A 57,671-nucleotide genomic window follows, 5' to 3' on the forward strand; every position below is an offset into this window, starting at 1 on the left:
TCCTCATGGGTCACCCCAAGTAGGATCACCAAACCGGGGGAGTCGAGCTGGCCGGTAATCTGCCCTTCAACCTCAACATGGGCGGTGGCAGCGACCTGGACGACAGCGCGCATATGGCGGACCTTTCAAAAGACGGTGGGGCTTCCAGAATATCGGTAGGCTTAGGGGGTGAGCGATTTGTTCGATTCCCTGTCCGATGAGCCACGCGATGCGCGTGAGCCCCAAGTCAACCGGCCCCGTCCGCCACTGGCGGTGCGCATGCGCCCGAAGACCTTGGATGAGCTCGTCGGCCAACAACACCTGCTAGGCCCGGGGTCACCCTTGCGACAGCTGGCCGAAAACCCTGAAACCGGGTTGGCTGGACCTGCCAGTGTGATCCTCTATGGCCCTCCGGGAATTGGCAAAACCACCATCGCGCACGTGATCGCCCGCGCCACCGACCGTAAATTCGTGGAACTTTCGGCCATCACCGCCGGTGTCAAAGATGTCCGGCGAGTCATCGAACAGGCCAAGGATGACCGCGATCTGCGCGGGATTACCACCGTGCTCTTCCTCGACGAGATCCACCGCTTCAACAAGGCCCAGCAGGACGCACTGCTGCCCGGCGTGGAAAACCGTGTCGTCGTCCTGGTAGCTGCGACGACGGAGAATCCCTCCTTCTCGGTGATCTCGCCGCTGCTTTCGCGCTCTTTGCTGCTGACCTTGCGTCCGCTGACCGACGGCGACCTGTCCACCTTGCTCGAGCGCGCTGTGGCCGACGAGCGGGGTTTCGACGGCCAGGTGCTCCTCAAGGAGGAGCAGCGCGACGCCATTGTCCGCCTGGCCCAGGGCGATGCCCGACGCTCGCTGACCGTGCTGGAAGCAGCCGGCGCGGTGGCTTGGAACGCCGCGGGCGCCGGCATCGATCCGCCGGTGCTGATTACGGACGACCATGTGCAGCTGGCCATGGACCAGGCGGTCCAGCGCTACGACAAGGATGGCGACCAGCACTACGACATCATCTCCGCGTTCATCAAGTCCATTCGTGGCTCTGATGTGGACGCGGCCCTGCATTACCTGGCGCGCATGCTCTCTGCGGGGGAGGACCCCCGCTTCATTGCCCGCCGCCTGATGATCTCGGCCTCGGAGGATATCGGCATGGCCGATCCCACCGCACTTCCCGTTGCCGTAGCAGCCGCTCAATCGGTGCAGCTCACCGGCATGCCGGAAGCACGGATCATGCTCGGGCAGGCAACGGTTCATCTGGCTACGGCCCCGAAGTCCAACGCTTCATACAATGCGATCAACGCCGCCCTGGCCGACGTATCCGAAGGCAAGGGTTCGCTGGTTCCCGACCACCTGCGTGACGCGCACTATCCCGGCGCCAAGCAGCTGGGCCATGGCGTGGGCTACATCTACGCCCATGATGCTCCGCACTCCATCGCAACCCAGCAGTACCTGCCCGATGATCTGGTGGGCACCGACTACTACACGCCGACCAATAACGGTGCGGAAAAAACCATAGGGTCCCGCCTGTCCCGTTTGCGTGAAATCATCCGGGGCAAGGATCCGCAGCGCTCCAAGGGCAAGCGCTGATTGTGCGCTAAGCCTCAGCGAAAGCTGCTGCCGTTTCGTGTAAACTTGATCTTTGGCTGGCAAGCCTTGTCCCGCATTCGAGTCATCGAGCGTGGAGGCAGGGTTGAAGTGAAGCAGGGACGCGACGCCCACACACTCTCCCACCTGGAGGCCAGTAGATACCGTCGCTAATCGAAAGGGACACATTATGGCTAACGCCCGTGCCCGCCGCACCGTACGCCTTTCGCGTGCGCTCGGCCTTGCATTGACTCCAAAAGCTGAAAAGTACATGGAGCGCCGTCCATACGGTCCAGGCCAGCACGGCCGCGCCCGTAAGAAGCAGGACAGCGACTACGCAGTACGTCTGCGCGAAAAGCAGCGTTTGCGTGCCCAGTACGGCATCCGCGAAGCTCAGATGCTGAGCGCCTTCAAGGAAGCTAAGCGCCTCGGCGGCGAAACCGGCGGTAACCTGCTGGCTCTGCTCGAGTCCCGTCTGGATGCCCTGGTTCTGCGTGCAGGCTTCGCCCGCACCATCCAGCAGGCCCGCCAGATGGTTGTTCACCGCCACATCCTGGTCAACGGCCAGCGTGTAGACCGTCCGTCCTTCAAGGTACAGCCGGGTCAGCTGATCCACGTACACGAGAAGAGCGAGAAGATGGTTCCATTCCAGATGGCTGCAGCAGGTGAGCACTCGAAGGTGCTGCCAGCCGCTCCTGCTTACCTGGACGTAAAGCTGGAAGCCCTCCAGGCTACCTTCGTGCGCACCCCAGAGCGCACCGAAATCCCAGTGACCTGCGAAGAGAACCTCGTGGTCGAGTACTACGCACGCTAAATCCGTGCGCTAGTTCCAAGCCCGCAACCGGAAACGGTTGCGGGCTTGTCGCTTAACTACCTATTTGGGCTCTGACTTCGATAAGGTGGACTGGCACCAAAAACCCAAAGCAGAAGAGGAAGCACATGTCGGGTTCGGATATTGCAGGGCTCATCGCCGCCGGCGCGTTTGTTGTACTAGTTGTGCTGCTGGCAGTGCCGATCATGAAGTTGGGCAAGGTGTTCGACGAGCTGCGCAAATCGATCAAGGACCTGGCCGACGGAACCACTCCGCTGATCGGCGAAGTCGCCAACACCGTGGCGACCACCAACGACCAGCTCAAGAAGGTCGATGCCATCACCAGCAACGTTTCTGACACCACCGCCAATGTGTCCGCGCTGTCCTCGCTGGTAGCAGCCACCGTTGGCAAACCGCTGATCAAGGTTGCCGCGTTCACCGAAGGCGTGAAGGTCGCGATGAACACCAAGCCAAGCGGCAAGGCTCGCCGCAGCCGCTAAGCAAGCAACGCTGTTTGATCGAACACGTATCGGCGCGCTGAATAGGATACGGCCAACTGGTGGCCGCCAAGGAGACTAGAATGAAAAAGCTCTTGTGGGTTTCGATTGGAGTGGGCGTTGGCGTGCTCGCGTCCAAGAAATACGCTGAAGTTTCATCCGGGGCGGCGCTAAACCGCCAGGTCGGCAAGTACACCGACCGCGCCTCGGAATATTGGGAAGCCTTCCGCCAAGGAATGAGCTCCCGCGAAGAAGAATTACGTTCCGCCTTGGGCGTGGACGCCGCTAAGTGAAGGGATCATCCGTAACACGATGAAAACGCAGGAAATTGCCCGTCGTTGGGTCGACTTTTTCGTCTCGAAGGGCCATACGGCGGTACCTAGTGCCTCGCTGGTCTCGGCCGACCCTTCGCTGTTGTTCACGGTGGCCGGCATGGTCCCGTTCATCCCTTACCTCACCGCGCGCGAAGAGCCCCCGTACTCCCGTGCGACCTCCGTGCAGAAGTGCATCCGCACCGGCGATATCGAAGAAGTGGGCAAGACCGCGCGTCACGGCACCTTCTTCCAGATGTGCGGCAACTTCTCCTTCGGCGACTACTTCAAGAACGAAGCCATCCACTTCGCCTGGGAGCTGCTGACCAGCTCCGTCGAAGACGGCGGCTACGGCCTGGACAAGGAACGCCTGTGGGTCACCGTCTACGAAGACGGAGACGAGAAGGACCTTGAAGCCCGCCGCATCTGGGAAGAAGAGATCGGCATGCCTACCGAGCGCGTTGTAGGCACCGGCAAGGAAGACAACTACTGGAATACCGGCCAGCCCGGCCCCGGCGGTCCATGCTCCGAGATCTACTACGACCGCGGCCCCGCCTACGGTGTCGAGGGCGGCCCAGCGGTCGACGAGACCCGCTACGTGGAAATCTGGAACCTCGTGTTCATGCAGTACCGACTCTCCGCGGTACGTTCCAAGACCGACTTCGATGTGGCCGGCGAACTGCCCAAGCGCAACATCGATACCGGCCTGGGCCTGGAACGACTAGCCATGATCCTGCAGGGCGTCGAGAACATGTACGAGACCGACCAGGTCCGTCCGGTGCTCGACAAGGCCGCCGAGCTTGCCGGCGTCACCTACACCTCCACAGAGGATCCAGCCGACCCGAACCACGACACCGACGTGCGCCTGCGCATGATCGCGGACCACATCCGCTCCTCGCTGATGCTGATCTCCGACCAGGTCACCCCGGGCAATGAAGGTCGCGGCTATGTGCTGCGCCGGCTGATCCGCCGCGCCGTGCGCGCAATGCGCCTGATGGGCGTGGACACCGAGGTGCTCCCCGAGCTGCTCCCGGTATCGCGCGACGCCATGAAGGGCGTCTACCCCGAGGTGGAGGCCGATTTCGAGCGCATTGCCCGCATCGCCTACGCCGAGGAGCGCGCTTTCCGCCGCACCATCGCTTCGGGCACCACGCGCCTGGACGAGGCACTGGGCCACGCCAAGGAGGAAGGCAAGAACCTCTCCGGCGATGACGCCTTCACCCTGCACGACACCTTCGGCTTCCCGATCGACCTCACCTTGGAGATCGCCGCCGAAGCAGGCCTGTCCGTGGACGAGTCGCGTTTCCGCGAACTGATGAACGAGCAGCGCACCCGCGCCCAGAAGGACGCCAAGGCCAAGAAGGCCGGCCACGCCGACCTTTCGGTGTACACCCAGCTGGCCGAGGCCGGCAACGTGCACTTCACCGGCTATGACACCCTCGAAGGCGAATCCTCCATCCGCGGCATCATCCGCGATGGCCAGGTTGTGCCATTCGCCGAGCAGGGCCAGGAAATCGACCTGGTGCTCAACGAAACCCCGTTCTATGCCGAGTCCGGCGGCCAGGCAGGCGACAGCGGCCTGATCACCGGCGACGGCTTCGTGCTGGAAGTCACCGACGTGCAGGCCCCGGTCAAGGGCCTGAACGTGCACAAGGTCATCGTGCGCGAAGGCGAATTGCCAGCCGAAGCACTGGTTCGCACCCAGGTCGACGCGGTGCGCCGCCGCTCCGGCGAGCAGGCGCACTCCGCCACCCACCTGGTGCACGCCGCGCTGCGCGAGCTGCTTGGCCCAACGGCCACCCAGGCCGGTTCCTTCAACAAGGCCGGCTACCTGCGCTTCGACTTCTCCTGGGCCGAGGCGCTCTCCGCCGCGGCACGCAGCGAAGTCGAGGAGGTAGTGAACCTGGCCATCGCCTCGAACTACCAGGTCGTCACCAATGAGATGGCGCTGTCCGAGGCGAAGAAGCTGGGCGCCATGAGCCTGTTCGGGGAGAAGTACTCCAACGACGTGCGCGTGGTCGAGATGAACGGCGACTGGTCGCGCGAGCTGTGCGGCGGTACCCACGTGGACACCACCGCGCGCATCGGCCAGCTGACCTTGCTCTCGGAGGCTTCGGTCGGTTCGGGCAATCGCCGCGTCGAGGCCCTGGTCGGCATGGAAGCCTTCCGCCACGGAGCCGCCGAGCGCGCCCTGGTTTCCGAGCTCTCGGGCCTGTTCCGCGTTCCATCCAGCCAGGTGTCCGAGCGCGTCAACGACACCGTTGCCAAGCTGAAGGCCGCCGAGAAGCAGATCGCCGAGCTCAAGAGCCAGGCCATGCTGGCCCAGTCCGCAGCGCTGCTGCAGAAGGTCGCCACCATCGGCAGCACCCGACTGCTGGCCCACAACGCCGGGCAGATCGACTCGGCTGACGCCCTGCGCACCATGGCACTGGACCTGCGCGCCAAGCTGGGTTCCGAAGCCGCAGTCATCGTGCTGATCGGCGTGGCCAACGGCCGCCCGCTGGTGCTGGCTGTGACCAACGACGAGGCCCGCGCCAACGGCTTCAAGGCCGGCGCGCTGGTGCGCACCGCTACCGGCGTGCTCGGCGGCGGAGGCGGCGGCAAGGACGATATGGCACAGGGCGGTGGCCAGGACGCATCGAAGATCGATGACGCACTGGCTGCAATCCAGGCGGCACTGGCCAATGGCTAATGCCGCTCTCGGCGTCGACGTGGGCCTGGCCCGCGTCGGCGTCGCCGCATCTGATCCCTCCGGAATCCTCGCCACTCCGGTGATGACCCTGCGCCGGGATGCGAAGAAGAACTCGGATCTGCGGATGCTTCTGCGCATCATTGCCGATCGCGGCGTCACCGAGGTATTCATCGGGGAGCCGAAATCACTGGCTGGCAACGCGACCGAATCCACTAAAATGGCACGTGACTACGCGATTGCCTTGGCCCAGGAAGCTGCAAGCGCTAATATCGAGCTTGAGGTTTTCATGGTCGACGAACGCCTGAGCACCGTGAACGCGCATCGCTCGTTGCACGCCTCGGGCAAGAAGATGGAAGATCACCGCAAGGTGGTCGACCAGGTCGCGGCCACTGAGATCTTGCAGCAAGTGCTGGAAATGCGACGCAACAATGTGCGCGTACAAGCCAGCCGGATTGTGCTGCGCTAGCCCACAACAGCTAGGGCACCACAAAGACCCGAGAGATGAGAGTTGATGCGAGAAGAAGCCCGCCATGAACGGCAACGCGAAACGCATCGCGCGCTATACGAACGCTTTGCCGCCGGCACTGGCTTGCCGATCGAACAACCCTCAGAACCGGAACTGACCGGCACCGGGGATTACCGCCAATTGCTGGCGGCGGCCGAGGACAGCTGGCAGGAGCCCGCAGACCAGGAAGCCCCGGACGGGGAAGGAACCGACACCAGGTTCCTCCCCGCCCAGGCAGCCGCCTCCTCCGATGCGCCAGCATTTGCCGGGCACGAAGATGCCGCCCAGGAGCACTACCCGGAAGAGCCCGAAGCCGCGCAGCAGTCCGCGGTGCTCAGCGGCGATCCCCACGATGACCAAGCTGCCCAGGCCGCCGCCGCCGGCAAGGCCCAGCGGCGCAAGCGCACCAAGCGCAAGCGCAACCTGGTCATGCTGGCCACCGTGCTGATCTTCGCACTGGTGGTCGCCGGCTCGGTCTACTTCGTCAAGTCCGTGCTCAAGCAGTTCAACCCGGACGACTATCCAGGCCCAGGCGGCGCCGCGGTGGAATTCACCGTGGAAGATGGCTGGGGCTTGAAGATCATTTCGCGCAAGCTCGAGGAGCTCGATGTCGTCTCCAGCGACGGCCTGTTCACCGACGCCGTCGCGGACTCCGAAGCGCAGAGCAAGCTGATCCACCCCGGCACCTACCTGCTCAAGAAGCAGATGCCAGCGGCCGACGCGGCAGATATCCTCGTGAACCAGCGTCCGGACAAGGTCTTCTACATCGGGCTGAAGGCCAATATGCGCCTGGACGCGGCGATCAAGGAGATTGCCAAGGGCTCGGGACTGGCGGAAAAGGATCTGCAGGCGCTGGCCAAGAAGCCGCAGCAATTCGGCCTGCCTGCCTCGGTGCCGAGCCTCGAAGGCTGGCTGCACCCGGGGGAGTACCGCTTCCCGCTGAACGCCGACGCCGAAGAAGTCCTGGGCGAACTGGTCAAGGCCACCAAGGCTTCCCTGGAGCAGGCCGGCATCACCGACCTCGAAGAGGGCTACCGCACCCTGAAGGTCGCCTCGATCCTGCAGGCCGAGGCACGCACCCCGGACTACGCCACGGTCGCCGGCGCGATCGAGAACCGCCTGGACCCGGGCAACCGCGAAACCCACGGGCTGCTGCAGGTCGACTCCTCGGTGATCTACGGGCTGGACCGCTACTCGCTGCAGTTCAGCGCCCAGGAGAAGCAGGACGCGTCGAACAAGTACAACACCTATGTGCACACCGGCCTGCCGCCAACCCCCTTGGGCTCGCCGGCGAATTCTGCGATCGAGGCTGCTGCCCATCCGGAAAGCAACGGCTACTACTACTGGGTGACGGTCAACATCGAAACCGGTGAAACCAAATTCGCCTCGACCTACGCTGAGCACCGGCAGAACCAGGCAGAATTCCGCGCCTGGTGCAACCAGAATCCAGGAGTCTGCTAGCGCGGATTCCCGTGCTTGCCAGCCGCACTGCTGCCGCTGTGCGGGCAGCCACAAGCAGAAAGTCCATGAAGCCATGAAGCAGGCAGCCGTTCTCGGCCACCCCATCAGCCACTCCAAGTCGCCGGTGCTGCACCGCGCCGCCTACCAGCTGCTCGGCGTGCCGATCAGCTACAGCGCGATCGATCTGGAACCGGGGGATGCTGCCGGGCACGCGGCCGAGCTGCGCGCAGGAAACTGGGCGGGCTGCTCGGTCACCATGCCGCTGAAGGATGCGTTCGTGCCGCAGATGGATGAGCTGTCCGCCCGCGTGCAACGCCTTGGTGCGCTGAACACCGTGGTGGTCCGCGAAGACGGCACCCTCTACGGGGAAAACACCGACATCGAGGGCCTGGTCCAGGCCCTGGCGGATTTCGGGCTCGCCCGCAGCGCGCAAGCGATGGTCCTGGGTTCGGGCAACACCGCGCTGGCCGCCATCGAGGCCGCCGCAGAAATCGGCGCCCGGCAGCTGACGCTGGTGGTGCGCGCAGCCTCCCGTGCCACCCGCGCTGTCGAATTGGCCCGCGAGCTCGGGATGGAAACGTCCGTCCACGAGATTTCGGGCATCGGCCAGGAGCTGGCCGCCACGCTCAACGAGATTCCGCTGGTCTTCTCCACCCTGCCGCCGCACGCGGCCGATGACTGGGTGCCGGCGATCGGCGCAGGCACCGGAATCCTGCTGGATGTCGCCTACGATCCGTGGCCTTCGGCCTTGGCCCGGGCCTGGCAGGGAACCGTGATCAGCGGGCTGCATATGCTGGTGCACCAGGCGGTGGAACAAGTGCGGCTCTTCAGCGCCGGCGCATGGGAGGAATCGCGTCGCATGGACGTCACAAATGCGATGTATGACTCTTTGGGTCTGGCCCGACACCAGTAATCAGTTCGTGCCATGGCAAAATAGATGACATGTTGCGTTGGTTGACCGCGGGCGAATCGCATGGCCCGGCACTTGTTGGAATTCTCGAAGGACTACCCGCCGGAGTATCGGTGGATAGCGAAGCAGTGCGAGAGGCACTGGCGCGCCGACGCCTCGGCTATGGCCGCGGCGCGCGCATGAAGTTTGAAAAGGACCAGGTCACCTTCCTTGGAGGTGTCCGCCATGGCAAGACCCAGGGCGGCCCGGTAGCCATTGAAATCGGCAACACCGAATGGCCCAAGTGGGAACGCGTGATGAACGCTGATCCGGTGGACCTGGATGAACTGGCCTCGATGGCGCGCAATGCGCCACTGACCCGGCCGCGTCCGGGGCACGCCGATTTCACCGGCATGCAGAAGTACGGCTTCGAGGACGCCCGCCCGATCCTGGAGCGCGCCAGCGCCCGCGAGACCGCGGCCCGTGTCGCCTTGGGCACCGTGGCTTCCCGTTTCCTGAACGACTTGGGCATCCAGCTCGTTTCGCACACCACCGCCGTCGGCTCCGTGGCTGCCCCAGCCGATGCGCCGCTTCCCACGGCCGCCGACGTTGCGGCGCTGGATAACGACCCGCTGCGCTGCTTCCACCAGGAAACCAGCGAGGCGATGGTCGCCGAAGTCGATGACGCGCACAAGGCAGGGGAGACCCTGGGCGGCGTCGTCGAGGTCCTGGCCTACAACCTGCCTCCGGGCATCGGCTCCTACGTGCACTGGGACCGCCGCCTGGACGCACGCCTGGCCGCGGCCCTGATGGGCATCCAGGCCATCAAGGGCGTGGAGGTCGGCGACGGCTTCGCCACGGCCGCCCGACGCGGCTCGGCCGCCCACGACGAGATCGTGCACGCCGAAGACGGCAGCATCAAGCGCAACTCGAACCGCGCCGGCGGCATCGAGGGCGGCATGAGCATCGGCGAGGTGCTGCGCGTGCGCGCCGGCATGAAGCCGATCGCCACCGTGCCCCGGGCCCTGCGCACCGTGGACACCGCCACCGGCGAGGACACCACCGCGCACCACCAGCGTTCGGATGTCTGTGCGGTGCCGGCAGCCGGCGTCGTGGCAGAAGCAATGGTCGCCCTGGTGCTCGCCCAGTCCCTGCTGGAGAAGTTCGGCGGCGACTCGGTGGCCGAAACCAAGCGCAATATCGAGTCCTACCTGGCGAACATCCCGGGCAACCTGGGTTCGACCGGCGTCTAGGAAGCGCGCTTCAATGATCTACCTCATTGGTCCGATGGCCAGTGGCAAGTCCACCGTGGGCAGGTCACTGGCCACGGCCCTTTCTACGAGCTTTGCGGATTCGGACGCGGCCATCGTCGCCCACCATGGAACCATCGCGCAGATCTTCGCCGAGCACGGCGAGGCGCATTTCCGCGACCTGGAAGTCCAGGCGCTGTGCCGGCTGCGTACCGGCGTGGTCGCCACCGGGGGAGGCGCAGTGCTGCGCGAAGAGAACCAGCAGCTGCTTTCGCGCGGGACGGTGATCTACCTGGCGCTGGGTGAACAGGCCGCCGCCGAGCGCATCAAGGGCGACGGGCACCGCCCGCTGCTGGCTGGTGACCAAGCCCTCAACAGCTGGATCTCCGTTTACGAAAAACGCCGCCCCATCTACGAAATGCTCGCTGACGTGCACGTTCTGGTGGATGGAAAGTCCGTTCCGCAAATTATCGACGAGCTTTTGCCGCAGCTGGAAGCGCTGTGATTAGCCTCACGAGATGCAACTTCTGGCCGAACGCACGCGTACGCTGGAAAAATCACCACCATCAGGAGGAACTAGACTGATGCCTATCGCACCGACCACTCTGAAGGTCACCGGAAGCACCCCAGGGGAGTCATACCCTGTCATGGTCGGCAACGGCCTGCTGGGCCACTTGCCCGAACTGCTTGGCCCCGCGGTCAAGAAGGTCCTGGTCATCCACCCGCGGGCCCTGCGCGCCACCGGCGACGTCGTGCGCGACGAGCTGGCGAAGTCCGGCCTGGAAGCATTGACCGCAGAGATTCCGGACGCCGAAGAGGGCAAGCACATCCAAGTCGCCTCCTTCTGCTGGGAAGTGCTGGGCAAGAACGATTTCACCCGTTCCGATGCCGTGATCTCCGTGGGCGGCGGCGCCGTCACCGACGTCGCTGGTTTTGTCGCAGCCACCTGGCTGCGCGGCGTGAAGGTCATCCAGATCCCTACCTCGCTGCTGGCCATGGTCGACGCTGCCGTAGGCGGCAAGACCGGGATCAACACCGCCGAAGGCAAGAACCTGGTTGGCGCCTTCCACCCGCCAGCAGGCGTGCTCGCCGATCTGGACGCGCTGGCCACCTTGCCGAAGAACGAGCTGGTGACCGGCATGGCCGAGATCGTCAAGTGCGGATTCATCGCCGACGAGCGCATCCTGGAACTGATCGAAGAAGATCCGGCCGATGCCATCGACCCGGCCAGCGACCGCTTGCGCGAACTGGTCGAGCGCACCATCGCGGTGAAGGTCGACGTGGTTTCCCGCGACCTGAAGGAAGCCGGCGACCGTGAATTCCTGAACTACGGCCACACCCTGGCCCACGCCATCGAGCTGTCCGAACGCTACCAGATGCGCCATGGTGCCGCCGTGTCCATCGGGCTGGCCTTCGCCGCCGAATTGGGCCGCTCGGTAGGGTACACCTCCGACGCGGTGGCCGATCGCCACGTCGCGATCCTCAAGTCCCTTGGCCTGCCGACCACCTACCGCAATGACCGCTGGGCTGCACTGCTCGATGGCATGAAGCGCGACAAGAAGGCCCGCGGCAGCCAGCTGCGCTTCGTCGTGCTGGAAGAAATCGGCAAGCCGCGCATCTACGAAGTCCCCGATAACTCGCTGCTCTTCGCCGCCTACCAGGAAATCGGGGAGTAACTACATGGTCGACTACACCGCATACGCCATTGACGTCGCATCGGTAAACCGCGAAGGTGTCGGCACCGCCGTAGAGGGCGTGCTGATCGACCCCCAAACGCTGAAGCCCTACATCGCCGACGAGGCCGCGGCCGAGCAGCAGCTGCTGGTCGGTTCCCCTACCGACCAGGTCATGGTACTGCTGGCGCGTGGGGAGCTGGTGAAAGCCGGCGAGCTGATCGCTGAATCGCGTTTCGTGGATCCAACCAACGCCCACCTGCGTGTGCTGGACACCGAGCTGACCCGCATGCAGGGCGACTTCGATCGCGCGATCAACCGACTGCGCAAGCTGGCCGAGGAATTCGCCGGCACCGCATACGAGCCGCTGATCCACCACCACGCTGGCCTGTCCTTCTTCGCGAAGGGCGATTTCAAGGCGGCGGCAACCCGTTTCCGCAAGGCCCTGGATCTGCGCATCGCGCTGGACGACGACGCGTACCTGGTCAACGCCGCAAGCACCTGCATGCAAATTGCCGAGGAGCGCGCCGCGCAGTAATGCGCGCCACCGTGTGAAACCCTTTGTACCGCATGGTGCGTAGGGTAAACTTGGAGATGGATTTTTGATAATGCCGGCGCTAGCTGGCGAAAATAGAGGATTGAGGAACCGTGGCGGATACAACTGACATCAAGAATGGACAGGTCATCAAGATCGATGGCCAGCTTTGGACCATCATTGACTTCCAGCACGTCAAGCCAGGCAAGGGCGGCGCATTCGTTCGCACCAAGATGCGCAACGTCATGTCCGGGAAGGTCTTGGACAAGACCTACAACGCTGGCACCAAGATCGAGCTGGCCACCGTTGACCGCCGCGACTACCAGTACCTCTACCAGGATGGCGAAGACTACGTCTTCATGAACCTGGAAGATTACGACCAGATCACCGTGTCCGGCACCACCGTTGGTGATGCAGCAGGCTTCCTGCTGGAGAACCAGGAACTGACCATCGCCATGTACGATGGCAGCCCACTGTACCTGGAACTGCCAGCTTCGGTCATCCTGGAAATCACCTACACCGAGCCAGGCCTGCAGGGCGACCGCTCGTCGGCTGGCACCAAGCCGGCAACCCTGGAAACCGGCAAGGAAATCCAGGTTCCGCTGTTCGTTGAGCAGAACACCAAGGTCAAGGTCGACACCCGCACCGGCGACTACCTGGGTCGTGTCAACTAGTGAGAGCCCGCGCCAAAGCCCGTCGCCGAGCTCTTGAGTTCCTGTTCGAAGCCGAAGCCCGCGATGTCAATCCGCTGGCCGTAGCCATCGCACGACGGGAAAACTCGGATATCGTACTCAACGAGTACTCGCTGACGATCATCGAAGGCGTTACCGCACACCTGGACCGCATTGACGAAGTTCTCGAGAGCTACGTCAAGGACTGGACCATCGAGCGCATGCCAGCGGTTGACCGCAGCGCACTGCGCATCGGCGTGTGGGAGCTGCTTTACAACGATGACGTTCCCGATGCAGTAGCCGTGGCTGAAGCCGTGGTGAACGTCCGGGAATTGTCCACCGATGAATCGCCGGAGTTCGTCAATGGCGTTTTGGGTCGCATCCAGAGCGTCAAGGACACCCTGGTCGACTAATTCGATCCTCATCATTCCGAGCCCGGGCCGGAACCCCTTTCACGGGGTTCCGGCCCGGGCTTTTTTGCGTTAAGCCGTTGCCTGTCGCGGCTCGGCCCCGGGCAGGATCACGGCGAAGCAGGCGGAGCGGGCTACCTGCACGGCGACCTGCTGGCCACGGGCTCGAATGCCGGGGGCTGGATGCTTTGCTGCTGTCCAGGCGCTCGGTCCTGCCATCCACGCTCGGACTGCTTGTCCTGCCGCACCATCCGGGTGAAGGGAGCGGGTCTGGCGTACCTGGATCTCCCGGGCTGATCCGGCGGGCAGGAACTCGGGTCCGCCGGGACCCGAGTTCGACGGAGCGGCGCAAATCCTGGATGAGCAGTACGCGCGGCATAGCGGGCCTGCGGATCTGCTGCGCGAATGCCTTGCCCGGACGCGCGGGCCGATCATGCACCAGGAATCCCGGGCCCACGCCACTTCGCGGGTGTGTCGATCGCAACACATCTGCGCGCGGGGCCAAGGCCAAGCGCAGGGATCTGCGTGGTTCTGCCGGTCGCACGAAGCCGCCGGCCGATCGCTGTGACCGATCCCATGCCCTATTCAGTGTCATGCATAGGTTTCCGCTAGGGAATCAGCTCCCGCTCGTGATAATTTGAGTTAGCAATATTCCTTTAAATCCCGTCCCGTGAGGCGGAGAAGGGAGAGGTGCACAGCATGAATGAAAATTCAGTGCCAGATGCTGCCCGCACGGTATTAACCGGCGACGACATCGAACGTGTACTCACTCGCGTAGCTTTCGAGATCATCGAGGCCAACAAGGGCACCGACGACCTGGTGCTCCTGGGCATTCCCAGCCGGGGTTTCCCGCTGGCACAGCGGCTGGCAGCGCGAATCGCGGCCACCGCCCCGGGCAACCTGGACCCGGCATCCCTGGTAGGCCAGCTCGACATCACCATGTACCGTGATGATCTGCGCCACTCCACCACCCGCACCCCGTCGCCGACGCGCCTGCCAGCAGGCGGCATCGAAGGCAAGGTCGTGGTCCTGGTTGACGACGTCCTGTACTCCGGACGCACCATCCGCGCCGCCCTGGATGCCCTGGCAGACTGGGGCCGCCCCCGCATCGTGCGGCTGGCCGTCCTGGTTGACCGCGGGCATCGGGAACTGCCGATCCGCGCCGATCATGTGGGCAAGAACCTGCCGACAGCCAAGAGCGAAAAGGTGCGCGTGCACTTGGCGGAAATCGATGGGAAAAACGAAGTCGTGATCGAGGGCGCCGCGTGAAACACCTGCTATCCACCGCGGACCTGACCCGCGAAGAAGCCATCGCCATCCTTGATATTGCCGAAGAGATGCGCGAGTCCTCGACCCGTGCCATCAAGAAGCTTCCGGCCCTGCGCGGTCGCACCGTGGTGAACCTCTTCTTCGAGGACTCCACCCGCACCCGGATTTCCTTCGAAGCCGCCGCCAAGCGATTGAGCGCGGACGTCATCAATTTCTCGGCCAAGGGCTCGAGCGTTTCCAAGGGCGAGTCCCTGAAGGATACCGCCCAGACCCTGTTGGCCATTGGTGCCGACGCAGTAGTCATCCGCCACCCGGACTCCGGCGCACCTGCACGCCTGGCAGCCACCGACTGGATCGGCCTGCCGATCGTCAACGCCGGGGATGGCACCCACGAACACCCCACCCAGGCGCTGCTGGACGCATTCACCCTGCGCCGCCAGGTGGCATTGCGCGATGGCACCAGCCCGGCAGGCCGCGGCCTGGACGGACTGAAGGTCGCGATCGTCGGGGATATCCTGCATTCGCGCGTGGCCCGCTCCAACCTGTGGCTGCTGAACACCCTCGGTGCCGAAGTGACGATGGTGGCCCCTCCGACCCTGCTGCCTTTCGGCGCCGGCTCCTGGCCCTGCGCCATCAGCTACGACCTGGATGCAGTGATCGCCTCGGGCGTTGACGCGCTGATGATGCTGCGCGTGCAGGGCGAGCGCATGAACGCCGCGTACTTCCCGAACCCCCGCGAATACTCGCGCTACTGGGGACTGGACGATGCACGCCTGGCACAGTTGGACGCCTCGGGCGCCGAAACCCTGATCATGCACCCGGGCCCGATGAACCGCGGCCTGGAAATCTCCTCGGCCGCCGCGGATTCGCCGCGCTCCACCGTGCTCGACCAGGTCACCAATGGCGTGGCCGTGCGCATGGCCAGCCTCTACATGCTCCTCTCCGGCGACCTGATCTGAAGGAAGAACCCATGAACTACTTGATCCAGCAGGCCTCCATCCTCGGCGGCGAACCGGTCGACGTGCTGATCGACGACGGCAAGATCGCCCAGCTGGGCAGCATTGCTGCCGCCGGCGATGCCCAGGTCATCGACGCGCGGAATCTCGTGCTCCTGCCCGGGCTCGTCGACACCCACACGCACCTGCGCGAACCAGGCCGCGAAGACGCCGAAACCGTGGAAACCGGTTCGCAGGCAGCGGCCCGCGGCGGCTACACCGCCGTGCATGCCATGGCCAACTCCACCCCGGTAGCCGATACCGCCGGCGTCGTCGAGCAGGTCTACGAATTGGGCCGCAAGGCAGGCTGGGTGGATGTCCGCCCGGTCGGCGCGGTGACCGTCGGTTTGGCCGGCAAGCAGCTGAGCGAAATCGGCGCAATGGCCGACTCGCGCGCCCAGGTGAAGATGTTCTCCGATGACGGCATCTGCGTCTGGGACCCGCTGCTGATGCGCCGCGCCCTGGAATACGTGAAGGCCTTCGACGGGGTCATCGCCCAGCACGCCCAGGAACCGCGCCTGACCGAAGGCGCCCAGATGAACGAGGGCGAAGTCTCCGCCATCCTGGGCATGCCCGGCTGGCCAGCGGTCGCCGAGGAATCGATCATCGCCCGCGATGTGCTCTTGGCCGAGCACGTCGGCGCCCGCCTGCACGTGTGCCACGTGTCCACGGCCGGCTCGGTGGAGATCATCCGCTGGGCCAAGGCCCGCGGCATCCAGGTCACCGCGGAGGTCACCCCGCACCACCTGCTGCTCACCGATGAGAAGGTCCGCACCTACGACCCGGTCTTCAAGGTCAACCCGCCGCTGCGCCGCGAAGTAGACGTGATGGCGCTGCGCGCGGGCGTTGCCGACGGCACCATCGACGTGATCGGCACCGACCACGCCCCGCACCCCTCCGAGGCCAAGGACTGCGAGTGGGGCGCGGCCGCCATGGGCATGACCGGCCTGGAGACCGCGCTGTCCATCGTGCAGCACACGCTGGTGGACACCGGGCTGATGGGCTGGGAGGCCGTGGCCCGCATTACCTCGCAGGTGCCCGCGCAGATCGGCCGCGTTGCCGACCAGGGCCGACCGATCGCCATCGGCGAGCCTGCCAACCTGGTGCTGGTCGATCCGGCAGCCCGCTGGATCGTCGACCCGGCTGCCATGGCCACCAAGGGGCGCAACTCGCCGTTCGCCGGCATGGAGCTGCCCGGATCGGTGCGCGCGACCTTCTTCCACGGCCATGCCACCGTGCTCGATGGCCAGCTGGCTACCCCTAGGACGGCCAATGCCTGAGGGAGCCCTGACCCCGTTGATCTGGACGATTGTCGCGATCGTCGCAGGCGTGGGCCTGATCCTTTTCGGCTGGCGGAACCTCAAGGCCCGGCAGTCAGCGATTCCCGAGCCCTTCGAGGACTTCGCCGATGAGGTGGAGCACCATTTCGCAGGCATGTATGTGGTCACCACCCGGTTCGACGACTGGCTGGCGCGCATCGCGGTCCATGAGCTCGGGGTGCGCACCAACGCCACCTTGGAACTGGGACGCGAAGGGCTGCACCTGATCCGTTCCGGAGCGCGCGACGTGCACATCCCGTGGGAGCACTACGAGGACGTGAAGCGCAGCAACGGGATGATCGGCAAGGTCGTGGAGAAGAACGGCCTGATCGTCATCACCTGGAACAAGGACGGCTTCACCTTCGACACCGGATTCCGTCCCCGCTACCACGAGGACACCCCAAAGATCTATCAGTTGCTGGCGTCGCACAACGACGTAAGCCGAGCAGGAGACAAATAAGTGAATTCCCTGAGCAACCTACCAGCCGTGTTGGTACTTGAAGATGGCCGCATCTTCCGCGGGCGCAGCTATGGCGCCGTGGGCACCACCCTGGGTGAAGCAGTGTTCACCACCGGCATGACCGGCTACCAGGAAACCCTGACTGACCCGTCCTACGCGCACCAGATCATCGTGCAGACCTTCCCGCACATCGGCAACACCGGCGTGAACTCGCAAGATCCGGAATCCACCCGCATGTGGGCTGCCGGCTACGTGGTGCGCGACGCCGCCCGCCGGCCAAGCAACTGGCGCAGCGAGCGCACCCTTGATGCTGATCTGGTCGAGTACGGCATCGTGGGCATCCAGGGCGTGGACACCCGCGCGCTGACCCGCCACCTGCGCGACGCCGGCGCGATGAAGTCCGGCATCTTCTCCGGCGATGACGCCGCGAAGACCGACGCCGAGCTGGTGGCCCTGGTCAAGGCGCAGCCGTCGATGGCCGGCCGCAACATCTCCGCCGAGGTTTCGGTGGACGCCGCCTACATCGTCGAGCCAGCGGACCACGGCTACGACGGCGAGGCCAAGCACACCGTGGCCGCGATCGACCTGGGCATGAAGTCGATGACCCCGCACCGCCTGGCCGAGCGCGGCCTGCGCGTGCACGTGCTGCCGTACAACGCCACCCTGGAAGATATCAAGGCCACCGGTGCTAACGGCGTGTTCTTCTCCAACGGCCCCGGTGACCCTGCCACCGCCACCGCCCAGGTGGAACTGGTCCGTTCGGTGCTCGATGCCGGCATCCCGTACTTCGGCATCTGCTTCGGCAACCAGATCCTGGGCCGCGCGCTGGGCTTCGACACCTACAAGCTGCGCTTCGGCCACCGCGGAATCAACCAGCCGGTGATGGACAAGGCCACCGGCCGCGTGGAAATCACCAGCCAGAACCACGGCTTCGCCGTCGACGCGCCCATCGAGGGCGCCGTCACCGCTCCGGTCGAACGCTTCGGCAAGGTCGAAGTCTCGCACTACTCGCTGAACGACCACGTGGTCGAAGGCCTGAGCTGCCTGGACATCCCGGCCTTCTCCGTGCAGTACCACCCAGAGGCAGCATCCGGCCCCCACGATGCCGCCTACCTCTTTGACCGCTTCATGACCGCGTTGGATTCCGCCGCAGAAAAGGACAGCAAGTAATGCCTAAGCGCACCGATCTGAAATCAGTTCTCGTTATCGGTTCGGGTCCGATCGTCATCGGCCAGGCCGCTGAGTTCGACTACTCCGGCACCCAGGCACTGCGTGTGCTCAAGGAGGAAGGCCTGCGGGTCATCCTGGTCAACTCCAACCCGGCCACCATCATGACCGACCCGGAATTCGCCGACGCCACCTACGTTGAGCCGATCACCCCCGAGGTCGTCGAGAAGATCATCGCCAAGGAACGCCCGGATGCGATCCTGCCGACCCTGGGCGGGCAGACCGCGCTGAACACCGCCATCGCCCTGGACAAGTCCGGTGCCTTGGAGAAGTACGACGTCGAGCTGATCGGCGCGAACATCGAAGCCATCGAGCTGGGCGAGGACCGCGAGAAGTTCAAGGGCGTCGTCGAGCGCTGCGGCGCCGAATCGGCCCGCTCGGTCATCGTGCACACCCTGGACGAGGCCTTCGCCGCCGTCGAGGAGCTGAACTACCCGGTAGTCGTGCGCCCGTCGTTCACCATGGGCGGCCTGGGCTCGGGCATGGCCTACAACCCGGAGGACCTGCGCCGCATCGCGGGCGCCGGCCTGCAGTACTCGCCAACCACCGAGGTGCTCCTGGAGGAGTCCATCCTGGGCTGGAAGGAATACGAGCTGGAGATGATGCGCGACAAGAACGACAACGTCGTGGTCGTCTGCTCCATCGAGAACTTCGATCCGGTCGGCGTGCACACCGGCGACTCGATCACCGTGGCCCCGGCCATGACCCTGACCGACCGCGAATACCAGAAGCTGCGCGACATCTCGATCGCGGTCATCCGCGAAGTCGGCGTGGACACTGGCGGCTGCAACATCCAGTTCGCCATCGAGCCTGACACCGGCCGCGTCGTGGTCATCGAGATGAACCCGCGCGTCTCGCGCTCCTCGGCACTGGCCTCCAAGGCCACCGGCTTCGCGATCGCGAAGATCGCCACCAAGCTGGCCGTGGGCTACACCCTGGATGAGATCCCGAACGACATCACCCAGAAGACCCCGGCTTCCTTCGAACCGGCCCTGGACTACGTGGTCGTGAAGGTCCCGCGCTTCGCCTTCGAGAAGTTCCCGGCAGCGGACAAGACCCTGACCACCACCATGAAGTCGGTCGGCGAAGCGATGGCCCTGGGCCGCAACTTCACCGAAGCGCTGCAAAAGGCGCTGCGCTCCCTGGAGCAGAAGGGCTCCGAGCTGTCCTTCGAGCCGATCCCGGAATCCGAGCACGAGGCCGTGCTGGCCTCGATCGTCAAGGGCTCGACCGAGCGCCTGTCGCTGGTCCAGCGCCTGCTGTTCTCCGGCGTGTCCATCGAGAAGCTGTTCGAGACCACTGCGATCGACCCTTGGTACCTGGACCAGCTGCAGCTGATCAACGAGGTCGCGCAGCTGGTGGCCGCGAACAAGCACCTGCCGGAGCACGTGCTGCGCGAAGCCAAGCGCCACGGCTTCTCCGATGTCCAGCTCGCCCAGCTCACCGGCAAGGCCGAATCGGTCATCCGCGGCATCCGCCATGCCCTGGGCGTGCGCCCGGTCTACAAGACCGTGGACACCTGCGCCGCCGAATTCGAGGCCTTCACCCCGTACATGTACTCCTCGTACGACGAAGAGACCGAGCTGGCGCGCCACGAGAAGAAGTCGGTCATCATCCTGGGCTCGGGCCCGAACCGCATCGGCCAGGGCATCGAGTTCGACTACTCCTGCGTCCACGCGGTGATGGCGCTGCGCGCCGAGGGCTACGAGACCGTCATGGTCAACTGCAACCCCGAGACCGTCTCCACCGATTACGACATCTCCGACCGCCTCTACTTCGAGCCGCTGACCTTGGAAGATGTCCTGGAGGTCATCCACGCTGAAGAGGAAACCGGCGGCGTGCTGGGCGTGTTCGTCCAGCTTGGCGGGCAGACCCCGCTGAAACTCGCCGCCGAGCTGAAGGCTGCCGGCGTGCCGATCCTGGGCACCTCGCCCGAGGCCATCGACCTGGCCGAGCACCGCGGCGCCTTCCAGCAGGTACTGGATAACGCCGGGCTGGTAGCGCCGAAGAACGGCACCGCGGTGTCCTTCGCCGATGCCAAGACCATCGCCGACTCCATCGGCTACCCGGTACTGGTTCGCCCTTCCTACGTGCTGGGCGGACGCGGCATGGAGATCGTGTACGACGAGGCCAACCTCGAGCGCTACATCACCAACGCGACCGAAATCACCGTGGACCACCCGGTACTGGTGGACCGCTTCCTGGAAGACGCCATCGAGATCGATGTCGACGCCCTGTTCGACGGCACCGACCTGTACGTCGGCGGCATCATGGAGCACATCGAGGAAGCCGGCATCCACTCCGGCGACTCGGCCTGCACCCTGCCTCCGATCACCCTGGGCGCCGACGTGCGCGACCGCGTTGCCGCGGCAACCCGTGCGATCGCCGAAGGCGTGGGCGTGCGTGGCCTGATCAACATCCAGTTCGCCCTGGCCAGCGACATCCTGTACGTCATCGAAGCGAATCCGCGTGCATCGCGCACCGTGCCATTCACCTCGAAGGCTACCGGCGTGCAGCTGTCCAAGGTCGCCGCGCTGATCGGCGTGGGCCGTACCCTGGCCGAAATGCGCGGCAGCTACCTGCCAGCATCCGGCGATGGCGCGCACCTGCCTGAATCGGCGGCGATCGCCGTCAAGGAAGCAGTCATGCCGTTCGCCCGCTTCCGCACCCCGGAGGGCAAGGTCGTCGACTCGCTGCTCGGCCCAGAAATGCGTTCCACCGGCGAAGTCATGGGCATCGACAAGTACTTCGACACCGCTTTCGCCAAGTCGCAGGCCGCAGCGAACAACCCGCTGCCAACCGGCGGCAAGGTCTTCGTCTCGGTCACCAACCGCGACAAGCGCTCGATCGTCCTGCCGGTCAAGCACCTTGCTGACCAGGGCTTCGAGATCATCTCCACCGGCGGCACCGCGGAAGTGCTGCGCCGCAACGGCATCCCGACCCAGGTGGTCGGCAAGCTGCACGAAGGCGGGGAGTCCATTGTCGATTTGATCGTAGCCGGCCAGATCGGCCTGATCCTGAACACCCCGTCGGGCTCGGATGCACGTGGCGATGGCTACGAAATCCGCGCCGCCGCGACGTCTGTCGGCACCCCGGTCATCACCACCGTGGCGGAGTTCAACGCTTCGGTCCAGGCGATCGATGCCCTGCGCGAGTACGAGTGGGATGTCACCAGCTTGCAGGTGCACGACGCCAACCCGAACGCAGCGCGCAATGCCTGAGCCGATCCCATTCGGTCAGCGGCTTCGTTCAGCCATGCAGGCTTCCGGCCCGCTGTGCGTGGGGATCGATCCCCACCCGGCGCTGCTGGAAGCCTGGGGGCTGGAGAATACGGCCGAGGGCGTGCGATCTTTCTCACTGACCGTCGTGGAAGCGATGGCCGGTGCGGCGGCAATCCTCAAGCCCCAGGTGGCTCTGTACGAGCGTTTCGGGTCCAAGGGATTTGCCGCATTGGAAGAAACCTTGAGTGCTGCGAAGTCCGCTGGACTGCTCACGCTGGCCGACGCCAAGCGCGGGGATATCGGTTCGACCATGGCAGCGTATGCGAGCGCATGGCTCGATGATGCTTCTCCGCTGGCTGCAGATGCTGTGACTTTGAGCCCGTACCTGGGTTATGAATCGCTGCGTCCGGCATTGGATTTGGCTGCTGGAACCGGCAGGGGAGTGTTCGTTCTCGGACTGACTTCCAACCCCGAGGGGCCATCGGTACAGCACGTAGGCGGGGAAAACTCGGTTGCTAAATCAATTATTGACCAAGTCACTGCGGATAATGCATACGCAGGAGATTTAGGACATGTCGGGCTGGTTGTCGGTGCGACCATCGGGGATGCACCGTCCAAGCTCGGAATCGATCTGGCAGCTTCCAAGGCTCCGCTGCTCACACCAGGGCTCGGCGCCCAGGGTGCCACGGCAGCGGATATTGCCAAGTCATTCGCCTCAAGCTACGGCCAGGTACTGGGCACGAGCAGCAGGGACATCCTCAAAGAGGGGCCGAATAAGGCCGCTCTCAGGGAAAAAGCCCTGCGGGTTAGGGACGAATTGCTGGCAGCTCGCTAGCAAAAAATTCGAATAAGTGACATAGGCGCGTTGTGGCTATTAGAGTTTCTAGTAGCCACAACGCGTTTAGTCTTGCAAAAGCAGCGTTAGCTCGCTATGTTTCTCAACATAAGCCTTAGTCCACTACAACTGAAGGATGGCTGAACGATGGTACTGCGAGAACTCTCTGACGAAGATCGTATCCGCGCCCGCGCCAAGGCACTCGCCGCACGCACTCGTCGTGCAGAAATCAAGGCCGAGTTCAGTGCCGGCAAAATTTCCATCACCGAGGTACTAGACTTGGTATACGAAGATGAAGCCGTGGGACGCATGCGTGTCATGGACCTTCTGGAATCGGTACCGGGCGTAGGTGAAGTACGCGCGGCAAATTTGCTCGAGCGACTTGGCATTTCCCCTTCCCGCCGTCTGCGCGGACTGGGACGCAAGCAGCGCACCGCAATCACCGAGCACTTCAAGCAAAGCCCGCCAAAAACGAAAGTGTAGTCAATGACCGCTGCGTCGGTAACTGTTCTAGCCGGCCCCACGGCAGTAGGCAAGGGCACCGTCTCTACCTACATCCGCGATAACTATCCAGATGTCTGGCTTTCGGTGTCCGCAACGACCCGCAACGCCCGGCCAGGGGAGCAGGATGGAGTCCACTACTTCTTCGTGGGCCCCGAACGCTTCCAATCCCTGGTCGAGGAAGGCCAGATGCTGGAATGGGCTGTTGTCCATGGCCAGAACAGCTACGGCACGATTCGATCGACGGTTGAAGATGCAGTGGCAGATGGCAAGAAGGTTCTGCTGGAAATCGATCTGCAAGGTGCGCGCCAGGTCAAGGAGTCGATGCCCGAGGCAAAATTCGTCTTCTTGGCACCGCCATCATGGGAGGAATTGGTGCGCCGCCTTGTGGGACGCGGCACTGAAACGGCCGAGGAACAGCAGCGCCGCCTAGAAACCGCTAAACTAGAACTTGCAGCGGAATCTGAATTCGACGTGACCATCGTCAACGACGATGTCGCACGCGCCGCCGAAGAGCTTGTAGCCCTCATGGGGCTAAAGAACGACAAATAGGGAGTCCTGTGTCCAACCCAGAGGGAATCATTAACCCATCGATCGACTCGTTGCTTGAGACCAACGACTCGAAGTACGCCATTGTGCTGAACTCGGCCAAGCGTGCACGCCAGATCAACGCCTACTACGCGCAGCTGAACGAAGGCCTGTTCGAGTACGTAGGCCCACTGGTGGAAACCAAGCTGAACGAGAAGCCGCTGACCATCGCCTTGCGCGAGCTGGACGATAACCTGCTGAAGGTAACCGCAGCCGAGGTCATCGAAGACTAATCGAAAAGTCGGCGCCCCTGAGCGGGCGCCTTCTTTTTCGTTAAGCTCCTTTTCTCCCGCACCCACCTCATTGCCGCACCGAATCCTCGAGGAAGTACTTCGTGAAGCGAATTGTCCTAGGCGTTTCCGCTGGTATCGCCGCCTACAAGTCCGTACTCCTGCTGCGCTTGCTGCGTGAAGCCGGACACCACGTCGACGTGATCCCCACCCGGAACGTCGCCAACTTCGTGGGCAACGCCACCTGGGAGGCCCTGTCCGGAAATCCTGTCACCTCGAACGTGTTCGACGCGGTGGATTCGGTCAATCACGTGCGCCTGGGCCAGCAGGCCGATCTGGTGATGGTCGTGCCGGCCACCGCGGACGTCTTAGCCAAGGCCGCTGCGGGATTGGCTGACGACCTGCTCACCGGAACCCTGCTGGCCACGCGGGCGCCGGTGGTGATGGCCCCGGCCATGCACACCGAAATGTGGCAGCATCCGGCCACTGCCGCGAATGTGCAAACCCTGCGGGATCGCGGCGTGCGGGTGATCGAACCCGCCTCCGGGCGGCTGACCGGCAAGGACTCGGGACCGGGCCGGCTTCCAGAACCCGATGAAATTTTCGCCGCAATCCAGGACCTGCTCACCGAACCGGTGCTGGCCGGAGCCAAGGTGCTGATCACCGCTGGCGGCACCCGTGAACCGCTGGACCCGGTGCGCTTCCTGGGTAACCGCTCCTCGGGCCGCCAGGGTGTCGCGCTGGCACAGGCCGCCCGTGATGCCGGGGCCGAGGTCACGCTGATCGCCACCCATCTGGAAGTGCCCGCGACGCATGGCGTGCGGCTGGTGCACGCCTCCAGCGCACTGGAGCTGCGCGAGGCGGTCTTCGACTGCGCCGAGGGCCAAGATGTGCTGATCATGAATGCCGCGGTCGCCGATTTCCGCCCGGCAAGAATCGAGAACTCGAAGATCAAGAAGCGCGATGAGCATTCGGCGCCGGTCATCGAACTGGTACGCAACCCGGACATCCTCGCCGAGCTGGTCGCCGCGCGTGGACAGAATCCGCACTTGCTGCCGTTCATTGTCGGTTTTGCCGCCGAGACCGGCGACGAGCAGGGGACCGTGCTGGAGTACGGCCAGGCCAAGCTGAATCGCAAGGGTTGCGAAATGCTCGTGGTCAACGAGGTGGGCGCATCCCTGACCTTCGGGCAGGAAACCAATAGCATCCAGGTTCTTTTCGCCGATGGCGCCGACCCGGTGCAGGCCTCGGGCAGCAAGCTCGAGGTGGCCCGCGTGGTCATCGAACAGATTTCGAATGCAACAAAAAGTCATGCAGCTGTAACAAAGTGAGTGGCGCCATACGGTGCTTGTTCACGAAACGTACCAGATCTGCTTACCGGTCCCAGAGACCAGATAGAGTTATACGGTGACTTCAACAACCCCTGAACTTCGTCTTTTCACCTCGGAATCCGTGACCGAGGGCCACCCGGACAAGATTTGCGACCAGATTTCCGACGCGATCCTCGACGCCATGCTGGCGCAGGATCCGGACTCGAAGGTCGCCGTCGAGACCCTGACCACCACCGGGCTGGTGCACGTTGCCGGCGAGGTGACCACCAATGGCTACGTGGAGATCCCGGAGATCGTCCGCAAGACCATCCTGGACATCGGCTACGACTCCTCGGCCAACGGCTTCGACGGTGCGCGCTGCGGCGTGTCCGTGTCGATCGGCCAGCAGTCCCAGGAGATCCACGATGGCGTCTTCAACTCGCTGGAGTCGCGCGAAGGAACGGCCAAGGATCCCCGCGACATGCAGGGCGCCGGCGACCAGGGCCTGATGTTCGGCTACGCCTCGGATGAGACCGACTCGCTGATGCCGACCCCGATTTTCCTGGCGCACCGCCTGTCCGAGCGCCTGACCCAGGTCCGCAAGAACGGCCGCATGCCGCTGCTGCGCCCGGATGGCAAGACCCAGGTCACCATCGGCTACGACGGCGACAAGCCGGTCTCCGTGGACACCGTGGTCGTCTCCAGCCAGCACGCCGCCGAATACGAGCTGGCGACCCTGAAGGCCGACCTGCACGAAGAGGTTGTCACCCCGATCCTGGAGCGTTCGGGACTGGACATCTCGAACACCAAGATCATCCTGAACCCATCGGGCCCGTTCATCATCGGCGGCCCGGTCGGCGATGCCGGGCTGACCGGCCGCAAGATCATCGTGGACACCTACGGCGGCTTCGCCCGCCACGGCGGAGGCGCCTTCTCGGGCAAGGACCCTTCGAAGGTCGACCGCTCGGCCGCCTACGCGATGCGCTGGGTGGCCAAGAACGTGGTCGCCGCCGGCCTGGCACGCCGTGCCGAGGTCCAGGTGGCCTACGCGATCGGCGTGGCCCGTCCGGTGGGCCTGTACGTGGAGACCTTCGGCACTGAAACCGTTGATCCGGCCAAGATCACCAAGGCCATCAACGAGGTATTCGACCTGCGCCCGCTGGGCATCATCGAAGACCTGGACTTGAAGCGCCCGATCTACCGCAAGACCGCTGCCCACGGCCACTTCGGCCGCGAGGACAACGACTTCACCTGGGAGAAGCTGGACCGCGTCGACGCCCTGCGCAGCTGGTTCAACGCCTAGGACCTGAGCGTGCAGCAAGACGCCCTCATCTCAGCACCCGAGCCGGCCCGCCTCAAGCGGGTTGCCCGGGTGCTGATTGATTCTTCCGTCCCGCACCTGGACCGCTTCTTCGATTACGAGATTCCTCCCTCGATGGCCCAGGATGCCGAGGCGGGGGTGCGCGTGAAGGTGCCCTTCGGGCCGCAGCTGCTCTCCGGATTCATCGTCGCGGTGCTCGAGGACCACGCCCCGGAGATGAAACTGCGGCCGCTGGCCAAGCTGGTCAGCACCCAGGTGGCGCTGTACCCGGAAATTGTGGCCGCCGCGCAGGAGATCGCGACCCGCTATGCCGGAACCCTGTGGGATGTGGTGCGTCTTGCGGTGCCCGCCCGCGCGGCCAAGGTCGAAAAAGAGGAATTGGCCACCGTCGCGCCGTTGCTGCCCGACGCCCCGAACCAGCTCTCCCGCTACGAGCACGGCGCCCAAGCGCTTGACGCCTGGGGAAGCGGCGAAACCCTGCGCGCCGTTGCCACCTGGGTGCCGAATTTCCACGGTGCCTGGCCAGGTTTCTTGATGGATGCGGCCCGTCCGGTGCTTGAGCGCGGCAAGCGCGTGCTGCTGATCGTGCCCGACGCGCGCGACCTGCGGCTGCTGGGCAGCTATCTCGATGAGCACTTCGGCGCCGAATCCTATGCGCGGCTGCAGGCCGACGACGGGCCGACTCCGCGCTACCGCAACTTCCTGCGTGCCATCGGAGGGCATGTGCAGATCGTCATCGGCACCCGTTCGGCGGCGCTATGCCACGTGCCCGGGCTGGAACTGATGATCGTATGGCAGGACGCGGACCAATCGCACCGCGAACAGCGCGCACCCTACCAGCACAGCCGCGAGGTGGCGTTGCTGCGCAGCCAGCAGGCAGGCATCTCCCTGCTGATCGCATCGCCATCGCGCTCGGTCGAAGCCCAGCGCCTGGTGGCGACCGGCTGGGCCACCGAACTGAAGGTTCCCCGCGACCTGTTGCGTGCGCAAACCGCCCGCATTGTGGCCACCACAAACGATTTCGAGCTCGAGCGCGACCCGGTGCTCGCCCGGGCCCGCATCCCTTCGCTGGCCTGGCGGGAAGCTACCAGGGCGCTGGAATCCGGCCCGGTGCTGGTGCAAGTGGCGCGCACCGGGTTCATGCCGGCGCTGGCCTGCCAGGACTGCCGGACCCCGGCGCGCTGCACTGCCTGCCAAGGCCCGCTGCACATCGCCGGCAAAGGCTCGCATGTGGCTTGCCGCTGGTGCGGCGAGCAGTACCACGACTACCGGTGCGTGCACTGCGCCTCACCGAGGATCCGGGCCGCCAGCATCGGCGCCGACCGCACCGCCGAAGAACTCGGGCTGGCCTTCCCCAAGGTCAGCGTTATTTCTTCCACCGGAGCAAAACCCGTGGACAAGATTCCCGGCAAACCGGCGCTGGTGGTCGCTACGCCAGGGGTCGAACCATTTGCCGAATCCGGCTACGCTGCCGTCCTGCTGCTCGATGCCGACAAGATGATGGCCCACGATTCGCTGCGCAACCCCGAAGAAGTCATCTCCCGCTGGTTCACCGCTGCTTCCATGGCGCGTGCCGACGGGGTAGTGGTGCTCACCGGCAATCCGAGCCCCGCCGGGGCCGCGCTGGTGCGCTATGACCCGGCGAGCTTTGCCGAACGCGAATTGGCCGAGCGCCGCGAGGTGGGGTTGCCTCCGGCAGTGCGCAGCGCAGTGATTTCGGGCCTGGGCGCCGAACGGCTGGTCGCGAACCTGGATCCGCAGACCCGGCAGTGCGTGCAAATCCACGGCCCGACGGTGATAGACGGGCCCCCGGCCCAGCACCGCTACGTGCTCTTCTTCTCCTACGCCGACGGGCCGGCGGTGACCAAGGCCCTGCGCCAGCTGCGCGCGAGCATGTCCGCGGCCAAGGACCCGGTCGTGAATATCGCTATCGACCCGGACGACGCGCTCTAGGAGCCCGCCGCGGGATCCTCGGCCTGGCCGGTTGCCAGCAGCTGCAGGAAGCCATCGATGGCGGCGGCGGTTTCGGGAGCCTTCTCGTAGTGGATCAGATGCCCGACGTTCTCGAGCATGACCAGTTGGGCGTTGGCGAAGCTGGCCCGCAGCGCCTCCTGCGTCTGCGCGGTGCCCAGTTCGTCTTGCAGGCCGCCGACCATCAGCGTCGGCAAGCTCAGCGCAGGGGAGTAGTCCCCGACCGTTGCGCTGACCGAGGCGCGGTACGACTGGGCCAAGGTGGCCCGCGAGTGGAAGCCGCCGAAGTAGGCGCGGTGCTGCTCGCGCACGTAGCGGCGGATTTCCGGGTCCCTGCTCTTGGTCATCACCAGGCTCATGGCATCGCTGAACAGCTTGGAACGCAGCAGCGGTTCGCCGATGCGGGCCGGAAGCTTGGCGCACACCTCGTAGTAGCCGCTGGTGAGCTTGGCCAGCAGCGCCTGGTCGGACTCCAACGCCGGCTCGGAGATCGGGTTGAGCAATACCAGCGAGGCAAAGCCGCGGACGGTGGCCAGCTTGGCGGCCACGATCGAGCCGAAGGAATGCCCCAGCAGGTGCACGGAGGATTCCAGCTGCAGCTCTTCGGCCAGCTGATTGAGCACCGCAGCGTACCCCTCGACGTCATGGGGCAGATCCGCCATCGAGGTCGAAGTGCCAAAGCCGGGAAGATCGGGAACGATCACCGTGTAGTGCTCCAGGTGCGAGACGATGCGCGCCAGCCCGTGGTGGTCTCCGCGGAAACCATGCACGGCGTAGATCACCCCGCGGGAGGGCTGCTGGGCCGGGTGGGTGTAGACCCGGATTTCTGCACCGTTCAAATGATGGGTGGTCACTAGCTGCTGTCGTGGGGCCATGGCTTTAACCCTACCCGTCCAGCAGCGCCAGGGCGGTGCCTTCGTCGATCACCAGATCGGTGATCAGCCCGCCTTTGAGCGCACCGCGCACGGCCTGGAGCTTGCCGCGGCCGGCGACCACGCAGAAACGGGTCGGCACCTTGCGAAGGGCATCGAGGTTCGGGCCGGTGGAGCGGGCATTAAGCGAAATGTTCGAGCTGTTCCCGTCCTTGTCGAAGAACACCGTGGCCACGTCGCCGACCACGCCGATCTCGTTGAGCTCTTGGGTTTCCGCCTTGGTCAGGTAGCCGCCGCGGTAGACCTGCGAAGCCACGGCGGAGCCGGCCGAGCCCAGGGAGAATACCGCGAGACTCATCTCCTTCTGCACCTGCAGTACCCGGCGGATCGATGTTTCCTCCCACATTGCGTCGCGGGTGGAGGCCCGGTCGAAGAAGGCCGGGACCGGGAACTGCTCGGTGCGGGCGGTGAAGGCTTGGCCGAAACGCGTGAGGATGTCGCTGGCATAGCGCACGCCGCTGGTCACCGGATTAGCTGCTCCATTGAGCTGCACGATCTTCGTGTCATGGGTCGGGTGGGAGCCCAGCGCCGTGGACACCGACTGCATGGTCGATCCCCAGGCAACACCCACCGTCATCGAGGAGGAAACCATGCCGCCGAGCAGGTAGGCCGCGTGCGCAGAGACCCGGGCCAGCAGCTCGGAGTCATCCATGTTGCCGTCGGTGGGTACGACGTTGAAGCTGATCCCGTAGTGCTCGGAGAGCTGGTTTCCCAGCAGCGCCGACATGTTGGCGCTGGGGGAGATGCTGATCGAAACCATGCCGGTGCGCTTGGCGTGGGTGAGCAACCGGGAGACCGTGGACCGCGAGGTGCCCAGCTCCTTGGCGATCACTTCCATCTTCATATCCTGAAGGTAATACAGCTGGGCGGCGCGCAGCGCATCCTTCGCCTTGGGGGTGCTGTGCACAGATGTGCCAGTCGTTGCCCGCTTGTAGGTGCCCCCGGACGAGGATTTCATCATGATTCAGACCACTTCTGCACGTTTGTGCATTTTGTTTGACCGCTTTGCCGTTCAGTAACAAGACTAGCTTCAGACTCATTCAATATTTACATAAGGGGCACAAATCGTGATTCGGGAACAGCTAGCCAAACTGCGCGAACGTCCGCAGGCGCAGGTTCTGGTTGTTGGCGGTGGCATCAACGGCGTAGCGACCTTCCGCTACCTGGCCATGCAGGGGATTGATGTAGCCCTGATCGAGCGCGGCGATTACTGCCAGGGCGCTTCGGGTGCCAGCTCGCACATGATCCATGGCGGAATCCGCTATCTGGAGAACGGCGAGTTCCGCCTGGTTCACGAGTCGGTGCAGGAGCGCAACTCGCTGCTGGAGATCGCTCCGCACTACGTGAAGCCGCTGCAGACCACCATTCCCATCTTCTCCACCTTCTCCGGCATCCTCAGCGCACCGATGCGCTTCCTGTCCCACAAGTCGGGCAAGCCAACCGAACGCGGGGCGGCGTTGATCAAGGCCGGGCTGATCATGTACGACGTGTTCGCAGGGATCGGCGGACGCAACACCCCTTGGCATAACTTCAAGGCCGGCAAGGCTGCCCGCCAGGATCTTCCAGCACTGCGCGATGACGTCAAGTACACCGCCACCTATTTCGACGCCTCGGTGCACAACCCCGAGCGGCTGACCCTGGATGTGCTGCGTGAAGGCCTGAACGCCAACGACGAGGCCCGCGCCAGCAACTACGTTGAGCTGGCCGGCGTCGACGGCGGCACCGCGAAGCTGCGCGATATGCTCTCCGGCGAAGAATTCGACTTCGACGCCGATGTCATCATCAACGCCACCGGCGCGTGGGTGGATCTGACCAACAAGGACCTGGGCCGCGATACCAAGTGGACCGGCGGCACCAAGGGTTCGCACATCGTGCTGGATCACCCGGAACTGCTCGCCGCTACCGGAGGCCGCGAAATCTTCTTCGAGCATGAAGACGGCCGAATCGTGCTCATCTACCCGATGCTCGGCCGCGTGCTGGTCGGCACCACCGACCTCGAGCACGACATGAACGAGCCAGCGGTATGCACCGACGAGGAAGTCGACTACTTCTTCGAGCTGGTCCACCATGTCTTCCCGGGCATCAAGGCCACCAGGGAACAGATCGTCTACAAGTTCTCCGGCGTGCGCCCCCTGCCCAGCCATGACGACACCGCGCCAGGCTTCGTATCCCGCGATTACCAGATCAAGGAAACCCGCCTGACCGACGCGACCACCATGCTCTCGCTGATCGGCGGCAAGTGGACCACCTTCCGCGCACTGAGCGAGAACCTCGGCGGAAAGGCCCTGGAATTCCTCGGCGCCCGTGAAGTGAAGTCCACCGCCGGCGTAGCCATCGGTGGCGGAAAGAACTTCCCGGCCAACGAGGGCGAACTCGCCGCTTGGTATGCCGCGCGCGAGTCCAAGGCCGGCCGCGAACGCTTGCGCGTGCTGCTCGAACGCTACGGCACCGGAGCCGATGCCCTGCTGGAAATCATCGGCGGCAACGAAACCATGCTAGAGCACACCAACGAGCTGTCCTGCCAGGAGTTGGCCTACATGGCGAACCAAGAGCAGGTGGGCCGGTTGATCGATGTCTTCATCCGCCGCACCAACCTGGCCTTCCGCGGCCTGGTCACGAAGGATTTGGTAATCGAGGCAGCTAATTGCCTTGCAGAGCCGATGGGTTGGGACCAGTCCCAGACCCAAGCCGAGATCGACCATTCGCTCTCGGTACTCGCAGAAGCCCACGGAGTCACCCTGGTCTAACCTGCATCCAGGCCGGCGGCAAGGCGCCGCTGGCACTCGAAACCACTAAGAGGTCAACGTTGTCCACTCACGTGTTTCTCGCCGAATTAGCCGGCACTTTCATTCTCCTGCTGATGGGCGGCGGCGTCTGCGCGAACGTCGCCCTGAAAGGCACTCTCGGCAGCGCCGCGGGCTGGGTAGCCATCAGCTTCGGCTGGGGCCTGGGCGTCTATTGCGGCGTCTGGATAGCTGGGATCTCCGGAGCCCACCTGAACCCGGCAGTCACCCTGGGCCTGCTGGTCAACCCGGACGTTGCCGAGTACGCCCCCGGCGTCGCCAAGACCATGGCCAATACGCTGCTCTACTTCGCGGCGCAGTTCATTGGCGCCTTCCTGGGTGCCGTGGGCACCTGGCTGTCCTACAAGAAGCACCTGGATGATCCGCAGAACGCGGGCACGCAGCTGGGCGTCTTCGCCACCGGACCGGCCATCCGCTCCTACGGCTGGAACCTGGTCTCGGAAATCTTCGGCACCTTCGTCCTGGTGTTCGTGATCGCCGGACTGGGGCACACTCCTCACGAGCTTGGCCCGCTGGCTGTCGGCCTGCTGGTTGTTGCCATCGGCCTGTCCCTGGGTGGAGCCACCGGCTACGCCATCAACCCGTTCCGCGACCTCGGTCCACGAATTGCCCACGCCATCCTGCCGATCAAGGGCAAGGGCTCCTCCGACTGGTCCTACTCGTGGGTTCCGTTGGCTGGTCCAGCCATCGGCGGTATCCTTGGCGGACTTGCCGCCGCGCCAATGTTCTAGAAAGAGAGCAGTGAATCATGAGTGAAAAATTCGTCATCGCCATTGACCAAGGCACGACCAGCTCCCGCGCAATTGTCTTCACGCACGCCGGTGAGGTGCATTCGGTAGGCCAGAAGGAACACGAGCAGATCTTCCCGGCTGCCGGATGGGTCGAGCACGATCCAGCCGAAATCTGGAGCAACGTGCGCGAAGTGATTGGCCAGGCCCTGTCCAAGGCCAACCTGACCCGCCACGACATCGAGGTCGTCGGCATCACCAACCAGCGTGAAACCGCGGTGGTGTGGGATAAGAACACCGGCGAAGCCGTCTACAACGCGATCGTCTGGCAGGACACCCGTACCCAGGACATCGTCGACGAACTGGCAGCCGATGGCGGCCTGGAACGCTACAAGCAGACCGTTGGCCTGCCCCTAGCGACCTACTTCTCCGGCACCAAGATCAAGTGGATCCTGGACAATGTCGAAGGTGCCCGGGAGCGTGCCGAAGCAGGCGACCTGCTCTTCGGCACCACCGACAGCTGGGTGCTGTGGAACCTGACCGGCGGCGTGGACGGCGGCGTGCACGTCACCGACGTGACCAACGCATCACGTACCCTGTTCATGGACCTCAAGACCCTGGACTGGGACGAGAAGATCCTGGCTGACTTCGGCGTGCCGCGCTCGATGATGCCGCAGATCCGCTCTTCTTCGGAGGTCTACGGCTCCGTGCACACCAACCAGCTGCTGCGCGAGGTGCCCGTTGCAGGCATCCTGGGCGACCAGCAGGCGGCGACCTTCGGCCAGGCGGCCTTCACCGCAGGTACCGCGAAGAACACCTACGGTACCGGTTGCTTCCTGATCTTCAACACCGGCACAGAGATCGTGAATTCGACCAACGGCCTGCTGACCACCATGGCCTACAAGCTGGGCGAAAACGCACCGGTGTACGCCTTGGAAGGTTCCATTGCCGTGGCCGGGTCGCTGATCCAGTGGCTGCGCGACAATATCGGCATGATCGCTACCGCTCCGGAGATCGAGGAACTGGCAGCAAAGGTGGAGGACAACGGCGGCGTGTACATCGTTCCGGCCTTCTCCGGATTGTTCGCACCATATTGGCGCTCGGATGCCCGTGGCGCGATCGTGGGCTTGACCCGCTATGCGAACAAGAACCACATCGCCCGTGCGGCCCTGGAGTCCACCGCATTCCAGACTCGCGAAGTCCTGGATGCGGTCAACGCCGACGCAGAGGTTCCGCTCACCGAACTGAAGGTCGACGGCGGCATGGTGGCCAACGAAGCCCTGATGCAGTTCCAGGCTGACATCCTCGGCGTGCCAGTGGTTCGCCCGAAGGTCACCGAGACCACCGCACTGGGTGCAGCCTACGCTGCTGGCCTGGCCGTTGGCTTCTGGAAGGACCTGGGCGAACTGGAAGACAATTGGGCCGAGGACAAGCGCTGGGAGCCAACCATGGATGAGGCTACGCGTGAGCGCAGCTTGCGCCTGTGGAAAAAGGCTGTCACCCGCACCTTCGACTGGGTCGACGAAGATACCAAGGCCTAAGCGCAACCGTGGCTTGGCCGGTTCCGAGCCGGCCGCAACCGGCAACGCCCGAATCACCCGGATGGGTGGTTCGGGCGTTGCCGGTTTAACCCGCGGGGCAGCTCAATCGCCTCAATCGCCCGATGCGGCCTCAGGGGTGTCTTCCTGGCCTGGACGCGCGGTTTCCTGCGCGGCGGGTCTGCGGCGCGCGGGGGACTCGCCGGCTTGCCGGGCGTCCCAATAGGTATTGCGGCGGGGCTTTTGCTCCGGATCGACATGTGCAGGCATGACCACGTGCGGCAGCCCATCGACATCGACGACCTCGAGCTGTCCGGCATGGCGCTTGTGGTGATCGGACGTGCACATTCCCGCCCCGGACCAGACACTGGTTTCGCCGCCTTCGGACCAGGGCTTCTGGTAGTGGTCGGTTTCGACATGATCCGGCGGCGCGGTGCAGTCGGGCACGATGCAGCCGCGATCCCGGGCCATGATCGCTTCGCGGATCCGGCCTTTGTGGTAGCGCATCTTGCGCCCCATATCCAGCACTTGGCTGTTGCCGCCGAGGACCATCGGGATGATGTTCGCCCTGGCGAGCAGCTGCCGGAGTTCTCCGGGCGGGATGTCGATGCCATTTGCGGTCATGCCGTGCGCGTCCGCCAGGTTCTGCAGATCCGCGAGCCACAGGTAGACCACGAACTTCGGGATGACGACTTTTCGCTCGCCGCCAGCAAATGGTGCGCGCAACAGCGCCATGAACGCGTTGAGCCGGCGACGATGCAGATCGGGCTGCCCGGCGGGGGAGTCCTGCTGGTGCGGCTCGTCTTGCGCCTCGTCTTGAGCCTCGTCTGGGGCCTCTGCCTGCTTTGCGGTGCGTCCGCCATCGGGATTCTGGCCATCGTGAGCTTCTGGTTCCTCTTCGGCCCACGGCGGCATGGGCTGATCGCTGCGCAGCCACGACGGCGGCTCGGGTGCGGCTCCACTTCCGTTGCCAGCGTTCTGGCCTGCCGTGGACTCCTGGTCCGCTTGGGAGTCCTGGCCCTCTCGCGGGCCGCCGCTGGCGCTGGATCCCGAACCCGCCGGGCGCTGCTGCTGGGGATCGCGATCGGCCCGGCCGGCCTTGGTTCGTGGGTTGCCGGCCTGCGTGAGCACCGAATGAACCAGCTGCGCATCGGTGGCATCGGTGCGCAGCGAGAAGAAATGCACGCCGTTTTTCACCGGGCCGATGAACATGCCGAGCTTGGGAGGCAGCTGCTTGCCGTGCAGTTCTTTGTAGGTCCTGATTGAGGTGCTGATCTGCTTCTGCGCGGCGGCGGGGCCCAGCTCCCGCAGGGAGTGGGCCGCGGCTTGGTCCAGGCTGCGGCCATCGGTGCCATGCGCCAGCAGCGGCACGGGCACGCCGTCAAAGATGGTGTCCTGCGGTTCGAGCCGTTCAAGGCGCCGCGCGGCGGAAGCGATGGCCCGGCGGTTGGCAGCGCCCTGCCCGTAGAGTTCGGCCAGATGCTTGAAACGCGGCGCGCAGATGCCGCCATCGGGGGTGCGCCGGCCAATGAGCAGGTGCGCGTCGGCAATGCGCCGTTGGGCTTCGAAGTAGCTGATGCCCAGCCATGCGGCCAGCAGCTGGGCGGTGTCCTTGTAGCAGCAGCGCCCCGGGGCAAGGTCCGGTTCCCCGGCAAAGAGCCCGTCGCTGATGGCGTCGGGGTCATCCGCAGGCAAACGCAGGGCCGCGTAGCTGTCCAGTGCCAGCGCCCGGGCGCCGGTGGCCTCGGCATGCAGTGCGCCGGCGTGTTGCTCGCAATGGACTTGCTGGGCGAACCTTTCGGTGAGCTGCAGATGCGCCAGGACCAGGCGCGGGTCGCCCGCATCGCGCACCAGCTTGCCCAGCGCGGCATACAGGGCCAGGCACAGGTAGCCAAGGCGCAGCACCATGGCACCGGACAAGGCCGGTCCGAGGTGCATCGGGGCCTGGCATGCGGTGCGCAATGCGGCGATCAGGGCTGGCGCGTTCATGGCTCCATGATCGGGCGCTGGAAGCTCCTGCCCCTGCGGGCAGCTGCGGGATGTGGATAACTGCGGTGGCGCCGCGTTTGCCGCTGTGTGCAATCTTGCGCTTCATCGATGCGCGCGTGGGCAGGGGATATGCGATAGAATCGCGATATGAATCCGAAGCGCAACCTAGCCTGAGCACGGCCCGTTGGCCGTACCCCCGAGTGGAAATTTGGGGGCTTTTGTTGTGTCTGGAACCAAGAACAAGTTTTTCCTATCGGAAATTTTCCGCAAAGCGTGTGAGAAGAGCAGCGTGACATCATCGACGAACGAATCCAGGACCTACGACTTCAAGGACATCGAGTCCAAGTGGCTTCCGGTGTGGGACGAACTACAGGTGTTCAAGCCCGCCGATGATGGCAGCCGCGAACGCCGCTATGTGCTGGACATGTTCCCCTACCCATCGGGCGATCTGCACATGGGCCACGCCGAGGCCTTCGCCATGGGCGATGTGGTCGCGCGCTACTGGCGCTTGCGCGGCTATGACGTGATGCACCCGATCGGCTGGGACTCCTTCGGCCTGCCCGCAGAGAATGCCGCGATCAAGCGCAATGCCCACCCTGCCGAGTGGACCTACAAGAACATCGATACCCAGGCCGCCAGCTTCAAGCGCTACGCGATCTCCGCCGATTGGGATCGCCGCTTGCACACCTCGGATCCGGAGTACTACCGCTGGACCCAGTGGCTGTTCAACAAGTTCTACGAGAAGGGCCTGGCCTACCGCAAGGACCACCCGGTGAACTGGTGCCCGAAGGACCAGACCGTGCTGGCCAACGAGCAGGTCGTCAATGGCGCTTGCGAGCGTTGCGGCACTGCGGTGACCAAGAAGTCGCTGAACCAGTGGTACTTCAAGATCACCGAATACGCTGACCGCCTGCTTGAGGACATGGAGCAGCTCAAGGGCCATTGGCCTGAGCGCGTGCTGCTGATGCAGAAGAACTGGATCGGCCGTTCCGAAGGCGCCGAGGTCACCTTCGGGATCGAAGCGCACGAGGACAAGCCTGCGCTGCAGATCCCGGTCTTCACCACCCGCCCGGACACCCTGTACGGTGCTACCTTCATGGTGGTCGCCGCCGACGCGCAGCTGGCTGGCGAACTGGTCACCGATGAGCACCGCGCCGCCTTGGAGGAATACCAGGAGCAGGTCAAGGCCCTGTCCGAGATCGAGCGCCAGTCCAGCGAACGCGAGAAGACCGGCGTATTCACCGGCCGCTACGCGATCAACCCGCTCTCCGGGGAGAAGCTGCCGGTCTGGGCGGCGGACTACGTGCTGGCCGACTACGGCACCGGAGCCATCATGGCCGTGCCTGCGCACGACCAGCGCGACCTGGACTTCGCCAAGGCCTTTGACCTGCCAGTACGCGTGGTCGTCGAAACCGGTCTGGAAGACCCGAACGAAACCGGCACCGCCACCGCGGGCGAAGGCCAGCTGGTCAATTCGGGGCAGCTGTCCGGTTTGGAGAAGACCGAGGCGATCGCCAAGGCCATTGAGATCGTGGAAGCTGCCGGCACCGGCAAGCACACCATCAACTTCCGCCTGCGCGACTGGTTGCTGTCCCGCCAGCGCTTCTGGGGCACCCCGATCCCGATCATCCACTGCGCCGATTGCGGCGAGGTCCCGGTTCCCGACGACCAGCTGCCGGTGCGCCTGCCCGATAACCTGCGCGGCGAGCAACTGGCCCCGAAGGGCACCTCCCCGCTGGCCGCCGCCGAGGAATGGGTCAACGTGGCCTGCCCGCAGTGCGGCGGCGCCGCCAAGCGCGACACCGACACCATGGACACCTTCGTGGATTCCTCCTGGTACTTCCTGCGCTTCGTCTCCCCGCAGTACACGCAGGGCCCTTTCGACCCGAAGGCCGTGCGCGACTGGATGCCGGTAGGCCAGTACGTCGGCGGGGTCGAGCACGCGATCCTGCACCTGCTGTACTCGCGCTTCTTCACCAAGGTCATCCACGACCTGGGCCTGATCGACGCGACCGAGCCGTTCTCCGCGCTGCTGAACCAGGGCCAGGTCCTGAACGGCGGCAAGGCGATGAGCAAGTCGCTGGGCAACGGCGTGGATTTGGGCGAGCAGCTGGACAAGTTCGGCGTCGACGCGGTACGCCTGACCATGGTCTTCGCCTCCCCGCCGGAGGACGACGTGGACTGGGCCGATGTCTCCCCATCGGGTTCGCAGAAGTTCCTGGCCCGCGCCTGGCGCATCGCCCAGGACACCACCAGCGAGGCCGGCGTGGACTACGCGGCAGGGGACAAGGCGCTGCGCCAGGTCACCCACCGCACCGTGCATGAATCCGCCGCGCTGCTGGATTCGGGCAAGTTCAACGTGGTCATCGCCAAGACCATGGAGCTGGTCAACGCGACCCGCAAGACCATCGACTCCGGTGCCGGGGCAGCGGACCCGGCAGTGCGCGAGGCCGCCACGGTGACCGCCCAGCTGCTGAGCATGTTCGCCCCGTACACCGCAGAGGACATGTGGGAAGCGCTGGGCTATGCGCCCTCCGTGGTCACCAGCGCCTGGCCTGAAGTGGACGAGTCGCTGCTGGTCGATGACACCATCACCGCGGTCGTGCAGATCAAGGGCAAGGTCCGTGCCCGCCTGGAGGTTCCGGTGGACATCACCGAGGAGCAGCTGCGCGCCCAGGCCCTGGCCCACGAGTCGGTGATCCGGATGCTCGATGGCAAGGAGCCGCTGAAGGTCATCGTGCGTGCGCCGAAGCTCGTGAACGTGGTTCCCGCCCCGTAAGCTCGGCTCATGACTGAACGCCAGAAAAGCTCGCGCGCGGGCTGGCTGCCCAAGTGGCTGGCCCCGCGCGGGCTTTCGCGTACCCGGATCGGGGTCGTCTCCGATTCGGCGTCCTGCCTGCCCGGGCATTTCGGGCCGCATCCGGACTTCATCGAAGTGCCGATCCCGATCATCGTGGACAACCATGTGCACGGCGAAGACCTGCAGGCGCTGATGATGGGCCTGGCCATGGGCAAGGCGGTGAAAACCTCGCGCCCGGCGCCAGGCGAGTTCGAACGCGCCTACCGGCAGCTGCTCGACGCCGGCTGCGAGTCGATCATCTCGATCCACATGTCCGGGGCGCTGTCGGGCACCGTGGAGGCGGCCCGCTTGGCGGCCCGCAGCTTTGACGCACCAATCACCGTGGTCGATTCGCGCACCGTGTGCCTGCCCCAGGGATTTGCCGTGGCCGATGTGCTGGCTGCCCGCGCCGCCGGCGCCCCGCTGGAAATGCTCGAGCAGATCGCCGGCACGGCCACCGCCAACACCGTGTACTTCGCGGTGCCAAGCCTTGAGCAGCTGCGCCGCGGCGGCCGGATCAGCGCGCTGTCCTCCGTGGTCGGCAGCTTGCTGAATTTCAAGCCGATCCTCGGGATTGCCGAGGGCTCGATCGTCGCCCTGGAAAAGCCCCGCTCCTTCGCGCGCGCCACCGCACGGCTGGTCGCCCTGGCCTTGCGCGACGCCCGCGACGCCAGTGGCGAGGTGCGGCTGGGGGTGATGCATTTCGGCGCCGAGGAACTGGCCGAGGAAATCGCCACCGAACTGGCACCGTTCAGCGCCATGCCGGTCGTGGTCGAGTCCCTTCCGGCGGTGCTGGCCGCGCATACCGGCCTGGGCGTGATCGCCGTGTGCGTCGCCCCCAGCTATCCACAGTCGGAGTCCATCCTGGATCGGCCGCCGGCGCCATAGCCCAGACTGTGGCCCATGGGCCGCCACGACTTTTTCAACAAATACGCGCCACGTCCCGGTCGCCTGAGATTCGCGATCTCGCGCGTGGCCGTGCTGGTGCTGGTCATCGTGGTGCTCGCCTGGATTGCGATCTCCATCCTGCTCGCGCCACCGCCGGTCGCCCAGGAGCTTGAAACAGTTCCGCTGGTATCGGACCCGTCCGCTTCGGCGCCGGCGGACCACCAGTCCCCGAGCCCGGCCGCACCCGAGGTCACGGTCCACGTGGTCGGCGCGGTGAAGAAGCCCGGCGTCTACCAGCTGCCCGTGGATTCGCGGATTGCCGACGCGGTGGACGCCGCCGGCGGGCTGGCCAAAGGCGCACGTGCGCAGATGGTGAACCTGGCGGCCAAACTGGTCGACGGCCAGCAGGTGGTCCTTCCGGGCGCCGAAACGGCCACGGAACTAGCCGCGGCACCGAGCGCGACGGCGGGCGGGAAGATTTCGCTCAACAGTGCCGATTCCCAGACCCTGCAGGAGCTTCCGGGGATCGGTCCGGCATTGGCAGCCCGGATCATCGACTTCCGCACCGAGAACGGCCCGTTCAGCTCCGTGGAAGAGCTGGATGCGGTACCGGGCATCGGTCCGGCGCTGCTGGGCCAGCTGAGCGAACTGGTGATCCCGTGAACACCGATTTCCGCGGCCTGTGGCTGCTGGGCGGCGCGTGGACCGCCGCCTACTTCACCCTCCCAGTCTGGTTGCTCTGGGTACTTTCCGCGCTGATGGCTATCCTGCTGTTCCTGCTATTGCGGCCCCGGCACGACCGCGCCTACGCGGCGCCATGGTTTACCGGTCCCATTATCCTGCTCCTGGGGGTGGTGGCCGTCAGCAGCCTGGCCTTCACCGACCCCCAGTGCCAGCTGCCGGGCGCCGGCGAGCAACAGCGCCGTGCCGTGGTCCGCTTCGAGGACCCGGCCACCGCGCAGGGCCAGGGGGCTGCCGCCGGCCGGGCGGAAATCCAGCGGTACTGGGCCAACGGCCAATGGGTGCCATGCCGGGTGCCGGTCTTCCTCACCATTGATTTCGGGGTGCCGGCCACTGCGGGTGAGTTCGAGACCATCCTCGACTTGGAAGCAGCAGCTGCCGGCGCCTTCGATTGGTGGGCGCATGCCTCCAGTGAACCGCAGGTGAGCTCCTGGGTTGAGCCTACCGCCGCGGATTACCTCAAGGAACGGTTCACCCAGGGCCTGCGCGGCCTGCCGGACAATGCCCAGGCGCTGCTGCCTGGCATGCTCTATGGCGATCGTTCCGGACAGGACGAAGCGTTGAGCGAGGCGATGAGATCCAGCGGGTTGAGCCACCTGACCGCGGTGAGCGGATCGAACATTGCCCTGATCGGGGCCATTGTGCTGGTGCTGCTCCGGCTGTTTTCGGTGCCACGGGCACCCAGCGCGATCTTGATGATTGGCGTGGTCGGGCTCTTCGCCTGGTTTGCCGGGCCGGATCCCAGTGTCCTGCGCGCCAGCCTGATGGGCAGCATTGCGGTCATCTCGGTGCTGCTGGGTCGTGGCCAAGGCTCTCTGGGAATACTGTGCCTGAGCGGAACCGCCTTGCTGGCTATCGATCGCTCGCTGGGTGCCGAACCGGCCTTCGCCCTGTCGATGCTGGCGACCCTGGGAATCATCATGCTCGCCCCGGCCCTGACCGAAATTCTTCTCCACATATTCCCGGCCTGGTTCGCGCAGCTGACGGCCATTTGCTGCGCGGCGCAGTTCACCTGCCTGCCGGTGGTCATCGCGTTGAATTCGGATTTCAGCCTGTACTCGCTGCCCGCGAACCTCGTGGTCGCGCCGTTGCTGCCCTTGATTACTGCGCTCGGCATGGCCTGCCTGCTGCTGTGCACGCCGTGGCCAGCGCTGGAATCGGTGCTGATCTGGGTTCCGGGGCTGCCGGCAGAAGCCATTGGCCAGGTGGCCCATTTCGTTTCCGGGCTCCCCGGTGCCGCCCGGCCGTGGCCCGAAGGCCTACCCGGAATCGTCTTGGCAGTGATGCTCTCCCTGGTGCTTTGCACCCTGCTGGTGCTGGGCCGGGAAACCGAGAGGCTCCGGGTCAGGCAGGTGTCCCTAAGCGTGCTGGGAGCGATCCTGGTATTCGCCGTAGCGCTCGTTCTGCCTGCGACGCTGTTCTACCGGGAAGATATCGCGCCGCATTGGAGCATTGCCATGTGCGATGTGGGCCAGGGCGACGCCTTCGTCATCAATCTGGGGGATTCAGAGGGCTGGCTGATCGATACCGGACCACCGGAGAGCGGGTTGCTGCTGTGCCTGGAGCGGCTGGGCATCAGCACCTTGAGCAAGGTCTTCATCACGCATACCCACAGCGACCATTTCGGGGCCGTGGGCGAGCTGGAGAATTCGCACGTAAAGATTGGTGAACGCCTGGTCTCGACTGGGTTCGACCTTGAACTATGGCCCGGTGCACGCGCCTTGGAGCCCGGTACGCGGCAGGCTGCACGGCAGGTGGGCTTCGAAGTCGTGGGCCCCGAGGCGCGCTTCGCGAAATACGCCGAACCCAACGATACATCGCTGGTCATCCGGTTCAGCTTTTCCACCGGGACCGGAACCATCGATCTCTTCACAGCCGGGGACATGGAAACCGAAGCCATGGATCGCCTGCTGCGCCTGCATCCGCAAGGGCATGCAGCGATCCTGAAAGCCTCGCACCATGGGGCACGCAACGGCGGTACCGAAATCATCGAGCAGATCCGTCCGCAGATCCTGCTGGTCTCCGCGGGGAAGGATAATTCCTATGGCCATCCGCACCCCGAAACCCTGGAGATGGCGCAGCAGGTCGGCGCGACGGTGATTCGCACCGACCAATCGGGTACCGTACTGCTCACATTTACCAGCCAGGGCGTTCTGGGTACCGCCCTGGGTACGCCAGTTCGGTAGGATCGTTATATCGACCGATGCACTAAGGAGTTCGATGGCACGCGCCCAAGCAAATCCGGGTATCTCATGGCGGGAACTGCGCCCGCAACCACTGATCCTGTTGACCGGTTCAGAGGATTACCTCGCTTCGCGCGCCTTCGAATTGCTGCGTTCCCAGGCATCCCAGCGGGACGATATCCAGCACACGCGTCTTGACGCGGCAAAGTACGAGCCAGGAGAGCTGCTCATGGCCACCAGCTCTTCGCTGTTTTCCAGCGCCAATCTGGTCGAGGTCCACGAACTGGCCCACATGAACGAGTACTTCCTCAAGGACGCCCTGGCCTACCTGAAAGACCAGGCTCCCGAGAATGTGCTCATCATGCATTACTCGGGTGGTACGCGCGGCAAGAAGCTGATTGACGCAATCAAAGCTGCCGGTGCCCTGATCGTCAATTGCCAACCGGTGAAAAAGGACTCCGAGAAGATCGACTTCGTCCAGTCCGAATTCAAAGCCGCCAAGCGCCGGATTACCAATGACGCGGTCAAAGCCCTCGTAGCGGCGGTAGGCAACTCGCTGGCAGAGCTTGGATCGAGCTGCTCCCAGCTGATTGCCGACACCACGGGAACCATTGACCAGGATACGGTCGACAGGTACTACGGCGGCCGGGTTGAAGCAACTGCGTTCAAGGTGGCCGATGCCGCAATTTCCGGCAACGCCCAGATGGCGCTTCGCACTTTGCGCCATGCGCTGGGTACTGGAACCGACCCGATTCCCATTGTGGCCACCTTGGCGATGAAAGTCCGCCAGATCGCCAAGGTCGCCGGCGTGAATGAACCCGCAGCTTCATTGGCATCCGAGTTGGGGATGGCGCCGTGGCAAGTTCAGCAGGCGCAGCAGCAGGCTCGCGGCTGGAAACGCAGCGATCTTGCCCTGTGCGTCGAAGAAATAGCGAATACCGACCGCATGGTCAAGGGCGGCAGCCGTTCACCGGGCTACGCGCTGGAACACGCCATCATGTTCATTGCAGGCAAGGCTCCGGGACGCTAGCCGCTGAGGTTCCAGGTGGGGGCGGGCACGATGCACTCGTGCGCGCTCCCACTGCTCTTTAATTAAGGCTAGCCATCAGCGCGTGCCTGCCTGGAAGCTTCGATGAGCAGTTCCGGGCAAAACAAAACCCCCGCACTCGATGAGTGCGGGGGAGTTGATGAAGTCTAAGCTCGGCTTAGAGGGCGTTAACCTTCTTGGCGATAGCCGACTTGCGGTTAGCAGCGTTGTTCTTGTGCAGAACACCCTTGCTTACAGCCTTGTCGATCTTCTTGCCAGCCAGGCGCAGTGCCTCGGTTGCCTTTTCCTTGTCACCGGAGACTACTGCCTCGTTGACGTTACGGATCACGGTCTTGACCTCGGAACGGACAGCTACGTTACGCAGACGTGCCTTCTCGTTGGTCAGGATACGCTTCTTCTGGGACTTGATGTTAGCCACTTTAATAAACTCTCTCGTTTATCGTTTTATACGGTCGGTAGAGGGTTCATCCTTCAGGCCATCGACTGAGCGGTGTGGGGCACCTATGGCGACCCGAAGGGGGCGTGTTGCCCAACCTGCGCAACACACAAAGATTAACTTTATCAGATAGGGAGCCTGACAACGAGTGCTTATGCGCGTTCGTTTAGGGCGTTCACCACATTTGAGAAGCGTTCGCGATCCAGGATGGCGCCTTCGCGGCGGACGGCTTGATCGCCGACTCGGATAATGCGATCGAGCTTGACCTCGCTCGGACGCCGCTCGCGGTCCCAGTCCCCGGTACCGATGTCCATATAGTTGCGGTCGCGGTGATCCGAGTTGTTCTTGTCCTTGCTTGTGAGCATCAACCCCAGCAGCCAGCCACTATCACGGCCGACGATCAGCACCGGGCGATCCTTGCCCTGCGAATAATCCTCTTCATAGGGAACCCAAGTCCAGACAATTTCTCCCGGATCGGCGTTGCCGTCCTTCGCCGGGTTGTACTCGTAGTGAATCTTGCCACGGTAATCACCCGGGTAGCCGGCACCCGCTGGAGAATCCTGCATGGAGTTGACACGAGAGCGGCTTCCGGCAGTGCTCGGGGACCCGCTGGCCCCGCGGTTGCTGGCCGGGCGCTTGCTTGCCGAATTTGCGCGGACCTTGCTGATTTCCTTCAGCGCGCGCATGACGATGCTAAATATCTTCTCTGGATTCAGTGCCATGGACGACAAACTATCAGTTTCAGGCTGTCGAAATATGAGAAGACGCGGAAATCATGACAGAATGGAAGCTAATCCAACTATGTCTTTTAGTCAGCTAGTGAGGTCTGTTTAGGTGTCTCCATTGGCCCGCACCGCTCCGGTGCCTGCCGCGACCGATCCGTCGCTCATCCGTAACTTCTGCATCATTGCCCATATCGACCACGGTAAGTCGACCCTGGCCGACCGGATGTTGCAACTGACCGGCGTTGTCGCTGCCCGCGACATGAAGGCACAGTACCTCGACCGCATGGACATCGAGCGCGAACGCGGCATCACCATCAAGTCCCAGGCTGTGCGCATGCCGTGGGGAGCCGAAGATGGCACCCCCTATGCACTGAACATGATCGATACCCCCGGGCACGTCGACTTCACCTACGAAGTCTCGCGTTCGCTGGCCGCCTGCGAAGGCGCGATCCTGCTAGTTGACGCCGCCCAGGGCATCGAGGCGCAGACCCTGGCCAACCTCTATTTGGCTATCGAGGGCGATCTGACGATCATCCCTGTGCTCAATAAGATCGACCTGCCCAACGCGCAGCCGGAAAAGTACGCTGCCGAGCTGGCCAACCTGATCGGTTGCGAGCCAGAAGACGTGCTGAAGGTTTCGGGCAAGACCGGTGAAGGTGTTGAAGCACTGCTCGATGAGGTCATCAAGCAGCTCCCGCCGCCTGTCGGCGATGCCAAGGCTCCGGCTCGCGCAATGATCTTCGACTCCGTATACGACACCTACCGTGGCGTGGTGACCTACGTTCGAGTTGTCGATGGCAATCTGTCTCCTCGCGAGAAGATCCAGATGATGTCCACCGGCACCACCCACGAACTGCTGGAAATCGGCGTATCCTCGCCGAACCCCGAGCCCACCAAGGGCCTGGGCGTTGGCGAAGTGGGCTACCTGATCACCGGTGTCAAGGACGTGCGCCAGTCCAAGGTCGGCGATACCGTCACCAACTTCCACAAGCCGGCCACCGAGTCCCTGGGCGGGTACGAAGAGGCCAAGCCAATGGTCTTCTCCGGCCTGTACCCGATGGACGGCACCGACTACCCGGTACTGCGTGATGCGCTGGATAAGCTGCAGCTCAACGATGCTGCGCTGACCTACGAACCGGAAACCTCCGTGGCCCTGGGCTTCGGCTTCCGCGTGGGCTTCCTGGGCCTGCTGCACCTGGAAATCACCCGCCAGCGACTGGAATCCGAATTCAATCTGGACCTGATTTCCACGGCGCCGAACGTGGTGTACGAGGTCATGGGCGAAGACAAGCAAATGATTACGGTCACCAACCCCTCGGAATTCCCGGATGGCAAGATCCTGGAAGTCCACGAGCCAATGGTTGCCGCCACCATCCTGGCGCCCAGCGAATTCATCGGCTCGGTCATGGAACTGTGCCAGACCCGCCGCGGCACCATGCGCGGCATGGACTACCTCTCCGAGGACCGTGTCGAAATGCGCTACCACCTTCCGCTGGCTGAGATCGTGTTCGACTTCTTCGACCACCTCAAGTCCAAGACCCGCGGCTATGCTTCGCTGGACTGGAAGGCCGACGGCGAGCAGGTGGCAGATCTGGTCAAGGTCGACATCCTGCTCCAGGGCGAGCAGGTGGATGCCTTCAGCGCCATTACGCACCGCGACAAGGCCTACAACTACGGGACCATGATGACCTCGAAGCTGCGTGAGCTGATTCCTCGCCAGCAGTTCGAAGTTCCAATCCAGGCCGCGATCGGTTCGCGCATCATTGCCCGTGAGAACATCCGCGCAATCCGCAAGGACGTTCTTGCCAAGTGCTACGGCGGCGATATCAGCCGCAAGCGCAAGCTGCTGGAAAAGCAGAAGGAAGGCAAGAAGCGCATGAAGATGGTCGGCCGCGTGGAGGTTCCGCAGGAAGCCTTCATTGCCGCACTGTCCACCGACGAGCCGAAAAAGAAGTAAATGCCTTCAGTACTGCCTGACGGCGATCCGGCTCCGGCCGATGGTCTGCTCCCTGCCTCATGCGCGCATGAGGCACAGGGGCGGACCATGTCCTTTTATGTGCATATTCCGTTCTGCACCGTCCGTTGCGGCTACTGCGATTTCAACACGTACACCGCCACGGAGCTGGGCTCCGGTTCCAGCCAAGCAACCTACGCTGCCACCGTCAGCAAGGAAATCAGCTTCGCCCGCGAGGTGATGGACCGTTCGGGCCAACCGCACCGCGAAATTGAAACTGTCTTCTTCGGCGGCGGAACTCCCACGCTGCTGCCCGCCGGAGACCTGGTCTCGGTGCTCGGCCGGATCCGCGACGACTTCGGCCTGAAGCCGGGCGCGGAAATCACCACGGAGGCCAACCCGGATTCGGTGACCCGCGAAAGCCTGCAGGAGCTGGCCGACGGCGGGTTCACCCGTGTGTCCTTCGGCATGCAGTCCGCGGTGCCCCACGTGCTCAAGGTGCTTGAGCGCACCCATGATCCGAAGCGCGTTCCGCAAGCCGTTGCGTGGGCGCGCGAGGCCGGCCTGGATGTCAGTGTCGATCTGATTTATGGCACTCCGGGGGAGAGCCTGGCAGACTGGCGCACCAGCATCGAAGCCGCGTTGAGCTACGAACCTGATCACATTTCGGCGTATGCGCTGATCATCGAGGAAGGCACCAAGCTGGCGGCCCAGATTCGCCGTGGCGAGGTACCGAACATCGATGATGACGACCATGCCGAAAAGTACCAGTTGGCCGACGACATGTTTGCCGCGGCCGGTTTCTCCTGGTACGAGGTCAGCAACTGGGCGAAGACCCCGGCGAATGCCTGCCAGCACAACATCGCTTACTGGCAGGGCGGCGACTGGTGGGGCGCAGGCCCCGGCGCGCATTCCCATGTTGGCGGGCTGCGCTGGTGGAATGTGAAGCATCCAGCCGCGTATCAGCAACGGATCGATGCTGGAATCTCCCCGGGCCACGGCCGCGAATACCCGGATGCCGAGGCCGTGCAGCTTGAGCGCACGATGCTGTTGACCCGGCTGGGTTCGGGCATGAAGATTAGCGAGCTCGATGAAACCGGACGCAAGAAAGTCGCCGGCTTGATCGCCGACGAGCTGATTGATGCCAAGGCCGCGTTCGCCGGCACATTGGTGTTAACGCAGCGAGGCCGGCTCCTGGCCGACCTCGTGGTGCGTGAACTGCTCGATTTCTAAGACTGGGAAACCGCTGCTACTTCATCAGCCGCAGATTGAATTGGTAGCGGTAAGGGCGTCCCTTGTTGGCCTGGATGGCAGCAAGGGCGCCCGAGACCGTCATGAAGACCCAGAGGGCCACGGCGAGTACTGCGAAAAGCCAACCGATCACCGGCAAGACCATGAGCACATTGAATACGATGGCGAGAATGGTCAGCGGGAACGTGAAATTGAACGCTTCCTTCGATTCCTGTGCAGTGAACGGGCCACGGTCCCGGAATACGGCAAAGACGATTGCCGAAGGAACGCAACCCAAGATGGCACCGAAGTGGGCCATCATTGCCCACTGGCGATCTTCTGAAGGAGTCAGCGGCAGCGCAGAGGACCTGGAACCTTCGAAGCGGGAATTCTCCGATGGCTTCGTCTGGCGTGATGTCACTATTTTTCCTTGTCTTGCTAAGTGCGGTTCCTCTTATCATAGCGACCGCGGCTGGGCGCACGGGGAGATTCGCAGACTAATCTCCAACTATTAGTCAATCGTTAGGAAACCGTAATCTTCGGTCGTGAGAAAATCGATCAATTCTTCAATCCGGCCCAAGAGCTGTGGTTCAAGCTGCCCGTAATGCTGCACCGTGGACAAGAGCCGCTGCCATCCGATGCCGATGTCTTCCGCGGTGGAGTGCGGCCAGCCAAAGGCCCGGAGCACACCGGTTTTCCAATCGGTGCCCTTGGGGATCACCGGCCAAGCCTTGATGCCCAGTGTCGCAGGCTTGATCGCCTGCCATACATCCACGTACGGGTGGCCGAGGATCAGCACGTTTTGCGCTGCACCGGGGACCTTCATCGCCTCGGCAACGATGCGCGATTCCTTGCTTCCGGCAACCAGGTGGTCAACCAGGATTCCCAGGCGGCGCTGCGCGGAGGGGGCGAAGTCGCGGATAGCCCCGGCAAGATCGTCCACGCCATGCAGCGGTTCAACGACGATGCCTTCAACACGCAGGTCGTGGCCCCAAACTTTTTCAACCAGCTCAGCGTCGTGCTTGCCTTCTACCCAGATGCGGCTTGCCCTGGCTTCCCGGGCCTTCAGTCCGGCAACGGCACGCGAACCCGAAGCCGAGACCAGCTTCTGGGGCGGTGCGGCCTTGGCAACGGGATCAATGATCTCCACCGCTTCGCCTTCGAGGAAGAACCCGAAGCCCGCCTGGAAGGAGCGGGTCTTGCCGTGTCGGTCCTCGAGCACGATCACGCGCATGCCACCGGATTTCTCGGTACGGATGACTTCTCCTACCCATCCTGAGGTGGCATCTTCCAGAATCATGCCACGTTCAACAGGGACCTGGCGGAGTTTTTTCGGTGCCGGTGCACTCAGATCCCGTGGTCCCCAGGAGTAATTAGTCACGTACTGCCTTTCGCTGTGATCGAATACGCTCGAAATCCAATGCTAGCAACTGCTGAACGTATTAGACTTGGCACTTGACAGGTTAGAGTGCCAAAGCCGGGCACAGGGAATCCAAGGAGGTGCTGTTGTGACAGAGCCGCGACGCCTAGACGTTCTGCGTGCCATCGTGGAGGACTACGTCCAATCCCGTGAGCCAGTGGGTTCCAAAGCGCTCCTTGACCGGCACAACCTCGGTGTCAGCGCCGCGACGATCCGCAATGACATGGCTATGCTGGAAGAAGAGGGGCTCATAGTCGCTCCGCATACTTCCTCCGGACGGATCCCCACCGAAAAGGGATACCGCCGCTTCGTCGATGAGATCGGCGAGCTCAAGCCGCTGTCGCGGGCTGAACGCGACGCCATCAACAAGATCCTGGACAGCTCCACGGACCTGGACGAGATGCTCAAGAGCACCGTTCGCCTCCTGGCGCGGTTGACCAACCAGGTAGCAATGATCCAGGTGCCGCACTACGACACCGCTTCGTTGAAGAACCTCGATCTGGTCGGACTGGGCTCGGCCCAGGTGCTGATGGTGATGATCGCTTCCAATGGCACGGTGGATCAGCGCATGATGCCGGTCCAGCGTTCCTACAGCGATGATGAGCTGGATGACTTGAAGCTGTGGCTGCTCAACAATTTCGGGGGAGTGAAGCTTGCCGAACTTGCCGGCCGGCTCACCCGCATCGAGCGCAGTTCGACGCAGCAGGCCGACCCCCTGGTGGACCAGGTGATCGGTGCGCTGGAAGAAATGGCCCAGGCGGCCAACGCGCAACGCATCATCATGGCAGGCACCGCGAACCTCGCCCGCGTGGAAGGGGACTTCCCGCTAAGCATAACCCCGGTGCTCGAGGCGCTCGAGGAGCAGGTAGTGCTGCTCAAGCTCTTCTCCGAGCTGGAAGCCGATTCGCGCGGCGTGGCCGTGGCCATCGGCACCGAGCACCACTACGGGCAGCTGTCGGAAGCCGCCGTGGTCGCCACCACCTACGGCACCGATGTGCGCAACAAGCTCGGGGTCCTGGGCCCCACCCGGATGAACTATCCAACCTCCATGGCCTCGGTTCGTGCGGTGGCACGGTACCTGTCGAAGATTTTGGCTAACTAGCCTCGCTGGGCACCGCCCGGCACTACCGAATTTCAAGATTCTCAGGAAAGGACACGGCGAATAACGTGAGCTCGCATTACGAGACCCTAGGCGTCGCCAAGGACGCGACCCCGCAGGAAATCAAGAGTGCCTACCGCAAGTTGGCGCGTAAGCTGCACCCGGATGTAAACCCTAGCGATGACGCTGCAGAACAGTTCAAGCTGGTCACCCGAGCCTACGAAGTCCTTTCCGACCAGACCAAGCGCTCCAACTACGACGCCACCGGCGATGAGAACGGCAACGGCCACCCGGGCTTCGGCGGTGGCGGCCAGGGCTTTGGCGGCTTCGGCGACATCTTCGAGCAGTTCTTCGGTGGCGGCCAGGCCCAGGGCCCGGCATCACGCACCCAGCCGGGCCGCGACGCGCTGATCACCATCACCATCGACCTGGAAGACGCGGTCAAGGGCACGGTCTACCCGCTGGAGATGGAAACCGCTGTCACCTGCAAGACGTGCAACGGTTCGTGCACGCGCGAAGGCACCAGCCCGGTCACCTGCGACATCTGCCATGGCGCAGGCCAGGTGCAGCGTCCAGTGCGTTCATTCCTGGGCCAGATGATGACCGTGGAAACCTGTGCGGCCTGCCGCGGTTTCGGCACCACCATCCCGGACCCCTGCCTGGAGTGCAACGGCGAAGGCCGGGTGCGCGAGCATGTGTCCAAGTCGCTGAACGTTCCTGCAGGTGTCGACTCCGGCACCCGCATCCAGCTGCGCGGACAGGGCGAAGCCGGCCCGGGCGGCGGGCCTAACGGCAACCTGTTCGTCGAGATCGACGTGCGCCGCCATAAGGTCTTCGAGCGCGCCGGCACCGACCTGCACGCCAAGATGAGCCTGCCAATGACCGCCGCCGCACTGGGTTGCGAGCTGAAGCTGGAAACCTTCGACGGCGGCCAGTCCATCAATGTGGAGCCAGGCGCCCAGGATGGCGACACCGTCACCCTGCCGGGCCTCGGTGTGCCGCGCCTGCGCGGAGGCAAGCGCGGGGACATCATCGTGCACCTGCAGGTGGAGACGCCGACCAAGCTCGACGCTGCCCAGCGCGATCTGCTCGAGCAACTGGCCAAGCTGCGTGGCGAAGAACTCTCGGCCGGCCGTGTGGAGCACAGCGGCGGCATGTTCTCCCGCCTGCGCGACAAGCTGAACCAGCGCTAGGCATGAGCAACCACAGCTTCGTCATCGACGCCCAGCAGGGCCGGGACGCAACGGTCGGGGACATTCTTGAACTGGATGGCTCCGAAGCGCACCACGCGGTCACCGTTAAACGGGTCTCCGCGGGCGAGCACCTGGACCTGCTGGATGGCAAGGGGCTGCGCCTGACTGTGGAGGTCATCGGCACCGCCAAGGACCTGCTGAGCGTGAAGGTCCTGCGCCGTGCCGAGGAAGCGGTCAGCGATCACCCGGTCACCCTGGTCCAGGCGCTGTCCAAGGGGGATCGCGACCTGCAAGCTGTCGAGTCCGGCGTGGAACTGGGCGTGCTGTCGGTACGCCCCTGGCAGGCTGACCGCTCGATCGTGCGCTGGAACGCGGCCAAGGTCGACAAGGCCATGGCCAAGTGGCGCGCCCAGGTGCGCTCGGCGCAGAAGCAGTCGCGCCGCGCCTATGAGCCAGAGGTGCTGGACCCGCTGGGTTCCAAGGAACTGGCCAAGGCCATCGCGGCCGATACCGCAAATGACGCACTGGTTCTGGTTCTGCACGAGCAGGCCGCGGAATCGGTGGCCCGGCGTGTGCAGTCGTGGCTCGCCGATGCGCGGACCGGCCAGGAGATCATCATGATCGTCGGGCCAGAAGGAGGCATCTCCGAAACGGAGCTGCAGTCCTTCGTCGATGCCGGCGCCCAACCAGCCCTGCTGGGCCAGCATGTGCTGCGTGCCTCGACCGCGGGCCCCGCGGCCCTGGTCTTGATCCGCCATTTGATCGGCGAAATCTAGGTTCCAGAATTCCGGTTAGCAGGTGAATTGCTCCGCAGATCCCGGCAGGCATGTGCCTGCCGGGATCTGCGGAGCAATTTCGTCTCCGGCCGGCGCAACGGGTTCGAGCCGAGAAAAGGCCTCGGGACGGGGAACGCGAAGTCGCTGCGGGCCGGATACGCGGATGCGGCAGCCGATCGGATCACGACGCTGTCCACGGCAATGGCACTGGAAATCCTGCCAGCAGGCCAAGAATGCTCAGCCGCCACCAGTTCAGGAGCTGGCCCGGACAATGGGCGCCCAGGTTCATGTCCAGGACTTCCGGCGGGGGCTGCAGCGCTGGATGCTGCGTTACTCGACGCGGAAGTCGCTGGTGACCTTGCCGACCAGATGGTCCGATTCGGTCTCAACGCCCCAGAAAGTCAGGCGGTATGAGCCGGCACGCAGATCGGTGGTCAGGGTGAATGAACCGTCGGCATTGATCTGCCCGGGGTTGACCTGCTTCTGAGCGGTCATCACCGTGAGCTTGCCGTCGGCGTCCTTGCGCTGCAAGGAGTAGAAGGTGCCGATGTCGAACTGGGTGGTTCGGCCGTTAATCTTGATCGAGCCATCCGCCAAGGTCTTGTTGAACTGCGGATCGATGATCCAGATCGGTGCAATGAACGCCGCATCGCGCTCGTAGACATCCTTGAGCCGGAAACCGTCGAAGACTGTGGCATTTGCCTGGCCGTCAACCAGGATGCGGACCGTTGCGGGAAGCTCGCCCACGACCAGTCCAGCGCTGGCGGCAGCTGCCGTAGCGGTGAAGACCAATTGCTGGATGGCGCGCTCCGACAGGCCCTGGTCGAGATTGGCGCTGAAGACCTTGGCCGGCAGATCCAAGGTGATGACATTCGCATTATTGATTGAAACCCCGATTTCATCGGTGGGCTTCAAATGGGTATAGCGTTTCGGCTTCATCGGGTCGGCTGAGAGCAGCGTCCAGATCGCATCGCCGATGGGTTCCTGATGGCGGGTGTCCTCGATGTACTCGCGGTACAGGAACACGCCGGTATCGGTGTTTTCCAGCCAGTAGATGGGCAGGCTAGCCGCGATGCCGACATCCTCGCCAGCGTCGGTGGCGTTCGGCAGGTTCAGCGATTCAGCCACGGCGGTCGATGGCATCTCATAGGAGCTCTCGCGATTCGTCAGACCGCATCCTGCGGCGACGACGAGAGCGGCAGTGATTCCCAAAACGCCGAATCGGCGTGGAATCTTCCGCAAGATCCTTGATTGCACTGCGTACCAATCCGTGGTGATTTTAGCTGTTGTGGCTCCTGGCCGTATTGGAACCGCTCTCAAGCTTGCCATATCAGAAGCGGCTAACTGCAGAAAAATGGCCCAACTTACTAATCCGTAACCAAATCTATATGTTCGCCACTTGCCCCGATTAGCATCATTCAAGACTACTTTCAGGTTCTACTGCTTACGCTGAGACCTGAATTTTCTCCGGATTGGCCTGCGACTCGATAGAATGGCAAGCAGGACAAATCACGATTACCACCAAGCTCGCAAAGGGGCGCCGCGCACTGCATGCAGGTTGAACAGAATAAGGCGACAGCGGAGAACGGATCCGCATCGCTCACCATCAGTTTCGATACAGCTGAGCTCATGATTGCCACCCTCGGTCCCAATGACGAGCTCTTGCGTATTCTCTCCGGCGCCTACCCGCAGGTGAGCTTCCGCCCCAACGGCCAATCCCTGGCTCTGGTAGGTGAACCGCAGCAAGTCCGCAAGGCCCAGCGCGTCACCGAAGAAGCCCGTTCGCTGGCCACTCGCGGCTCGCGCATGAGCGCCGAAACGATCGAGCAGATCATCAAGATGCTCAGCGCCGGCAATCCGGATGCACCCACCGACGTCCTGGGCCTGAAGATCCTCTCGGGGCGCGGACGTTCCATCCGCCCCAAGACCGTGAACCAGAAGAGCTATGTCGACGCCATAGAGGATTCGACAATTACTTTCGGCATTGGCCCAGCCGGTACCGGCAAGACCTTCCTGGCCATGGCCATGGCCGTCGCCGCCTTGCAGGACAAGCAGGTCAACCGCATCATCCTGACCCGGCCTGCCGTTGAGGCAGGGGAGAAGCTGGGCTTCCTGCCGGGCTCGTTGACCGAGAAGATCGACCCGTACCTGCGCCCGCTCTACGATGCCTTGCACGACATGATCAATCCGGAAACCATTCCGCAATTGCTCGAAGCCGGAACCATTGAGGTCGCTCCGCTGGCCTATATGCGTGGACGCACCCTCAATGACGCCTTCGTGATCCTGGATGAAGCGCAGAACACCACCAGTGAACAGATGAAGATGTTCCTGACCCGCCTGGGATTCGGTTCCAAGATGGTAGTGACGGGGGATGTCACCCAGGTGGATCTGCCCAACAATGCGACCTCCGGGTTGCGCATGGCCAGCGATGTCCTTGAAGGCATCGACGACATCAGCATCTGCCGACTCGACTCTTCGGATGTGGTTCGCCACCGTCTGATTGCCGACATCGTTACTGCTTACGACCGTTGGGATGACACCCGACGCAAAGACCACAACCGGGGACGCCGCAGCAAATGAGCATTGAAGTAAATAACGAAACCGAATACGACGTCGATCTCAAGGATGTCAACGCCTTGGCAGAATCGGTGATGCGGGCAATGTTCCTGCATCCGGAAACCGAAGTATCGATCGTTTTCATCGACGAGGATGCCATGAGCGCCCTGCACGTCGAGTGGATGGACCTCGAAGGCCCCACCGATGTGATGAGCTTCCCGATGGATGAGCTGCGCCCAGGAACTGCCGGTGCGCCGGGGGAGAGCGGCATCCTTGGCGACATCGTCATCTGCCCTGCCGTCGCCGAAGCGCAGGCCAAGGCCGGGGGCCACAGCACCCACGATGAAATCCTGTTGCTGACCACCCACGGCCTGCTGCACCTCATGGGTTTCGACCACATGGAGCCAGCAGAAAAGGAAGAGATGTTTGCGCTGCAGCGCCAGCTGCTAGAGAGCTACACCGGCCGCCCCGCGCCAAAGGAAACGGTGGAATAACCCCGTGGAAATAATTTTGCTGATTCTCGCCCTTGTTTTCATGGCCTTCTCGGCCGTGCTGACTGCCGCAGACTCAGCCTTCTACGCATTATCCCGGCACGCTGCTGAACGCCTGCGCGCCGAGTCCAATTCCAAATCGCTGTCCGCAATTCTGGATGAAACAGAAACCCACGCCCAGGCAGTGAAGTTCTGGCGGATCTGGTTCGAGACCGCTTCCGCTGTCGCTGTAGCCCTGCTCGTTTCGCAGTGGATCGAGAATGTGTGGCTGATCGGCATGATCTCCACTATTGCGATGGCCGCCTTGGGATTCGTCCTGGTCAGCGTGTCGCCACGTCGCTACGGGCGTTCCAACGCCCAGAACGTCGTGCAGTCCACCGCCACCCTGGTCCGCTTCCTGCGCCTGGTGCTCGGACCCATCACCACGTGGTTGGCATCCATCGCCAAGGCGCTGAGCCCCGGCGGCGTGGATGGCGACGGCTACCTGGGCAAGGAACGACTGCGTGATCTGGTGGATCGCGCCTCCGAAGGCGAGGACCTGGATGAGGAATCGGCCGAACTGATTTCCTCGGTGATCGACTTGGAGGAGACCAGCGTTCGTTCGGTGATGGTGCCGCGCACCGACATGGTGGTGCTGGATGCGGATCATTCCTTCCACAGCGCCATGGACCTGTTCATCGCCTCGGGCTTCTCCCGCATCCCGCTGATCGGCGAGGACACCGATGATATCCAGGGCATCATCTACCTCAAGGACCTGATCCGCGAGATCCACGGTCTGCAGCAGGCCCGGACCCTGGCCGAATTGGCGCGAAAGGTCCGCTTTGTTCCCGAATCGAAGTCGGCAGCAGAGCTGATGCAGGAACTGCAGCAGGAATCCATCCACCTGGCCATCGTCATCGACGAGTACGGCGGCACCGCGGGCCTGGTGACCCTGGAAGACCTGCTTGAGGAAATCGTTGGCGAAATCGATGACGAGTATGATCGTTCGAGGGCCGAATTGATCCAGAACCCTGACGGGTCGATTTTCGCCGTGGCGGCGGCATCCATTGACGATATTGCCGACCACTTCGACATGCACATCGAGGAAGAGGACGTCGACACCGTCGGCGGCCTGCTCTCCAAGGCCTTGGAATCGGTGCCGGTACTCGGTTCCACCGCTGAAGTGCACGGCCTGCGCCTGACCGTGGTAGCCCTCGCGGGCCGCCGCAACCGTATCGGCAAAATCCATGTAGAGCGTCTGGAAACAGATGCATCCGACCATATTGAGAACGACGAGGATTCCTCACATGAGTGAAAACCACAACCTGCTTGCATCCAGCGGATGGCCTGAGGGCTTCCGCTCCGGCTTCACCTCTTTCGTAGGCCGCCCGAATGCCGGCAAGTCCACCCTGACCAATGCGCTGGTGGGCCAGAAGGTGGCCATCACCTCGGCCAAGCCGCAGACTACCCGCCACACCATCCGCGGTATCGTGCACCGCGAGGATGCGCAGTTGATCCTGGTCGATACCCCGGGCCTGCACCGTCCGCGCACCTTGCTCGGCCAGCGCCTGAATGACCTGGTCGCCGACACCCTCTCC

Annotated in this window: 54 protein-coding genes (2 of these 54 running past the window's edge); 44 read left to right on the forward strand and 10 right to left on the reverse strand. The window is 63.8% G+C overall.

Going from position 1 to position 57,671, the window contains the following annotated elements:
* A protein-coding gene (dtd, locus tag ACIOU9_RS04580) for a D-aminoacyl-tRNA deacylase (RefSeq protein WP_402696144.1) crosses the window boundary here: on the reverse strand, window positions 1-113 show its beginning. The gene continues 325 nt to the left of window position 1, outside the view; only the first 113 of its 438 coding nucleotides appear in the window; it begins with the start codon at window positions 111-113; its stop codon lies beyond the left edge, outside the window.
* A gap of 55 nt (window positions 114-168) precedes the next feature.
* Between dtd and ACIOU9_RS04585 the strand changes: the two genes are divergently transcribed.
* The 14 genes from ACIOU9_RS04585 (at window position 169) to nusB (ending at window position 13,280) form a co-directional block, all read left to right on the forward strand.
* Window positions 169-1,575, forward strand: coding sequence for a replication-associated recombination protein A (locus tag ACIOU9_RS04585; RefSeq protein ID WP_105661360.1), 1,407 nt, complete (start codon window positions 169-171; stop codon window positions 1,573-1,575).
* A gap of 184 nt (window positions 1,576-1,759) precedes the next feature.
* A complete protein-coding gene (rpsD, locus tag ACIOU9_RS04590) occupies window positions 1,760-2,386 on the forward strand; it encodes a 30S ribosomal protein S4 (protein WP_105658291.1) in 627 nt (208 codons plus the stop codon).
* A 125-nt stretch (window positions 2,387-2,511) separates the two neighbouring features.
* Entirely contained in the window at window positions 2,512-2,883 is a 372-nt protein-coding gene (locus ACIOU9_RS04595) for a DUF948 domain-containing protein (protein WP_105658292.1), read from the forward strand.
* 80 nt (window positions 2,884-2,963) lie between these two features.
* The gene (locus ACIOU9_RS04600; RefSeq protein WP_105658293.1) at window positions 2,964-3,173 is read left to right on the forward strand and encodes a hypothetical protein; all 210 of its coding nucleotides are present in this window, start codon (window positions 2,964-2,966) and stop codon (window positions 3,171-3,173) included.
* 19 nt (window positions 3,174-3,192) lie between these two features.
* Window positions 3,193-5,883: an alanine--tRNA ligase gene (gene alaS / locus ACIOU9_RS04605; RefSeq protein WP_402696146.1), complete on the forward strand. Its 2,691-nt coding sequence runs from the start codon at window positions 3,193-3,195 to the stop codon at window positions 5,881-5,883.
* On the forward strand, window positions 5,876-6,349 hold the full coding sequence (gene ruvX, locus ACIOU9_RS04610) for a Holliday junction resolvase RuvX (RefSeq protein WP_219844133.1): 474 nt from the start codon (window positions 5,876-5,878) through the stop codon (window positions 6,347-6,349). The genes alaS and ruvX overlap by 8 nt, the downstream gene beginning before the upstream one ends.
* Window positions 6,350-6,394: 45 nt before the next feature.
* A complete protein-coding gene (gene mltG / locus ACIOU9_RS04615) occupies window positions 6,395-7,849 on the forward strand; it encodes an endolytic transglycosylase MltG (protein ID WP_402696147.1) in 1,455 nt (484 codons plus the stop codon).
* 73 nt (window positions 7,850-7,922) lie between these two features.
* On the forward strand, window positions 7,923-8,762 hold the full coding sequence (locus ACIOU9_RS04620; RefSeq protein WP_133833334.1) for a shikimate dehydrogenase: 840 nt from the start codon (window positions 7,923-7,925) through the stop codon (window positions 8,760-8,762).
* A gap of 29 nt (window positions 8,763-8,791) precedes the next feature.
* Window positions 8,792-9,991 (forward strand): chorismate synthase, encoded by a 1,200-nt coding sequence (aroC, locus tag ACIOU9_RS04625; protein ID WP_133833335.1) that lies wholly within the window; start codon window positions 8,792-8,794, stop codon window positions 9,989-9,991.
* Between the two features lie 13 nt (window positions 9,992-10,004).
* Complete coding sequence (locus ACIOU9_RS04630) at window positions 10,005-10,493, forward strand: shikimate kinase (protein WP_402696150.1); 489 nt, start codon at window positions 10,005-10,007, stop codon at window positions 10,491-10,493.
* A 79-nt stretch (window positions 10,494-10,572) separates the two neighbouring features.
* On the forward strand, window positions 10,573-11,664 hold the full coding sequence (gene aroB, locus ACIOU9_RS04635) for a 3-dehydroquinate synthase (protein ID WP_402696151.1): 1,092 nt from the start codon (window positions 10,573-10,575) through the stop codon (window positions 11,662-11,664).
* A gap of 4 nt (window positions 11,665-11,668) precedes the next feature.
* Window positions 11,669-12,199: a tol-pal system YbgF family protein gene (locus tag ACIOU9_RS04640; RefSeq protein WP_105658301.1), complete on the forward strand. Its 531-nt coding sequence runs from the start codon at window positions 11,669-11,671 to the stop codon at window positions 12,197-12,199.
* 110 nt (window positions 12,200-12,309) lie between these two features.
* Window positions 12,310-12,870, forward strand: coding sequence for an elongation factor P (efp, locus tag ACIOU9_RS04645; protein WP_013349066.1), 561 nt, complete (start codon window positions 12,310-12,312; stop codon window positions 12,868-12,870).
* Window positions 12,870-13,280 (forward strand): transcription antitermination factor NusB, encoded by a 411-nt coding sequence (nusB, locus tag ACIOU9_RS04650; RefSeq protein ID WP_105658302.1) that lies wholly within the window; start codon window positions 12,870-12,872, stop codon window positions 13,278-13,280. Before efp ends, nusB begins: the two co-directional genes overlap by 1 nt.
* 69 nt (window positions 13,281-13,349) lie before the next feature.
* On the opposite strand, the gene ACIOU9_RS04655 is transcribed toward nusB, so the two are convergent.
* A complete protein-coding gene (locus tag ACIOU9_RS04655) occupies window positions 13,350-13,496 on the reverse strand; it encodes a hypothetical protein (protein ID WP_181148996.1) in 147 nt (48 codons plus the stop codon).
* A gap of 480 nt (window positions 13,497-13,976) precedes the next feature.
* On the opposite strand from ACIOU9_RS04655, the gene pyrR reads away from it, so the two are divergent.
* From pyrR to ACIOU9_RS04720, 13 genes are all read left to right on the forward strand, one after another.
* Window positions 13,977-14,546 (forward strand): bifunctional pyr operon transcriptional regulator/uracil phosphoribosyltransferase PyrR, encoded by a 570-nt coding sequence (pyrR, locus tag ACIOU9_RS04660; RefSeq protein WP_105658359.1) that lies wholly within the window; start codon window positions 13,977-13,979, stop codon window positions 14,544-14,546.
* The gene (locus ACIOU9_RS04665; protein ID WP_105658303.1) at window positions 14,543-15,505 is read left to right on the forward strand and encodes an aspartate carbamoyltransferase catalytic subunit; all 963 of its coding nucleotides are present in this window, start codon (window positions 14,543-14,545) and stop codon (window positions 15,503-15,505) included. The genes pyrR and ACIOU9_RS04665 overlap by 4 nt, the downstream gene beginning before the upstream one ends.
* 11 nt (window positions 15,506-15,516) lie before the next feature.
* The gene (locus tag ACIOU9_RS04670; protein ID WP_402696152.1) at window positions 15,517-16,821 is read left to right on the forward strand and encodes a dihydroorotase; all 1,305 of its coding nucleotides are present in this window, start codon (window positions 15,517-15,519) and stop codon (window positions 16,819-16,821) included.
* Window positions 16,814-17,320, forward strand: a complete 507-nt coding sequence (locus ACIOU9_RS04675; protein WP_105658305.1) for a hypothetical protein — start codon at window positions 16,814-16,816, stop codon at window positions 17,318-17,320. Before ACIOU9_RS04670 ends, ACIOU9_RS04675 begins: the two co-directional genes overlap by 8 nt.
* On the forward strand, window positions 17,321-18,490 hold the full coding sequence (gene carA, locus ACIOU9_RS04680; RefSeq protein ID WP_105658306.1) for a glutamine-hydrolyzing carbamoyl-phosphate synthase small subunit: 1,170 nt from the start codon (window positions 17,321-17,323) through the stop codon (window positions 18,488-18,490).
* Window positions 18,490-21,768, forward strand: coding sequence for a carbamoyl-phosphate synthase large subunit (carB, locus tag ACIOU9_RS04685; protein ID WP_402696154.1), 3,279 nt, complete (start codon window positions 18,490-18,492; stop codon window positions 21,766-21,768). Before carA ends, carB begins: the two co-directional genes overlap by 1 nt.
* Entirely contained in the window at window positions 21,761-22,603 is an 843-nt protein-coding gene (pyrF, locus tag ACIOU9_RS04690) for an orotidine-5'-phosphate decarboxylase (protein WP_332486151.1), read from the forward strand. The genes carB and pyrF overlap by 8 nt, the downstream gene beginning before the upstream one ends.
* A 147-nt stretch (window positions 22,604-22,750) precedes the next feature.
* Window positions 22,751-23,086: an integration host factor, actinobacterial type gene (gene mihF / locus ACIOU9_RS04695; RefSeq protein WP_013349055.1), complete on the forward strand. Its 336-nt coding sequence runs from the start codon at window positions 22,751-22,753 to the stop codon at window positions 23,084-23,086.
* 3 nt (window positions 23,087-23,089) lie between these two features.
* Window positions 23,090-23,656, forward strand: a complete 567-nt coding sequence (gene gmk / locus ACIOU9_RS04700) for a guanylate kinase (RefSeq protein WP_105658309.1) — start codon at window positions 23,090-23,092, stop codon at window positions 23,654-23,656.
* Window positions 23,657-23,664: 8 nt separating this feature from the next.
* Window positions 23,665-23,925 carry a DNA-directed RNA polymerase subunit omega gene (rpoZ, locus tag ACIOU9_RS04705; RefSeq protein ID WP_286134300.1) on the forward strand — a complete coding sequence of 87 codons (261 nt, stop codon included), beginning with the start codon at window positions 23,665-23,667 and terminating at the stop codon, window positions 23,923-23,925.
* A 101-nt stretch (window positions 23,926-24,026) separates the two neighbouring features.
* Window positions 24,027-25,253, forward strand: coding sequence for a bifunctional phosphopantothenoylcysteine decarboxylase/phosphopantothenate--cysteine ligase CoaBC (gene coaBC / locus ACIOU9_RS04710; protein WP_402696156.1), 1,227 nt, complete (start codon window positions 24,027-24,029; stop codon window positions 25,251-25,253).
* A gap of 76 nt (window positions 25,254-25,329) precedes the next feature.
* Complete coding sequence (metK, locus tag ACIOU9_RS04715; RefSeq protein ID WP_332486171.1) at window positions 25,330-26,535, forward strand: methionine adenosyltransferase; 1,206 nt, start codon at window positions 25,330-25,332, stop codon at window positions 26,533-26,535.
* Between the two features lie 9 nt (window positions 26,536-26,544).
* Window positions 26,545-28,506 (forward strand): primosomal protein PriA, encoded by a 1,962-nt coding sequence (locus ACIOU9_RS04720; protein ID WP_402696158.1) that lies wholly within the window; start codon window positions 26,545-26,547, stop codon window positions 28,504-28,506.
* On the opposite strand, the gene ACIOU9_RS04725 is transcribed toward ACIOU9_RS04720, so the two are convergent.
* Both ACIOU9_RS04725 and ACIOU9_RS04730 read right to left on the reverse strand, forming a co-directional pair.
* Window positions 28,503-29,399 carry an alpha/beta fold hydrolase gene (locus ACIOU9_RS04725; protein WP_105658314.1) on the reverse strand — a complete coding sequence of 299 codons (897 nt, stop codon included), beginning with the start codon at window positions 29,397-29,399 and terminating at the stop codon, window positions 28,503-28,505. The genes ACIOU9_RS04720 and ACIOU9_RS04725 overlap by 4 nt on opposite strands.
* 10 nt (window positions 29,400-29,409) lie before the next feature.
* Complete coding sequence (locus tag ACIOU9_RS04730; RefSeq protein WP_332486174.1) at window positions 29,410-30,417, reverse strand: sugar-binding domain-containing protein; 1,008 nt, start codon at window positions 30,415-30,417, stop codon at window positions 29,410-29,412.
* 106 nt (window positions 30,418-30,523) lie between these two features.
* Between ACIOU9_RS04730 and ACIOU9_RS04735 the strand changes: the two genes are divergently transcribed.
* Genes ACIOU9_RS04735 through glpK form a run of 3 tightly spaced genes read left to right on the forward strand, consistent with a single transcriptional unit; the run spans window position 30,524 to window position 34,529 of the window.
* Entirely contained in the window at window positions 30,524-32,203 is a 1,680-nt protein-coding gene (locus ACIOU9_RS04735; RefSeq protein ID WP_105658316.1) for a glycerol-3-phosphate dehydrogenase/oxidase, read from the forward strand.
* A gap of 59 nt (window positions 32,204-32,262) precedes the next feature.
* Window positions 32,263-32,991, forward strand: coding sequence for an MIP/aquaporin family protein (locus ACIOU9_RS04740; protein ID WP_105658317.1), 729 nt, complete (start codon window positions 32,263-32,265; stop codon window positions 32,989-32,991).
* 17 nt (window positions 32,992-33,008) lie between these two features.
* Window positions 33,009-34,529, forward strand: coding sequence for a glycerol kinase GlpK (glpK, locus tag ACIOU9_RS04745; protein WP_105658318.1), 1,521 nt, complete (start codon window positions 33,009-33,011; stop codon window positions 34,527-34,529).
* A gap of 111 nt (window positions 34,530-34,640) precedes the next feature.
* On the opposite strand, the gene ACIOU9_RS04750 is transcribed toward glpK, so the two are convergent.
* On the reverse strand, window positions 34,641-36,515 hold the full coding sequence (locus tag ACIOU9_RS04750) for a hypothetical protein (RefSeq protein ID WP_332486178.1): 1,875 nt from the start codon (window positions 36,513-36,515) through the stop codon (window positions 34,641-34,643).
* A gap of 289 nt (window positions 36,516-36,804) precedes the next feature.
* On the opposite strand from ACIOU9_RS04750, the gene leuS reads away from it, so the two are divergent.
* Genes leuS through holA form a run of 5 tightly spaced genes read left to right on the forward strand, consistent with a single transcriptional unit; the run spans window position 36,805 to window position 44,196 of the window.
* Window positions 36,805-39,294 carry a leucine--tRNA ligase gene (gene leuS, locus ACIOU9_RS04755; protein WP_402696160.1) on the forward strand — a complete coding sequence of 830 codons (2,490 nt, stop codon included), beginning with the start codon at window positions 36,805-36,807 and terminating at the stop codon, window positions 39,292-39,294.
* 9 nt (window positions 39,295-39,303) lie between these two features.
* A complete protein-coding gene (locus ACIOU9_RS04760) occupies window positions 39,304-40,242 on the forward strand; it encodes a DegV family protein (protein WP_105658320.1) in 939 nt (312 codons plus the stop codon).
* Window positions 40,243-40,257: 15 nt separating this feature from the next.
* Window positions 40,258-40,905, forward strand: coding sequence for a helix-hairpin-helix domain-containing protein (locus ACIOU9_RS04765; protein ID WP_402696162.1), 648 nt, complete (start codon window positions 40,258-40,260; stop codon window positions 40,903-40,905).
* Window positions 40,902-43,169, forward strand: coding sequence for a ComEC/Rec2 family competence protein (locus ACIOU9_RS04770; RefSeq protein ID WP_402696164.1), 2,268 nt, complete (start codon window positions 40,902-40,904; stop codon window positions 43,167-43,169). The genes ACIOU9_RS04765 and ACIOU9_RS04770 overlap by 4 nt, the downstream gene beginning before the upstream one ends.
* 34 nt (window positions 43,170-43,203) lie before the next feature.
* Window positions 43,204-44,196, forward strand: coding sequence for a DNA polymerase III subunit delta (gene holA / locus ACIOU9_RS04775; RefSeq protein WP_105658323.1), 993 nt, complete (start codon window positions 43,204-43,206; stop codon window positions 44,194-44,196).
* Between the two features lie 175 nt (window positions 44,197-44,371).
* Here the strand turns inward: holA and rpsT are convergent, their stop codons facing one another.
* Window positions 44,372-44,632, reverse strand: coding sequence for a 30S ribosomal protein S20 (gene rpsT / locus ACIOU9_RS04780; protein ID WP_105658324.1), 261 nt, complete (start codon window positions 44,630-44,632; stop codon window positions 44,372-44,374).
* A 170-nt stretch (window positions 44,633-44,802) separates the two neighbouring features.
* Window positions 44,803-45,372, reverse strand: a complete 570-nt coding sequence (locus ACIOU9_RS04785; RefSeq protein WP_402696165.1) for a type II toxin-antitoxin system PemK/MazF family toxin — start codon at window positions 45,370-45,372, stop codon at window positions 44,803-44,805.
* 112 nt (window positions 45,373-45,484) lie between these two features.
* Between ACIOU9_RS04785 and lepA the strand changes: the two genes are divergently transcribed.
* Both lepA and hemW read left to right on the forward strand, forming a co-directional pair.
* Window positions 45,485-47,332, forward strand: coding sequence for a translation elongation factor 4 (gene lepA / locus ACIOU9_RS04790; protein WP_105658326.1), 1,848 nt, complete (start codon window positions 45,485-45,487; stop codon window positions 47,330-47,332).
* A complete protein-coding gene (hemW, locus tag ACIOU9_RS04795) occupies window positions 47,333-48,562 on the forward strand; it encodes a radical SAM family heme chaperone HemW (protein ID WP_332594743.1) in 1,230 nt (409 codons plus the stop codon).
* Window positions 48,563-48,578: 16 nt separating this feature from the next.
* Here hemW and ACIOU9_RS04800 read toward each other — a convergent pair whose 3' ends face one another.
* Window positions 48,579-48,980, reverse strand: coding sequence for a DUF4870 domain-containing protein (locus ACIOU9_RS04800; RefSeq protein ID WP_402696167.1), 402 nt, complete (start codon window positions 48,978-48,980; stop codon window positions 48,579-48,581).
* Window positions 48,981-49,070: 90 nt separating this feature from the next.
* Window positions 49,071-49,940 carry a DUF3097 domain-containing protein gene (locus ACIOU9_RS04805; RefSeq protein WP_105661288.1) on the reverse strand — a complete coding sequence of 290 codons (870 nt, stop codon included), beginning with the start codon at window positions 49,938-49,940 and terminating at the stop codon, window positions 49,071-49,073.
* Between the two features lie 127 nt (window positions 49,941-50,067).
* Here ACIOU9_RS04805 and hrcA point away from each other — a divergent pair, with 127 nt between their 5' ends.
* The 3 genes from hrcA to ACIOU9_RS04820 all read left to right on the forward strand — a co-directional run bounded on the left by hrcA (window position 50,068) and on the right by ACIOU9_RS04820 (window position 53,047).
* Complete coding sequence (gene hrcA, locus ACIOU9_RS04810) at window positions 50,068-51,081, forward strand: heat-inducible transcriptional repressor HrcA (RefSeq protein WP_105658330.1); 1,014 nt, start codon at window positions 50,068-50,070, stop codon at window positions 51,079-51,081.
* Window positions 51,082-51,146: 65 nt separating this feature from the next.
* Window positions 51,147-52,271, forward strand: coding sequence for a molecular chaperone DnaJ (gene dnaJ / locus ACIOU9_RS04815; RefSeq protein ID WP_105658331.1), 1,125 nt, complete (start codon window positions 51,147-51,149; stop codon window positions 52,269-52,271).
* 2 nt (window positions 52,272-52,273) lie between these two features.
* Window positions 52,274-53,047, forward strand: coding sequence for a 16S rRNA (uracil(1498)-N(3))-methyltransferase (locus ACIOU9_RS04820; RefSeq protein WP_402696169.1), 774 nt, complete (start codon window positions 52,274-52,276; stop codon window positions 53,045-53,047).
* 330 nt (window positions 53,048-53,377) lie between these two features.
* On the opposite strand, the gene ACIOU9_RS04825 is transcribed toward ACIOU9_RS04820, so the two are convergent.
* Window positions 53,378-54,289, reverse strand: a complete 912-nt coding sequence (locus ACIOU9_RS04825) for a GerMN domain-containing protein (RefSeq protein ID WP_332728102.1) — start codon at window positions 54,287-54,289, stop codon at window positions 53,378-53,380.
* 309 nt (window positions 54,290-54,598) lie between these two features.
* On the opposite strand from ACIOU9_RS04825, the gene ACIOU9_RS04830 reads away from it, so the two are divergent.
* The 4 genes in view from ACIOU9_RS04830 to era are tightly spaced (at most 4 nt apart) and all read left to right on the forward strand, a layout consistent with a single transcriptional unit that may run on beyond the window.
* Window positions 54,599-55,627 (forward strand): PhoH family protein, encoded by a 1,029-nt coding sequence (locus ACIOU9_RS04830; RefSeq protein WP_105658334.1) that lies wholly within the window; start codon window positions 54,599-54,601, stop codon window positions 55,625-55,627.
* A complete protein-coding gene (gene ybeY, locus ACIOU9_RS04835) occupies window positions 55,624-56,097 on the forward strand; it encodes an rRNA maturation RNase YbeY (RefSeq protein ID WP_105658335.1) in 474 nt (157 codons plus the stop codon). The genes ACIOU9_RS04830 and ybeY overlap by 4 nt, the downstream gene beginning before the upstream one ends.
* 4 nt (window positions 56,098-56,101) lie before the next feature.
* Window positions 56,102-57,388, forward strand: coding sequence for a hemolysin family protein (locus ACIOU9_RS04840; protein WP_105658336.1), 1,287 nt, complete (start codon window positions 56,102-56,104; stop codon window positions 57,386-57,388).
* Window positions 57,381-57,671 carry the beginning of a GTPase Era gene (gene era, locus ACIOU9_RS04845; protein ID WP_105658337.1) on the forward strand. The gene runs 672 nt beyond the window's last position, so 291 of the gene's 963 nt are visible here — the first part of the coding sequence; it begins with the start codon at window positions 57,381-57,383; its stop codon lies beyond the right edge, outside the window. The genes ACIOU9_RS04840 and era overlap by 8 nt, the downstream gene beginning before the upstream one ends.

Source organism: Glutamicibacter sp. NPDC087583 (genome assembly GCF_044743685.1).
Taxonomy (GTDB): Bacteria; Actinomycetota; Actinomycetes; order Actinomycetales; family Micrococcaceae; genus Glutamicibacter.

What these genes read in the sequence shown, in the direction of transcription:
- ACIOU9_RS04595 (WP_105658292.1), top strand. Translation starts at nt 2,512, where the DNA reads ATGTCGGGTTCGGATATTGCAGGGCTCATCGCCGCCGGCGCGTTTGTT.
- ACIOU9_RS04655 (WP_181148996.1), bottom strand. Translation starts at nt 13,496, where the DNA reads ATGGCAGGACCGAGCGCCTGGACAGCAGCAAAGCATCCAGCCCCCGGC.
- ACIOU9_RS04620 (WP_133833334.1), top strand. Translation starts at nt 7,923, where the DNA reads ATGAAGCAGGCAGCCGTTCTCGGCCACCCCATCAGCCACTCCAAGTCG.
- ACIOU9_RS04630 (WP_402696150.1), top strand. Translation starts at nt 10,005, where the DNA reads ATGATCTACCTCATTGGTCCGATGGCCAGTGGCAAGTCCACCGTGGGC.
- holA (WP_105658323.1), top strand. Translation starts at nt 43,204, where the DNA reads ATGGCACGCGCCCAAGCAAATCCGGGTATCTCATGGCGGGAACTGCGC.
- ACIOU9_RS04760 (WP_105658320.1), top strand. Translation starts at nt 39,304, where the DNA reads ATGACTGAACGCCAGAAAAGCTCGCGCGCGGGCTGGCTGCCCAAGTGG.
- aroB (WP_402696151.1), top strand. Translation starts at nt 10,573, where the DNA reads ATGCCTATCGCACCGACCACTCTGAAGGTCACCGGAAGCACCCCAGGG.
- pyrF (WP_332486151.1), top strand. Translation starts at nt 21,761, where the DNA reads ATGCCTGAGCCGATCCCATTCGGTCAGCGGCTTCGTTCAGCCATGCAG.
- ACIOU9_RS04750 (WP_332486178.1), bottom strand. Translation starts at nt 36,515, where the DNA reads ATGAACGCGCCAGCCCTGATCGCCGCATTGCGCACCGCATGCCAGGCC.
- carB (WP_402696154.1), top strand. Translation starts at nt 18,490, where the DNA reads ATGCCTAAGCGCACCGATCTGAAATCAGTTCTCGTTATCGGTTCGGGT.
- ACIOU9_RS04785 (WP_402696165.1), bottom strand. Translation starts at nt 45,372, where the DNA reads ATGGCACTGAATCCAGAGAAGATATTTAGCATCGTCATGCGCGCGCTG.
- ACIOU9_RS04765 (WP_402696162.1), top strand. Translation starts at nt 40,258, where the DNA reads ATGGGCCGCCACGACTTTTTCAACAAATACGCGCCACGTCCCGGTCGC.
- ruvX (WP_219844133.1), top strand. Translation starts at nt 5,876, where the DNA reads ATGGCTAATGCCGCTCTCGGCGTCGACGTGGGCCTGGCCCGCGTCGGC.
- hemW (WP_332594743.1), top strand. Translation starts at nt 47,333, where the DNA reads ATGCCTTCAGTACTGCCTGACGGCGATCCGGCTCCGGCCGATGGTCTG.
- mltG (WP_402696147.1), top strand. Translation starts at nt 6,395, where the DNA reads ATGCGAGAAGAAGCCCGCCATGAACGGCAACGCGAAACGCATCGCGCG.
- ACIOU9_RS04600 (WP_105658293.1), top strand. Translation starts at nt 2,964, where the DNA reads ATGAAAAAGCTCTTGTGGGTTTCGATTGGAGTGGGCGTTGGCGTGCTC.
- mihF (WP_013349055.1), top strand. Translation starts at nt 22,751, where the DNA reads ATGGTACTGCGAGAACTCTCTGACGAAGATCGTATCCGCGCCCGCGCC.
- gmk (WP_105658309.1), top strand. Translation starts at nt 23,090, where the DNA reads ATGACCGCTGCGTCGGTAACTGTTCTAGCCGGCCCCACGGCAGTAGGC.
- ACIOU9_RS04670 (WP_402696152.1), top strand. Translation starts at nt 15,517, where the DNA reads ATGAACTACTTGATCCAGCAGGCCTCCATCCTCGGCGGCGAACCGGTC.
- ACIOU9_RS04830 (WP_105658334.1), top strand. Translation starts at nt 54,599, where the DNA reads ATGCAGGTTGAACAGAATAAGGCGACAGCGGAGAACGGATCCGCATCG.
- ACIOU9_RS04725 (WP_105658314.1), bottom strand. Translation starts at nt 29,399, where the DNA reads ATGGCCCCACGACAGCAGCTAGTGACCACCCATCATTTGAACGGTGCA.
- ybeY (WP_105658335.1), top strand. Translation starts at nt 55,624, where the DNA reads ATGAGCATTGAAGTAAATAACGAAACCGAATACGACGTCGATCTCAAG.
- ACIOU9_RS04820 (WP_402696169.1), top strand. Translation starts at nt 52,274, where the DNA reads ATGAGCAACCACAGCTTCGTCATCGACGCCCAGCAGGGCCGGGACGCA.
- alaS (WP_402696146.1), top strand. Translation starts at nt 3,193, where the DNA reads ATGAAAACGCAGGAAATTGCCCGTCGTTGGGTCGACTTTTTCGTCTCG.
- ACIOU9_RS04640 (WP_105658301.1), top strand. Translation starts at nt 11,669, where the DNA reads ATGGTCGACTACACCGCATACGCCATTGACGTCGCATCGGTAAACCGC.
- aroC (WP_133833335.1), top strand. Translation starts at nt 8,792, where the DNA reads ATGTTGCGTTGGTTGACCGCGGGCGAATCGCATGGCCCGGCACTTGTT.
- ACIOU9_RS04730 (WP_332486174.1), bottom strand. Translation starts at nt 30,417, where the DNA reads ATGATGAAATCCTCGTCCGGGGGCACCTACAAGCGGGCAACGACTGGC.
- pyrR (WP_105658359.1), top strand. Translation starts at nt 13,977, where the DNA reads ATGAATGAAAATTCAGTGCCAGATGCTGCCCGCACGGTATTAACCGGC.
- glpK (WP_105658318.1), top strand. Translation starts at nt 33,009, where the DNA reads ATGAGTGAAAAATTCGTCATCGCCATTGACCAAGGCACGACCAGCTCC.
- ACIOU9_RS04675 (WP_105658305.1), top strand. Translation starts at nt 16,814, where the DNA reads ATGCCTGAGGGAGCCCTGACCCCGTTGATCTGGACGATTGTCGCGATC.